Origin of the sequence: Seohaeicola zhoushanensis (genome assembly GCF_014656415.1) — a bacterium.
Classification (GTDB): Bacteria; Pseudomonadota; Alphaproteobacteria; order Rhodobacterales; family Rhodobacteraceae; genus Seohaeicola_A; species Seohaeicola_A zhoushanensis.
Genome location: NZ_BNCJ01000007.1, coordinates 148,040 through 189,107, shown reverse-complemented (window position 1 = coordinate 189,107; position 41,068 = coordinate 148,040). Strand labels below are relative to the sequence as shown.

Here is a 41,068-nt window from a genome sequence, read left to right as displayed (position 1 = left end):
CGTGCGAGATGTCCTGCCCGGCGAAGCGGATCGCGCCCTTTTCCAGCGCGCCCTCTTCGAGGTGCAGCGTGCCGGTCACGGCCTTGAGCAGCGTCGACTTGCCCGCGCCGTTCGAGCCCAGCAGGGCGACGACGCTGCCCTCGGGCACGGACAGCGAGACATCGCGCACCGCTTCTATGGCGTTGTCATAGACGATCTGCGCATTGGTGATCCCGAGCAGGGGGGTGGTCGTCTCTGCCCGTTCCGCTGCCATGCGAAGCATCAACCGGCGCCGCCGGACAGATGTGCTGGATGTGTCATGAACATCTGGCTCCTCCTCCCCAGGGGCGCCTTTCGGTTGCCCCGAGCCCATTCTCCGTCCGATTGGACGGTTTAATATATGAGTAACATAAACCAAAAGGATTGCAATAAGGGTGCGGGAAAAAATAAACCGGCGGTCCGGTCTGATTATTCCCGACTGGGAAGGCTGGCAGTGCTTCCTGGACGGCGTGTTGCGGTGCGCGGCCCGCCTTCGTTCAGTCATGGCGGAGTGCGGATGGCAAGGAATGAGCCTGTACGGGCGAATCACGGCGGAACGGAAGCCGGCGCTCCTGGTCGATGGCGGGACTGCTGCCTGCAGTTCGCGAGTCGATTCGCCGTCGGAAACGGAATTGCCGATGTGGCGCGGTTACGATAAACAAAACCGGATGGACGGTTTGATAATCGCGCGTGGGTGCCCGGTTGCCGCCGGTCCGCACTGCATGGAAGGGATGTCATGACCAGACCGGGACCGCTCGCGCATCTTCGGATCATCGAAATGGCGGGGCTTGGTCCCTGTCCGCTGGCGGGGCAGTTGCTGGCCGACCTGGGCGCCGAGGTGACGGTGATCGACCGCGCCTCGGGCAGGGCCGATCCGGCCGATATCAACCGCCGCAACAAGCGGTCGGTGGCGCTGAACCTCAAGTCGGGGGCGGGCCGCGCGGCGGCGCTGCGGCTGATCGCGGCGGCCGATGTGGTGCTGGAGGGATTCCGGCCCGGCGTGATGGAGAAGCTGGGGCTGGGGCCCGAGGCCTGCCAGGCCCGCAATCCCGGCCTGGTCTATGGCCGCATGACCGGCTGGGGCCAGACCGGCCCGATGGCGCATCTGGCGGGGCACGACATCAACTACATGTCGCTCTCGGGTGCGCTGGCGGCGATGGGGCCGGCCGACCGCCCGCCGATGCCGCCGTTGAACCTGGTGGCCGATTACGGCGGCGGCACCATGTTCCTGATCTTCGGAGTGCTGGCGGCGCTGCTGGAGCGGCAGGTCTCGGGCCAGGGGCAGGTGGTCGACGCGGCCATCGTCGACGGGGTGCCGGCGATGATGGGGGTGTTCCACTGGATGCTGTCGGGCGGCCAGTGGGAGGTTCAGCGCGAGCGCAACATGCTCGACGGCGGGGCGCCGTTTTACCGCTGCTATGAGACCAGCGACGGCAAGGCCATCTCGGTCGGCCCGATCGAGCCGCAGTTCTTCGCCGAGATGTGCGCGAAGGCGGGGCTGGAGCATGTCCCGCCGCGCGAGCAGATGGACAAGGCGAACTGGCCGCGCCTGTCCGACGCCTATGCCGAGGTGTTCCGGACCAGGACGCGCGACGAATGGGCCGAGCTCTTTGCCGGCAGCGATGCCTGCGTCGCGCCGGTGTTGACCTTCGACGAGGTCGAGGCGCATCCGCACAACGCGGCGCGGGGCGTGTTCTTCCGGCAGAACGGCGTGCTGCAGGCCGCCCCGGCGCCGCGCTTTGACCGCACCCCGGCGGGGCCGGTCGCGCCGCCCCATGCGCCGGGCGCGGACAGCGCCGAGGTGCTGGCACAGGCGGGCTATTCGGCCGCGGAAATCGAGGCCATGCGGACGGAAGGGGCGATCAGCTGATCGCCCTCACATCCGCTTGGCGACCTCTTCCAGCATGACCTCGGTGGCGCCGCCGCCGATGCGCAGGATGCGGGCGTCGCGGGCCATGCGTTCGATCGGGGTGCCGCGCATGTAGCCGGTGCCGCCGTGCAGTTGCAGGCAGCCGTGGACCACCTCGTGCAGGATCTCGGGGCCGACCGATTTGATCATCGCGGTCTCGCGGCTCACCGCCTGGCCGGCGTCCAGCGCGGCGGCGGTCTGGTAGGTGAGGGCACGGATCATCGCGGCCTTGGAGGCCAGATCGGCCAGCCGCTGCCGAGTCGCCTGCTGTGCCCAGAGCGATTTGCCGAAGGCCTGGCGGGCGCGGACATAGTCGAGCGTCAGCTCGATCGCCCTGGCGCCTTCGCCGGCGCAGAAGGCGCCGATCATCAGGCGTTCATGCTCGAACCCCTGCATGATCGCGTAGAAGCCCCGGTTCTCGGCGCCCAGCATGTTTTCGGCGGGGACGCGCATGTCCTCGAAGACCAGCTCGGCGGTGTCCGAGCAGAGCCAGCCGTGCTTGTCGAGCTTGCGCGCCACCTTGTAGCCCGGGGTGTCGGTCGGCACGATGAAGAGCGAGATTCCGCGTGCGCCGGCCTCCAGCCCCTCGGTGCGGGCGCCGAGAATCAGCAGGTCGCCATAGACGGCGTTGGTGATGAACATCTTGGTGCCGTTGATCACCCAGTGGTCGCCGTCGCGCACCGCCTTGGTGCGGATGCCCGCCACGTCCGAGCCGGCCCCCGCCTCGGTCACGCCGATGGCGCAGACCTTGCGGCCGGCGATCAGGTCGGGCAGGAACTTTGCCTTCTGCTCGGGGGTGCCGACGCGGGTGATGTGGCTGGCCGACATGTCGGTGTGCACCGTCACCGAGGCGGTGAAGCCGCCGAAGGTCGAGCGGGAGAGTTCCTCGCCGAAGACGACCGAGGCCAGCGCGCCCATTTTCGTGCCGCCGTATTCCTCTTCGTGCTGCATCCCGAGCAGCCCCATGTCGCCCAGCTTGCGGAACATCTCGCGCGGGATCTTGCCCTCGGCCTCCCAGCTTTCGCCGTTGGGGGCGACTTCGCGCTCCACGAAGCGGCGGACCTGTTCGCGCAGCATCCGCAGTTCCTCGGTCACGAAGACCGGGTCGTTCAGGCGAAACCCGGCGCCGGACAGCTCTTGTCCCTGCTGGTGGCTCATGTTCATTGCGGCTCCTCCTGCGCGTCGTCCGGCCCCGGCGAAGCGGGGCTGGGGCGATTGATGGCACATGTTCGCGCGGGACGCCAGATAAAGCGAACGGCTGTACGGTTTATTTATATGCGCGGGCGGGACCGTGCCGACGCAAGCCTGCCGCGTGTCGATTCGGGCGGACCGGTTGGCGGCCTGCCAGATGTGGCCGTCTGTGCGCAGAGTCGAGTTGCCGTCAGGCCTTCGCAAAGGAGAGGCGCAAATCTTGCGGCGGGCGGATTGACTTCCGAGGGAGTTCAATTAAAAAGATGGTCGTCCGGTTTTTGAAAGAGCGATCCGCAGGCTCCCACGAGGCGTCGCGGCCGAGCCCGAGAAAGGGGAGAAGGATGGACGGAGGTTTCAAGTCCAGGTGGGACGAACTGATCCAGCCTGGCCGCGTGCACGGGTCGCTTTACTATGACCAGGACATCTTCAAGGAAGAGGTCGAGAAGATCTGGTTCACCACCTGGGTCTATATCGGCCATGAAAGCGAGGTGCCCGAGGTCAACGACTTCGTCACCAAGTCGATCGGGCCGATGCCGGTGCTGATGGTCCGCGACATGAACGGCGAGATCCAACTGCTGATGAACCGCTGCCCGCATCGCGGCAACGCGGTCTGCGTGCAGGACAAGGGCAACCGGGCGCGGTTCACCTGCCCCTATCATTCCTGGACCTTCGCCAATACCGGCGAGCTGGTGAACTATGCCTTTCCCGAGGGCTACAAGGGCGTCGACAAGTCGGAACTGGGCCTTGGCAAGGTCACCCGCGTGGCGAGCTATCGCGGCTTCGTCTTCGGCTCGATGGCCGCCGAGGGGCCGTCGCTGGAGGATCACCTGGCAGGGGCGAAGCGCACCATCGACCAGCTGTGCGACAACTCTCCCACCGGCGAGATCGAGATCAGCGCCGGGTTCCTGAAGCACCGCACCCGCGCCAACTGGAAATTCATCCTCGAGAACGAATGCGACGGCTATCACCCGGCCTTCGTCCATTCCTCGATCTTCTCGGTCTCGGACAGCGCCATCGGTGACCTGTACGGCGACAAGGCGGTCGCGGTGACACGGGGTCTCGGCAACGGCCATACCGAGGTCGATCCGCGCCCCGAGTTCCGCCGCCGCGACGTGCCGCTGAGCTGGTTCGGCACCACCGAGGCGAAGCTGCCCGACTACGTGCGCCAGATGAACGAGGCCTATGGCCCCGAGCGGGCGCGCCAGATCATGATCGACGGCTCGCCCCACGTGATGATCTTTCCGAACCTGTTCATCGCCGAGATCCAGATCTTCGTGATCCAGCCGGTGGCGGCCAATGAATCGATCCAGCATTCCACCGCGATCCAGTTCAAGGGCGCGCCGGATATCAACCGCCGCCTGCGGCAGCAGACCATGGGCTCGGTCGGGCCGGCCGGCTTCCTGCTGGCCGACGATACCGAGATGTACGAGCGCAACCAGCGCGGGCTGGAAATCCGGCAGCCGGAATATCTCTACCTCAAGCGCGGCGAGCATCGCGAGCGGCTCGACGAGGACGGCTATCCGATCGGCCATTCCACCGACGACCTGCCCTCGCGCGAGATCTGGAAGCACTACCGCAAGATGATGGAAGCGAAATGAGCGAGATGGACGAGATCGACGGCCCCGACATCCTGAGGGAATGGGTCGGCGCGCCGCGTGTCTACGAGAAGAGCTTCAACCCCGAGCTTTACCACGAGGTGCAGCAATTCATCTTCCGCGAGGCGCGGCTGCAGGACATCCACGACTATGACGCCTGGGAGGCGCTCTGGACCGAGGATGCGCTCTACTGGGTGCCGGCCAACGGGACCGATACCGACCCCGAGCGGCAGATGTCGCTGATCTACGACAACCGCTCGCGGATCGGGCTGCGGGTGCGCCAACTCAAGACCGGGCGGCGGCATTCGCAGACGCCGCCCTCGCAACTGGCGCGGGTGATCTCGAATTTCGAGTTCCTCAAGTCGGGCAACGACGACATCAAGGTCATGTGCAACGCGCAGATCTTCGAGACCAACCTGCGCGGCGACACCATGTGGGCCTCGCGCAACGAATATACCTTGCGCCGCGTCGATGGCGCGCTTCGGATGGCCTACAAGAAGGTCGTGCTGATCAACAACAACAAGGCGATCTACACGCTGTCCTTCCTCGTCTGAGGAAGGGAAGGGGGAGGGACGAGTGTTTCAGGGCGAAGAGACCATCGTGGCCGAAGGGCCCGTGCTGCTGACCTATGGCGAGGGCATCGCCAACATCCAGCTGAACCGGCCGGATGCGGGCAATGGCTTCAACATCGAGCTGATGCGTGCGCTGCAGGATGTGACCATGCGGGTGCATGGCGACCGCCGGGTGCGGGCGGTGATCCTGTCGGGAAACGGCAAGCTGTTCTGCGCCGGGGGCGACGTGAAGGAATTCGCCGCCAAGGGGGCGGGTCTGCCGGATTACCTGCGCATGGCGACGGCCTATCTGCAGGTCTGCGTCTCGGGGCTGGTGAACCTGGAGGTTCCGGTGATCGCCAAGGTCCACGGCTGTGCCACCGGCGGCGCGGGGATGGGGCTGGTCTGCTGCTCCGACCTGGTGATCTGCGGCAAGAGTGCCCGGTTCATGGCCGGGGCCACGCGGGTCGGCATGGCGCCGGACGCGGGGGCGACGGCGCTGCTGTCGAAGATCGTCGGGTTTCGCCGGGCGATGGAGCTGGTGCTGACCAACCGTTTCGTCGAGGCCGCCGAGGCCGAGCGGATCGGCCTCGTGAACCGGGTCGTGCCGGATGCCGAGCTTGACGCCGAGGTGCTGGCGCTCGCCCGCCAGATGGCCGCGGGCGCGCCGCGGTCGCAGGGGGCGACCAAACGGCTGATGTGGAACGGCATCGGCCGCGGCTTCGAGGCGAGCCTGCCGGACGAGGCGCGCGAGGTCTCGGCGCTGTCGGGCACCGCCGATGCGCTGGAGGGGCTGGCGGCGGTGATCGCCAAGCGCGCGCCGCAGTTCCGGGGCGAATGATGGAGCTGGCTGCGCGGCTGTCGGGCCTGTCGGCCATGGTCACCGGCGGCGCCAAGGGGATTGGCGCGGCCATCGTGCGGCGGCTGGCCGCCGAGGGCGTGCGGGTCGCGATCTTCGACCGCAACGCCGAGATCGCGCAGGCTCTGGCCGAGGACTGCGGCAACGGCGCCTCGGTGGCGGCAGTCGACCTGACCGATTTCGCGGCGGTGCGCGCGCAGATCGCTTTGCAGGGGCCCTTCGACATCGCGGTGAACAATGCCGGCGTCGACCAGCACGCCTTCTTCACCCGCACCACCGAGGAGGACTGGCGGCGCCTGCTGGCCATCAACCTCGAAGCGGTGTTCAACGTCACCCAGGCGGTGCTGCCGGCGATGCAGGAGCGCGGCTTTGGCCGGATCGTCAACATCGGCTCGGAAGCCGGGCGGATGGGGTCCCGCGGGGGATCGGTCTATGCGGCGGCCAAGGGCGGGCTGATTGCCTTCACCAAGTCCATCGCCATGGAGAACGCGCGCTATGGCATCACCGCCAACACCGTGGTGCCCGGCCCGATCGATACGCCGCTGCTGCGCCGCGCGGTCGAGGGCGGCGGCGAGAAGCTGTTGCAGGCGATGGAGAACGCCACCCTGCTGCGCCGCCTTGGCACGCCCGACGAGGTCGCGGCGGCAGTGGCCTTCCTCGCCTCGCGCGAGGGTGGCTACGTGACCGGCGAGACGCTGGGCGTCTCGGGCGGCATGGGCATCGCGCAGGCCTGACGGTCAGGGCGCGAGCCGGTCGCGCAGGAAGGCCCCGATGGCGGCAATCGAGGCCCTGGCCTCGGCCAGTTCCGGGAAGACCTGGAAGTGGTGGATCATCTCGGGCCAGACGGCGAGGTCGACGGATCCGCCCGCCGCGCGGACGCGCTCGGCCAGCAGCTCGGAATCGCCCAGCACCGTCTCGTGGTCACCGACATGCACCAGGATCGGCGGCAGGCCGGACAGGTCGCCGTTGATGGGCGAGGCGAAGGGCGCGGCGGGGTCGCCGTCGCGGCCGAGGTAGGTCTTCACCATCATCAGCACCTTGGCGCGCTGCGTCAGCGGGTCGAGCGCGGCGCGGCTGTCATAGCTCTCGCTGCGCGCCTCCATGTCGAGCCAGGGCGACAGGAAGGCGATGGCGGCGGGCATCGGCAGGCCGGCTTCGCGCGCCTTGAGCAGGGTGGCCAGCGCCAGCCCGGAGCCGGCGGATTCCCCGGCGATGGCAAGCCGTTCCGGCGGAATGCCCTGGTCGAGCGCCCAGCGGTAGACGGTGAAGGCATCCTCCAACGCCGCCGGAAAGCGGTGCTCGGGCGCGAGGCGATAGTCGAAGCCGAGCACGCGCGCGCCGCTGGCGGCAGCGATATCCGCCATAAGCGGCCCGTGCGAGAGCATCGACCCCATCTGGTAGCCGCCGCCATGGCAGTAGATCACCACCGCCTCGCCGGTGCCGAACCAGCCCGCCGGCACGCCGCCGGCATCGACCGGCGTGAAGGCCGCCCTGCGCCCGCCCGAGACCAGTTGGGCAAAGCCCTCGCGCATCTCGTCGAGCGTGGTGCCACGCCCCCACTGGCCGATGGTGTCGGTAATGCGGGCCAGCACCGCGTCGATGGGTTTCCCGCTCATCCCCGCGGCCTAGTCGCGCAGGAAGCCGTGCAGGAAGACGTCGAAGACATGGTCGGCATACTCCGCCGGCGTCACCGGGCCCTCGGGGTCGAACCAGGCATAGGTGTAGTTCAGCGAGCCGAGCAGCGACATGGCATAGGTGGTGGCGGATTTCGGGGTCATCCGGTGCGAGGTGTCGAGCCGGGCCAGCGCATCGCGCACCACGGCGACGATCTTGCGCTGCGAGGCGCCGATCTCGGCCTGGAGCGGCGCGTCGAGCTGGTTCCAGTCGTTCAGCAGCACGATCTGTTCGGCCTTGTTGACGGCGTTGATCTCCATGATCTGCCGGACCACCGCGCGCAGGTGTTCCTTCGGCTCCAGCCGCTGCTCGCCGATGGCCTCGAGCTCGTGCAGCATGGTCGCGACATGTTCGCCCACGATCTTGCCGAGGATCTCTTCCTTGGACTCGAAGTAATGGTAGAGCGCGCCCCGCGACGACCCGCAGGCATTGGCGAGGTCGACGATGGTGGCCGTCGAGAAACCCTTCTCGGCGAAAAGCCTGGCCGCGGTGCGCAGGATCTTCTCGCGGATTTCGGGGTAGTCCTTGGATTGGGTGCGGGCCATGTTTCTCCGTTCGAACGTTCAGCCTGGCTCTGCCGCCTCTGTGCGGCGGACACCAGACCATTTCGCTCGCAAAAACTCAATATCCGATCTTGCCGGGGGCCGGACGGACACTTGCGTCGAGCGGGCTGTGATGGAATAATAAACCGTCTATCCGGTTTTTGACAACCGGAAATGGCCGGGAATCATCAGCGGCGACCAGCGGGAGGAAAGTATGGAAACCGACACGACATTCGACGCGGTGGTCGTCGGAGCGGGGGCGGGCGGCTGCTGCGCGGCGGCGCGGCTGGCGGCGGCGGGGCGGCGGGTGCTGCTGATCGACGATCACGCCTGGCTGGGCGGGCGCGCGGGCACCGAGGTGATCGACGGGTACCGCGTCAACATGGGGGCCATCGCGCTCGAACCCGGCGGGGTCTTCGAGGAGACCTTCGCGCTCTGCGGCGCGCCGCTCGACATCCGCGAGCCTAAGCCCGCGGCGGTGTTCTACCTCGACCGCAAGGTTGTGGATGTCTCCAGGGGCGGGCTGGGCCTGCTGCTGGGCGGCATCACCAAGCAGGCCTCGAAGGTGCTCGATCAGTTCGCCCAGGCGCGCAGCGGCAGCCTGCCCGACGGGCGGCAGTCGACCGAGGACTGGCTGAACGGCTATACGAAGAACCAGACGGTGCACGCGATCTTCCGCAACCTCTGCGCGGCGATCTTTGCCATGAACGCCTCGGAAATCCCGGCACGGGCCTTCCTGACCTATTTCACCTCGAAGGGGGCCTTCAAGCGCTTCGGCTTCCACCCCGAGGGGACCATGGGCGCCTGGCAGGCGCTGGCCGATGCGGTGGAGCGCCTGGGCGGCGAGGTCTGGCTGAGCGCGCCGGCCGAGAAGATCGAGGTCGAGAACGGCCGCGCCCGTGCGGTGCTGGTCCGCAGAGGCGGCGCGTTGGTGCGGATCGAGGCGGAGACCATCATCACCAACTGCGGCCCCAAGGCGACGGTGGCGCTGGCGGGGGCCGAGCATTTCACGGCCGACTACGTACGCCAGACGCAGGAGCAGCTGAAGCCGGCGGCCAATATCGTCTACAACTTCGCCTCGCGCGAGCCGCTGATGAGTGCGCCGGGGATCATGACCTTCGGCAAGACCCGGCGGCTGTGCAACATGGCCAACCTGACCGCGACCTGCCCGGAACTCGCGCCCGAGGGCTGGCACCAGTATGTCGCCTATGCCGTGCCGAAGCCGGCTCTGGGCGATTTCGACAGCGAGGCCGAGGTGGCCGAGGGCATGGAGGACCTGCGCGAGCAGTTCCCCGGCTTCGACGACAAGGTGAAGATGCTCTCGGTTCGGGTGATGCGCGACGACTGGCCGGCGCAGCGGTCGGGCGCGGGCTATGACATGGACCAGTTCACCGGGATCGACGGCCTGTGGTGTGTCGGCGACGCGGTCAAGGTCTATGGCAACGGCGGCACCCAGGCCTGTGCCGAGACAGCCAAGATCGTGGTGGAGAAGGTGCTGGCCGGGGTCGCCGCGCCGGCGTGAGGGGACTATCTGGCCGGGCCTTGTGCCCGTGCCAGCGCCTCGCGCAGCTCGGGGTGGGCGATGGCGAGCAGCCGTTGCCGCCGCTCGGACAGGGTCGCGCCGCGCAGGTCGGCCACGCCCTGCTCGGTGACGATGATCCCGGCATCCGCGCGGGCCAGGCTGGCCGGGCCGTTCAAGGCCGGAACGATGGCCGAGACCAGCTGCCCGTCGCGGCCGCGATGGGCCGAGGGCAGGGCGATGATCGGCAACCCGCCGTCCGAGGCAGCCGCCCCGCGGGCGAAATCGGTGGCCCCGCCCACCGCGCCGACATAGGCGCCTCCGGCGGTCTCGGCGTTGACCTGCCCGGTCAGGTCGACCTCGATGGCCGAGTTGATCGCGGTGAAGCGGTTGAGCGAGGCCAGCACCGACAGCGCATGGGTGTGGCTGGTGGGGGCGAGCCGGATCACGTCGGTCTCGCGGCAGAGCCGATGCGTGGCTTCGGCGCCGGCGATCAGCCCGGCGGCGGCAAAGCCTTCGTCCCGCCCCTTGCGCGCATTGTCGATCACCCCGGCCTCGGTCAGCCGCGCCAGCCCCTCGACGTAGAGGCCGGTATGCACGCCGAGGTGGCGATGCTGCCCGAGCGCGTCGAGAATCGCCGCCGGCAGCGCACCGAGGCCGATCTGCAGCGTGGCCCCGTCCGGCACCAGAGCGGCGACATGGGCGGCAATTGCGCGGTGGGTGTCGTTGGGCGCGGCCTCTGGCGGCGCGGGCACGGGGCGCGAGACCGGCACCACCACGTCGATATCCCCGGGCGCGATGGTCACCAGGCCGGGGGTGGGCGGCACCTGGTCGTTGACCTCGGCGATCACCAGCCGGGCCGAGCGCAGCAGCGGCCAGAGATATTCGCAGGCGAGGCCGAAGCTGAACCCCTGCGGCGTCGGCGCAAGCTGGAGCAGCAGCACGTCGATCCGCCCGGCAAGGAAGCGCTCGAAGCCCGAGTAATGGATCGGCAGGATGTCGAGGCTGCCGGCCCGGTGCAGCAACCGGTTGCTCCCGGTGCCGCAGTAAGAGGTGAAGCGGATCGAGTCTGCATGAGCCGCATCGACGGTTGCGTTCCAACTGACCCCTACAAATGCCCCGATACCGCCAAGCGCGTGGCGCTGGGCCATCAGCGCCGTGGTCAGCGTCAGCGGTTCCGCCGCAGCCTGGCCCCAGCAGACCGTCTCGCCGGGGCGGATCAGCCCGGCGAGGTCGAGTTGGTCGGGGGCGATGATGCGGGGCATCAGGCCAATTCGAAGATCGCGGCCATGCCCTGGCCACCGCCGATGCACATGGTCTCGAGCCCGTAGCGCGCGCCGCGTCGCTTCATCTCGTGCAGCAGCGTGGTCATGATCCGGCTGCCGGTTGCGCCGATGGGATGGCCCAGCGAGATGCCCGAGCCGTTGACGTTCAGCCGCGCGTCGTCGGCGTCGAGGCCCCATTCGCTCAGCACCGAAAGCACCTGGCAGGCAAAGGCCTCGTTCACCTCGATCAGATCCATCTGGTCGAGGCCGAGGCCGGTTTTCTTCATCACCCGCGCGGTCGAGGGCACCGGGCCGATCCCCATGCGCGAGGGGTCGCAGCCCGCCGCCGCCCAGCCGGCGACAAACGCGATTGGTTCGAGGCCGAGTTCGGCCAGCTTGTCCTCGGCCACGACCAGGCATGCGGCGCAGGCGTCGTTCTGCTGGCTGGCGTTGCCGGCGGTCACCACGCCGTCCTTCATGATCGCGCGCAGCTTGCCGAGGGATTCGGGAGTGCTGTCGGCGCGGATGCCCTCGTCCTCGGCCACCACCAGCGGATCGCCCCGGCGCTGCGGCAGGGCGACAGGCACCACCTCGTCGGCGAAGCGGCCGTCGGCCCAGGCGGCGGCGGCCTTGCGGTGGCTGCCGGCGGCAAAGACGTCGCAGGCCTCGCGGCTGATCTGGTAGTCGCGGGCCAGGTTCTCGGCGGTTTCGACCATGCCCGAGATCACTCCGAAGCGGTCGACCGGCTGCGAGCGTTCGCGGCCCCGGTCGAGCCGGTCGTAGAACATCGCCGAGCCCGCGCGTTTGCCCCAGCGCATGTCGGTGGCGTAATACTCGATCCGGCTCATGCTTTCGATGCCGCCGGCCAGCACCACGTCGCAGGCGCCGCTTTCCACCATCATCGCCGCCGTGGCGATGGATTGAAGCCCGCCGCCGCAGCGCCGGTCGAGCTGCATCCCCGGCACCTCGATCGGCAGCCCGGCCGAGAGCGCGATCCAGCGTCCGACGCAGGGGGTTTCGCTGTTGGCATAGGACTGGGCGAAGACCGCGTCCTCGATCAACGCGGGGTCGATGCCGGACCTATCGAGCACGGCCTTGACGATGGTGGCGCCCAGGTCCTCGACCGGCAGGTCGCGGAAGGCGCCGCCGAAACGGCCGATGGGGCTGCGCAGGGGCGCGACGATGGCGGCGCGTCGGGTCATGATGGGTTTCCTCGGTGGATGTGGGCCGTGCCGGGCAGGGGCCCGGCGTGAATGGAAGGGATCACACCGGATCCCAGGTGAAGACGTGTTCGGAGCGTTCGAGCGGAAAGAACTGCGCCGCCATCGCCGGCAGGGCGTGGTCGAGCACCGTCTCGGGCGTCCAGCCCTCGCCGCGATGCACCGAGCGCAGCGGGCGCGGCTGGCTCATCAGCATGATCTCGTTGTTCCTGACGGCGAAGATCTGGCCCGAGGGCGCCCGTTCGTCGCCCGACAGCAGCGAGATCGCCAGCGGCGCGATCTTTTCCGGCACCATCTGCTTGAACTTCTCGACTCGCGCGATCTGCTCGGGCGTATCGGTGGGCAGCGAGCTGGTCATCCGGCTCCAGGCGAAGGGGGCAATGCAGTTGGACTTGACCCCGAAGCGTTCCATGTCGAGCGCGATCGACTTGGACAGCGCGGCGATGCCCATCTTGGCGGCCATGTAGTTGGCCTGGCCGAAGTTGCCGATCAGCGCCGAGGTCGAGGTCATGTGCACGAAGGCGCCCGAGCCCTGGTCCTTGAAGATCGCGGCGGCGGCGCGGCTGACGTTGTAGGTGCCGTAGAGGTGCACCTTGACCACCGAGTCGAAGCTCTCGTGGCTCATCTTGTGGAAGAAGGTGTCGCGCAGGATCCCGGCGTTGTTGATGACGCCGTCGAGCCGCCCGAAGGCGTCGGTCGCTGTGCGCACGATGGCCTGCGCCTCGCCGGGGTCCGAGACCGAATGGGTCGAGGCGACGGCGCGCCCGCCGGCGGCCTCGATCTCGCGCACGACCTTCTCGGCGGCGCCAAGGTCGTCGGCCTCGCCGCTCAGCGAGACGCCGATGTCGTTGACCACGACCGCCGCACCGGCCTTCGCGGCCTCGATGGCAAGCGCCCTGCCGATGCCGCCGCCGGCGCCGGTGACGATGATGACCTTGTCTTTTAGCACTGGAATCCTCCTGGGTTGCTTCCTAAAATAAAACCGGACGGTCGGCATATGCAACAGCAAGCACGCCGGGAGGAGAGAAGATGACGGATGCGGAACTCTGGACGTTCGACAGGTTCGAGGAGGGGCGGGCCGCGCCCGCTGTCGAGGTGGTTCTGGACGCGGCCAAGCGGGCGGAATGGGAGGCGGTCTTTGGCACTCCAGGCGCGCTGCCCTCGCGCGGGTTGCTGGCCGTGGCGATGACCCAGGGTTTCATCGGCGCCTTCCAGCCGCGCCCCAGGGGCAATGTCCACGCCGGGCAGGTGCTCGACTACACCGGGGTCCGCCCGGCCTGGGGCGATACGCTGAGCGTCACCGTCGCCTGCGCCGCCAGAGAGGTGAAGAAGGGCCGCAATTGGATCGACTTCCGCGCCGAATTGCGCTGCCGCGACGAACTGGTGCTGACCGGCACCTACCGCATCATCTGGGCTGCCTGAAAGGATGACCATGACCGCTCCGGATCACCTGCAAGAGATGCGCCTGGAAACCTCGCCCGAGGTGACGGCAGCCTATGCCACTCTCAGTCACGATCACAACCCGCTGCACCTCGACCCGGCCTTCGCGGCGCAGACGGCCTTCGGCGCGCCGATCATCCATGGCAGCATGGCGATGGCGCTGCTGCTCGAGTCGGTCGAGCGCAGCCTTGGCGCGGACGCGGCGGCCCGGCTGGAGATCCGGTTCACCGCGCCGGTGAAGGTCGGCGAGACCATCGTCGCCGGGGGCGAGCGGCAGGAGGACGGCAGCCATGACCTCTGGGTGCGGACCGAGGGCGGAACGGTGGCGGTGACGGGCAGGCTGCAGCCGCCGGGCGAGGTCTGCATGGCCGAGCTTGACCGCGACCTGACCGAGGGCGTGCTGCGCCTGACGATGAACGTGCCGGGCAAGAAGAACGCCCTGACAGACACCCTGCGGGCCCAGCTGCGCGAGGCGCTGATGGCGGCGCAGGATGACCGCGCCGTGAGGGCCATCGTGCTGGCCGGGGCCGGCGGAGCCTTCTGTTCGGGCGGCGATATCTCGGCGATGACCAGCGATCCCGAGGTGGCGCGGCGGCGGATGACAATCCTGCACGACGTGGTGCGGCTGCTGGTCTCGGGCACCCGCCCCGCCGTCGCCGCCGTCACCGGCCCGGCCTTCGGCGCGGGGTTCTCGCTGGCGCTCTGCTGCGACCAGGTGATCGCCGACGACACCGCCCGCTTCTGCGCCTCCTTCGCGCGGGTCGGGCTGCCGCCCGACCTGGGGCTCTGCTGGACCCTGCCGCGCCGCGTGGGCGATGCGGCGGCGCGCCGGTTGCTGCTCTCGGCGCGGATGGTCGAGGCGCCGGAGGCCGGTGCGCTGGGCATCTCCGACGAGACGGTTGCGCCCGAGGCGCTGCTCGGTGCCGCCCATGCCCGCGCGCTGGAGCTGGCCGCCTTCACGCAGGAGAGCAAGGGCCACGTCAAGGCGCTGATCACCGCGGCCGGCGGCGGGCTCGACGCGACGCTCGAGCGCGAGATGCAGTCCTACCTGGCCCTGCTCGCCTCGCCCGAGCACAGGGCCGCGCGCGAGGCTTTCCTCGACAAGTCGCGGGGGCGGGCCGGGTAAGGCTGGGTGCATCACGTCGCGGGTGCCGCCCCAAACTGCTTGCGCGGATCACGGGACTGATGCGCGAAGTCCGCAATTTGGCTGGAGAATCCGACCAGCCCGCTGTTGTGCTGTCGCGCAGGCAAGCCATTAACTATTGTTAACGCGGCGGCACTTGCCTGGTCGGGAATCTTCTGTCTCCCGCGTTCGGCACCGCCCCAACCATATGGGGAAGGATAATTGAGCAAGCCATCCGCGGAGAGCCAGCAGGAAGACCCTCCGAAGCGCCGCAAGGTAGGGAGACCACGCAACGAGACACGCAGCGCCGAATACGAGGAACGAAAACGGTTGATCGTCGAGGCTGCCGCGAATGTCTTTCGCGAGAAGGGCTATGATGGCGGGTCGCTCGACGATGTGGCCGAGGCGCTCGATATTCGCAAGGCGTCGCTCTACTACTATATCAATTCCAAGGCCGAACTGGTCGGGCTGGTGTTCGAGACCGCGATGGACGGCGCCCGCGAGGACATCGACCGGATCGTGCTGATCGAGGATCCCGTCGACCGCCTCCGCGCGCTGGTCGAGCACCAGATCGGGAGGGTGATCTCGGACCTCAGCCATTTCAGCGTGTTCTTCGACCACATCGGCTTCACGAAGGAGAGCAGTGCCAAGTCGGAGAGGCTGCGGCAGCTGGAGCGGTCCTATGTCGAGGCGTTCAGCCAGACCGTCGAGCGGGCCATCGCCGAAGGCGTGCTGCCCGACGTCGACCCGCGCTATGCCACGCGGGCCATCATGGGCATGACCTGCTGGACCTACAAGTGGTTCGATCACGACCGGCACGACGGCGCGGCACTCTCCGAGACCTGCCTGCAACTGCTGCTCGGCACGGGTCAGGCGGTGGGGCGGCAGGGCTGAACTGCCCCCCTCGCGGGCCAGGGTCCGGACGGGTGTGTCCCTGGCGGGGCGCGCCCTGCAAAGTCATGCGTGCAGAGGCCGCGCCGACGTGATACCGGGCGCAGACTCCCTGGGCCCGAGAAAGGACGCATCATGAAGACCACCCCCGAACAGGCGCGGACCGCCGCGCGCTTGCTGGTCGAGGCCGGCGCGCTCCAGTTCAACGACGAGGTGCCCTTCACCTATACCTCCGGCCTGCGCGGCCCGGTCTATGTCGACTGCCGCCGGCTGATCGCCTTCCCGGCGATCCGCGGCGCGCTGATGGACATGATGGTCGAACAGCTGAAGGATGAACCCTTCGACGTCATCGCCGGCGGCGAGACCGCGGGCATCCCCTTCGCCGCCTTCGTGGCCGAGCGGATGAACCTGCCGATGGCCTATATCCGCAAGAAGCCCAAGGGCCATGGCCGCGGCGCGCGGATCGAGGGCATCGTCAACCCCGGCGACCGCGTGCTGCTGGTCGAGGACATGGCGACCGACGGCGGCAGCAAGGTCTCCTTCGTCGAGGCCGTGCGGGAGGCCGAGGGCGTCTGCAACCACTCGGCCGTGCCCTTCTTCTATGGTAGCTTCCCCGGCGCCGACGAGCGCCTGGCCGAACATGGCATCACCCTGCACCGGCTCTGCACCTGGGCCGACGTGCTGGCGCTCTGCGAGGACGAGAAGCGGCTGAGCCCCGAGCGCATCGCGTCGATCCGCGCCTTCCTCGACAATCCCGACGGCTGGCGCGCCGAGCGCGGCTTCGCCTGATACGAGACTTGCGCCGGGCCAGCCGTGACAGCGCGGCCGGCCCGGCCTCCCCTTGACGCCTCACCCGGAATCGACCATTTTCCCCGCAGGGCCCCACGGGCCCTGAAACATGGCGACCGGGCCCCTCTGGCAAGTGTCTGCGGCACATTTGCGATGTCGGCGCTGAAACATTGTCGGCCGCAGGGACAGATTTTCGCAATTGACCTCTCTCAGACTGGGCCCCTTTCCGGGGGCCGAGGCCGTTGTGCGTCCTGTCCCAACAGGAACTCGGACATGAGCCTATCCACCAAGACCACGGGCCCGGGCGTTGCCTCGTATTTCACCTGGGCCTTCATCGTGACCTTCATCGGTCTCGTCCTGTCGGCCGTTGTCGGCTGGCTGTTCACCGGCACCATCCAGGGCGCCCTCTCGATTCTCTTCATCACCGCCGTCCTCGCGGTGCTGGAAATCTCGCTCTCCTTCGACAATGCGATCGTCAACGCCAACAAGCTCAAGGACATGCGCCCGGAATGGCAGCGCCGGTTCCTGACCTGGGGCATCCTGATCGCGGTCTTCGGGATGCGCGTCGTCTTCCCCATCCTGATCGTGGTGATCGCCGCCGGCATCGGCCCTATCGAGGCTATCGTCCTCGCCGCGACCGATCCGCAGCAGTATTCCGAGATCATGCGCGAGGCGCATCTGCCCATCGCGGCCTTTGGCGGCGCCTTCCTGATGATGGTGGCGCTGAGCTATTTCTTCGACGAGGAGAAGGACATCCACTGGGTCGGCTGGCTGGAATCGCGCTGTGCCCGCTGGGCCTCGATCCGCGGGGTCGAGGTGGCGGTGGCGCTGGCGGTGGCGGTCGGCTTTTCGCTGGTGTTGCCCGAGCAGGCCTCGAACGAGTTCATCGAGGCGGCGATTCTCGGGGTGCTGACCTTCCTCGGCGTCGAGGTGCTGGGCGCGGCGATCGACAGCGGCAATGCCACCAAGGCGGCGGGGGCAGGCGGCTTTGGTGCCTTCCTCTATCTCGAGGTGCTCGACGCGTCGTTCTCTTTCGACGGGGTGATCGGGGCATTCGCGCTGACGCACAACATCTTCGTCATCGCCATCGGGCTGGGGATCGGCGCGATGTATGTGCGCTCCACCACCATCATGCTGGTCGAGAAGGGCACGCTGGCGCAGTACAAATACCTCGAACACGGGGCCTTCTACGCGATCCTGACGCTTTCGGTCATCATGTTCTGCCAGACCATGGTGCATATCCCCGAGGTCATCACCGGCCTGCTCGGCGCCGGCCTGATCGGCCTGTCCTTCGCCTGGTCGCTGCGCGCGGGTCCGCCCGCTGTCGCCGAGGAATAGGCGCAGGACAAAAGAAAACCGCGGCCCGTCACGAGGACGGACCGCGGCGTGTTACCCGACGCGGAGGGGTCCCGCGCGTCAGGGCGACACTCAGTTCTCGTAGGTCGGCATCGCCTCGAGCTGTTCCTTGGTCATCGCGATATAGACGCGGACATCGTCACCACCGTCTTCGCGCAGGATCTGCAGCTCGTCCATCGACAGTTCTACCGGCTTCTCACCGATACCAAGAAACCCGCCCACGTCGACGACGCTGTGGGTGATCTTGCCTTCGTCGCTCAGGATGAGCTCCGAGACCTCGCCGATCCACTCGTTGTTGGCGTCATAGGCCGGGGCGCCGGTCAGCATTTCAGCCGTCAGGTCTTCCATGTTGGCGGCAGCATAACCTTCATACTGCACCGAGTTGTCGGTCGCGGCGGCCTGGGTGTCCTTGACCGTGTCGTTCACGGCAATCTCGGCCTTGTCAGCTGCCTGGTCAGCGGCTTCAGCAGTCTTGTCGGCTGCCTTGTCCATGGCTGCGGCAGTGTTGTCTGCCGCGTTCTCGATAGTCTGGCCGGCGTTCTCGGCGGCCTGAGCGGTCTTGTCAGCTGCATTGTCGACGGCCTCCGCGGTCTTTTCGGCCGCGTTGTCAACAGCCGCTTCGGTCTTCACCTCGGCCTGCGCGGCCTTGGTCTCGACCGAGGTTTCGGCCTTGTTCCAGCTGTATTCCGGAGCTTCCTCGAAGTTGGCGCGCGAGGCGTTCATCACGAGGAAATAGTCGCTCTCGTCATCGGCCGTGGCGCTGTCCGCAACGAACTGCAGGGCGCCCATGTCCACGGCGATCTGGCGCTCGCCGATGCCGAGGAAACCGCCGATATCCACCAGCACGGCCTCAACCGAACCGTTGCGCGACAGGATCACGTCGTTGATCTCGCCGATGTCTTCCCATTCGTTCTGCAGACCGTCATAGGCCTCGCTGTCCAGAGCCGCTTCCGAGCTGTAGACACGCTTGCCGATGAAGTCCGAGGCATGGACTTCCATCGGGTCGGCCGAGGGGCGGAACATCTCGCCTTCAGCGGCCCATGCCGAGGTTGCCAGTGCAATCATAGCTGTCGAAATCATGAGCTTTTTCATGATGTTAATCTCCTCTGAATTGTCTGTCGTGGCGCCATCGCGCTTGCCGAACCAACGTGTCTCCCGCCTCGGGGTTCCAAGATTTTCGCGAAAGTTTCCGTTCGGGAAACGGCCCGGCGGAAAGCCGCCCGAGGGCGCACAAAGAAAAAGGCCGGACCGGGTTTCCCCGGTCCGACCTTACCGCCGCTGATCCGGAACAATGGGATCGTGAACAAGGCGCGGCGGGTAATGTCGGGTCTGCGCCGGATCAGACCGGCGGCTTGCCCTGAACCGCCCGTGCGACCATTGCGACGACGAAGAGGATCAGGAAGACGACGAAGATGATCTGCGCGATGCCGGCCGATGCGCCGGCAATGCCGCCGAAGCCGAGAGCCGCGGCGATCAGCGCGACGACGAGAAACGTAAGTGCCCAACCAAGCATGGTGTTTACTCCTGTTTGAGGTGCAGAGTTCTGAGCTGCGTATGGCATTCCAACGCGGCGATTTCGGGATCGGTTCCCGTTCCGGCGCCGCGGTGAGCCGGCCTCGCGCGCCCGTGTGAGGCGCGCGAACTTCCTTCTCTCGATGGGCACGTCACGTCGGAACACTGCGCGGAACCCTGCCGCCCTGGTGGCGTTGACCCTGCAAAACAAGCGAAAGGACTGACCCATGGAAATGAGCATGTTTAATCTCTCGGGCGTTGGCGGGCTGCTTCTGCTGGCCCTGGATATCTGGGCGCTGGTCTCGATCGTAAGCTCCTCTACCAGCACCGGCCGCAAGGTTCTCTGGTCGCTTCTGGTCTTCCTGCTGCCGCTGCTGGGCTTCCTGATCTGGCTGATCGCAGGCCCGCGGGCGGAACCGCGCCACGTCTGAAGATCGCCGGAACCGGCGCGGTGATCCGCACGTTGGATTGCCAGCGCGACGGGGTGGCCGACCAACCGGCCCCCCGCATTACGCAGCCTTATGGAGGGTGACGTGACACAGCAGACAATCAGCAAGACCGTCAAGGAAACCGCACAGGTCGCCAAGGAAGACCTGTCCGAAATCGCCGGCAAGGCCGGCTCCGTGCTTCGCAGCGAGGCCGAGGCCCGTGCCGAGACCGGCAAGGAGATGGTCTCGGACCAGGGCCTGCGCCTGGCCGAGAGCCTGCGCGCCGCGCCGGGCGCGGACGACCTGCAGTCCCGCGTGCAGAACGTGGTGGCCAGCAGCGTGGCCGACCTGTCCGAGGAACTGCGCCAGACCGACCTCTCGACGCTTCTCGTAGGCACCGAGCGCTTTGCCCGCCGCCATCCCGGCGCATTCGTCGCCGGTGCGGCCATCGCCGGGTTCGCCCTCGCGCGCTTTCTGCGTGCCAGCGGCGAGCAGGCCGACGAAGCGCCGCTGGCGCTGACTCACGAGGGGACCTACCCGTGATGGAAACCCCGCCGCCCAGACCTGCCGGAGCCCTGCTCTCGGACGCGGTGCAGGCCGTCGCGGACCTGGTCCGCGGCGAGATCGCCCTGGCCCGCGCCGAGGTGGAAGCCAACCTGCGCAAGGCGGCGGCGGGCCTCGGACTGCTCGCCGCGGGGGCGGCGGCCGCGCTGGTCGCACTTTTCGTGCTGGCCGGCGCCGCGGTGGCGACATTGGTCGAACAGGGCCTCTCCGCGGCCCTCTCGGGCCTGATCGTCGCCGTCGTGCTCGCCTTGGTCGCCCTTGTCCTGATCGCGGTGGGCCGCAAGGCCCTGTCGCCGGAAAACATCCTGCCGCGTCGCACGGCGAAGAACGTCAAGCGCGACGCATCGACATTCAAGGAGATACTCAGCAATGACACAGCACACTGACACCCGGAAAATCGAGGCCGATATCGAGCGCACCCGCTCGCGCCTCGGCTCCACCCTCGACGAGCTGCAGGAACGCGTCTCGGTCGAGAACCTCGCCAAGGACGCGCTGGGCATGGTGCGCAGCAATGCCGCCGCCTATGCCAGCTCGATCGACAGTGCCGTGCGCGCCAACCCGGTCGCGGTGGCGCTCACCGGTATTGGCCTCGCCTGGCTGATCTTCGGCGGCCGCAAGGCCACGCCCGACCCGCGCCGTTCGGTCATCAACCGCTGGGAGGACGAAGGCGGCTCGCCCGCGCCGGACTTCACCGACGAGGAGACGCGCGACGCCAACCGCTGGGCCGCCAGCATCGACACGCTGCGCGGCAAGGCCTCGCGCCTGCTGCGCGGGATCGAGCGTGACGCCCGTTCGCAGGCCGGTGACCTGCGTGACTATGCCGCCGAACGCGCAGAGGTGCTCTCGCGCTTTACCGACGACATGCGGGCGAGCCTGATGGAGGGTCTCGACGGCCTGTCCGACGCCGCCAAGGAGCGTATCGTCAAGGCGCGCGAAGCGGCCTATTCGGCGCGCCTCAAGATGGAGCGCGGCGCCCGCGCGGGTGGCCGTGAAGCCGGCCGGCTGGTGAACGAACATCCGATGGTGGCCGGCGGTGTCGCCCTGGTGCTGGGCGCGGCCTTTGCCGCGGCGATGCCGCGCACGCGGATCGAGGACCGGACCTTCGGCGCCGAGAGCGACCGCCTGATGCGCGCCGCCGCCGATCAGCTGCGCGAAGAGCGCGCCCGGCTGAAAGAGGCCGCGTCGGCCCTGGCCGACGACCTCGGCGAACGCGCCAAGTCCGCCGTCGACAAGACCGTGGATGACCTCAGCGACAAGGCCAAGACCGCCGCCCACAAGGCCGCGGACGATCTGACCGACACGGCCGAGAAGGCGACGCAGACCGACAAGCCCAAGACCGCGGGCATGACGACCAACGTCTGACGGATCGCTGGCAGGGCAGGCTCGTCCTTTCGGTTGCCCCGCCGCGAGAAGCCGGCAGCTGCGCACACCAGGCAGCTGCCGGTTTTTTGTGTCCTGAAAGGAAACTATGCCTTCCGATTTTCCGGGAAATCCTGCCGGAGTCTGCAAAATAACATTTTGAGAATATGTTAATGAAAGCTATCGTTCCGCGCATTGCTTATGGGGGAACAAATGAAATCATCTATTTTTTTAGCGGCAGCTTTGGGGGTTCTCCCGGTCGCCGCATCGGCCGTTACGATCAACTTCAGCACTCTCGCTGCGAACACGGTCGTGACAGACCAGTTCGCGGCGGACGGTGTCACCTTTCGTGGGACGGAAGATGGAGCCGAAGTCGATATCGTTATTTTCAGCCTCCTCACGGGTGGCACGCCCACGTTATATCTGACGAACTGCGGGGGGGCGACCTGCCCAATCTCAAGCAGGGCCGACGTGCTCGAAATCAACTTTGCGGGCACCGCTTCGAATGTCAGCTTCAACCTGGACAGCGAAGAAGGAACGTTGTTCCTGGAGGCCTATGACGCCATGGACAATGTTCTCGAGACCATCTCCGCATTGTCTGATGGTGGTGGCTTCTCCTTCACGGCATCTGGGATCAGCTACATCAGGGGTCTCCAGCCGTCCGACAACTGGGGATGGGGGCTGAACACGCTGGCCTTCGATCTGACCAGCGATCCGCCGCAAGTGCCGCTGCCGGCATCCTCGCTGCTTCTGCTGTCGGGGCTCGGTCTCATAGCGGCCTCCCGCAAAAAGCGGACCTGACACAAGGTAAAAGCAAACAAGAAAACGCCGCCCCGAAGGGCGGCGTTTCCGTTTTGGCTATCGCAAGGAGTCAGAGACGGCGCATCCAGTCATCGACTTCGCGCTCGGCCTCTTCCTTGGCCCGGCCGTATTTCTCCTGGACGATGCCGACCAGTTCCTCGCGGCGCCCTTCGGCGCTTTGCCACTCGTCGTCGGTGATGTCGCCCCACTTGGCCTGGGCCTTGCCCTTCAGCTGCTTCCAGTTGCCTTCGATCTGGTCCCAGTTCATTTCGATCTCCTTCCGCGTTGCGGTTGAAACGGGTTACGCCGGATCAACGTCCGAACCGGGTGGCAGTTCCTGTCAATTTCCCCTTGTCGGCTGCTCGACGCACGCCCCGGCGGGGAACCGCCGCATCGCCCGGCGCGTTGCGCTGGCAGAACAAGGAGACACATCTTGGACACAGTCGAACGCCTCGCGCAGCTGTCGCTGATCGCGATCGGTGCGGTGGTGGTGACGGCGGCGATGGACATTGCCGAGGGCATCTTCGCGCCGCTGGCCCTTGCCCTGGTGGCTGGTGTCGTGCTCTCGCCGCTTTCGGATTTCTGGGAGAAACGCGGTGCCTCGCCGGTTTATGGTGCGGTCATCGGCCTCTTCCTCACACTGCTGGCGGTCGGGGCGCTGGTGCTGATCTTCCAGCCGGTGGTGATGCGCATGGTCGCCCAGGCCCCCAAGGTCTGGTCCGACATGCAGGAAGTCATTCACAGCGTACGCGGCCTGATCCGGGGCCTTTCCGACATGAGCGACGGGGTGAAGGAGGCGATCTCGCCCGAAACCGGCGGTGCGGCGGCTGCTCCGGCCGAGGACAAGGTGGCGATCCCCTCGGTCACCGACGCAATCATGGCGGCACCGGCGATCCTGTCGCAGATCCTGATCTTCGCCGGCACGCTGTTCTTCTTCCTGCTGACCCGCAGCGAGATCTATTCCTGGGTGACGCTCCGACTCTGCGCGCCGGGCGAACGGGCCGGAATGGCAAAGCGGTTGCGCCGGGCCGAGCGCAATGTCTCGCGCTATTTCCTGACGATCACGATGATCAACGCCGGACTCGGCGCGATCACGGCGGCGACCTTCGAGGTGATCGGCCTGCCCGATGCGGTGATCTGGGGCGTGGTCACCTTCGTCATCAACTTCGTCGTCTACCTCGGGCCGATCGTCTACATCGTCATCCTGCTCTTCGTCGGGGTGGCCGAGTTCGACGGGGTGCTCTCGGTGGCCCCGGCGTTTTCCTTCATGATCCTGAACGCCATCGAGGGCCAGTTCGTCACCCCCGCGCTGGTCGGGCGGCACATGTCGGTGAACCCGCTGCTGGTCTTCCTCGCCCTTATCTTCGGCCTCTGGCTCTGGGGCCCGATCGGCGGCATCGTGGCGATCCCGATGATGCTCTGGATCCTGGTTCTGAACGACGCGATCACCGACACCGAGGGCGCCACCGCGATGGCGACGAAGTCCTAGCGGTCCCCGACCGCCGCCCGCCAGTGGCGGCGGCAGAGAGACACGTAGGTCTCATTGCCGCCGATCAGCACCTGCGCGCCGTCGGTGATGGCGCGGCCCTCGGCGTCCTGGCGGATCACCATCGTGGCCTTGCGCCCGCAATGGCAGATGGTGCGCACCTCGCGCAGGTCGTCGGCCAGGGCGAGCAGGGTGGCCGAGCCGGGGAAGAGTTCGCCCCGGAAGTCGACCCGCAGCCCGTAGGCCAGCACCGGCACGTTCAGGTCGTCGGCGACCCGCGCCAGCTGCCAGACCTGTTCGGGTTCGAGGAACTGCGCCTCGTCCACGAAGACGGCGGCGATCCGGCCTTGCCCGATCCGCGCGCTGACCTGCGCGAAAAGGTCGTCGCCCGGCCCGAAGAGATCCGCCTCGGCGCCGATGCCGATGCGCGAGGCGATGCGGCCGGTGCCGGCGCGCCCGTCGATCCGGGCGGTCAGCAGGTAGGTGTCCATCCCGCTTTCGCGGTAGTTGTGCGAGGCCTGAAGCAGGATCGCCGACTTGCCGGCGTTCATCGTCGAGTAGTTGAAGTAGAGCTTGGCCAATGTCGGTCTCCGGCAGGTCGCGCCCCTTATCGGCAAGCGCGACGCCGGGATCAAGACGGTCAGGCGTGGCGTTCGACCAGCACCGAGCCCACCGAATAGCCCGCCCCGAAGGAGCAGATCAGCCCGAGGTCGCCCTCGCCAAGGTCGTCGGAGTATTTCGAGAAGGCGATGATCGACCCCGCCGAGGAGGTATTGGCGTAATCCTGCAGGATGTTGGGCTGTTCGTCAGGTTCCGGCGGGCGACCCAGCACCTTGCGGCCGATGAAGTCGTTCATCGACTTGTTGGCCTGGTGCAGCCAGAGCCGCTTCAGCGCCTCGGGGTCGATGCCTTCCTCGGCGAGGTGGCCGAGGATGTGCTCTCCCACCATCGGCACCACTTCCTTGAACACCTTGCGGCCGTTCTGCATGAACTGCATGTCGCGCCGGTCGGCCACCCCGTCGGGGCGCGAGCGGCGCAGGAAGCCGTTGTTGTTGCGGATGTTGTTCGAGAAGGTGGTGGCGCAGCGGGTCGAGCGGATGTCGAAGCGCGGGCCTTTCGCCTGCGAGGCGGGTTCGATCAGCGTGGCGGTGGCGACGTCGCCGAAGATGAAGTGGCAGTCGCGGTCGCGCCATTCCAGGTGGCCCGAACAGATCTCGGGGTTGATGACCAGCGCCCGGCGCACCGAGCCGGCGCGGATCATGTCGGCGGCGGCCTGGATGCCGAAGGTGGCCGAGGAGCAGGCGACGTTCATGTCGAAGGCGAAGCCGGTGCAGCCCAGTTCCTTCTGCAGCTCGATGGCGACAGCCGGGTAGGCGCGCTCCATGTTCGAGGCGGCGCAGATCACCAGATCAACCTCGTGGCCCTCGCGGCCGGCCTGGGCCAGCGCCTTGCGGGCGGCGTCGGCGCCCATCTCGGTCATGATGCCCGGTTCCTCGTCCGACCGCTGGCGCAGGGCGGGATACATGCGGGCGGGGTCCAGCACCCCGGTCTTGTCCATCACGTAGCGCTGCTCGATGCCCGAGGCCTTGACGATGAACTCTTCCGAGGAGTGGTCCTTGGCGGTCAGCTCGCCGGCGGCGATGGCGGCGGCGTTCTCGGCGTTCCAGCGGTCGGCATAGGCGTTGAAGGCCTCGACCAGCTCGGCGTTCGAGATGGTGGCTTCGGGCGTGTAGACGCCGGTGCCGGTGATTGCGGGGATATGTGTCATATGGGCTCCTCCCCCTGCGGGGGTGGGGGCCAGCCTAGCGCCGGGGGAGGAGAGGGGCAAGAGGGGGTGTCCCAGCTGGGACGGGGGGTCAAGTATCTGGAATCGTTGAAGATGCGGCGCGAGTGGTTTTTCGCGCTGCTCCCTTGCGCCGCCGGAAGGAACGCCTCAGCGGTGCGCCCGGTCCACCGCCTGGGCGATCTCGGCGGGAGCGCCGACAAAGCCCGGCGCGGTGCGCGCGTCGTAGCGGGCGGCAAAGTCGAGGTCGTCCGGTGCCCAGCCATAATCCAGCCGCACCAACTCGCCCGCCGCCAGCTCGCGCGCGATCATCGCCTCGGGCAGGGCGGCGACGCCCATGCCCTGAAGCGCCATCTGCATCCCGGCGGCAAGGTTCGACGAAGGCACCAGCCGCGCGGCGGTGTTAAGGGCGCGGAAATGCTCGGCCACCTGGGCATGGGGCTGGGTGCCGCGCGCATGGGTCAGCACCGGGTGCCGGGTCAGCTCGGCCGCGCTCAGCCGTCCGGACAGGCCCAGCCCGGGCGCCGCCACCCAGATCAGCGGGTAGCGCCCCAGTTGCACCGTGCCGCTGGCGACCCGCGCAAAGGGGCCGTTCTGCACCGCGAGATCGATGCGGCGCGCCACCAGCTCCTCTTCGAGCTTGGCCGACATGTCCACGGTCAGCTCGACGCTGATCTTGGGGAATTGCGCCCGGAGCGCGCGCAGGAAGTCCTTGAGCCAGGTGTGCACGATCATCTCGGTCACCCCCAGCCGCAGGGTGCCGTCGAACAGCGCCTTCTGCCCCGAGGCGGCGATCAGCGCCTCGGTCTGGCGCAGCACGGCGCGGGCATGGTCGAGCAGGTCGCGCCCGCGCGGGGTCAGCCGCACCGATCCCGCGTCGCGCTCCATCAGGGTGACGTTCAGGATCTCCTCCAGCGCCGCGATCCGGGCCGAGATATTGGGCTGCGTGGTGTTCAGCCGCTCGGCCGCTGCGCGGAAGCTGCCAAGGTCGGCGATCCAGACAAAGGCCTCGAGTTGTTTCAGCGTGACGGCCATCAGGGCGCGGCCCCGATCCGCAGGTCGGACAGCCGCGCCCGCCGCATCTCGCGGGCATACATCGCCGCGCTGCCGGGGTAGAGCGTCTCGATCCGCCCGTCGGCGCGCTTGTACCAGCTGTGGCAGCCGGTGGCCCAGACGGTCTGGTCGAGCGCGGCGTGCAGGCTGCGGTTCCATGCCGCCTGCGCCTCGGCGCGCACCTCGACGGACTGGCCCGGCGGCACGCGGTCGATGGTGCGCAGGATCCAGCCCACCGCCTGTTCGATCATGTGCACGACCGAGGTGGTGCCGACGCCGCTGTTCGGCCCGGTGACGAGGAAGAGGTTCGGAAAGCCCGTGACCATCACGCCGCGCCAGGCCTCGACCTGTTCGGCCCAGTGCTCCGCCAGGGTGCGCCCATCGCGGCCTCGGATCGGCATGGCGGTATATTGCGCGCCGAAGTCGAAGCCGGTGGCGCAGACCAGCACATCGGCCGGGTGCAGGCTGCCATCCGCCGCGACCACGCCTTCCGGCGCGATCCGGGCTATGCCGCCGGTTTGCAGCGTCACGTTCCTGCGCCGCAGCGTGGCAAAGAAATCATCCGAGACGAGGATGCGCTTGCAGCCGATCTCGTAGTCGGGCGTCAACCGCGCCGCCAATGCCGGATCGCGCGCCGCCCGTGCGATATAGGCGCGGATGCGCGCGGCGAATTTCGCGCGCCGCTCGGGGTTGGTGACAAGCGGGAAAAGCACCAGGTCCATCCGTGTCTTGATGATCCAGCGATAGAGCCGCCGCCAACCCGGAACCAGCGCGAACAGCCGCTTCTGCCGAGCGCTGTAGGCCCGGTTGCCGCGCGGCGCGATGTAGTTCGGGGTGCGCTGCCAGACATCGACCTGCGCCGCCACGCGGGCCAATTCCGGCACCACCTGGATCGCGCTGGCCGCGCTGCCGATCACCGCCACCCGCTTGCCGGCGAAATCGACCGCGTGGTTCCAGGCGGCGGTGTGCATCTTCGGGCCGGTGAACTGCTCCAGCCCCTCGATCGCGGGCCATTGCGGCACCTGCAACCCGCCCGCCCCGTTGATGACGAAACGCGCGAAGAGGCGGGTGCCGTCGTCCAGCGCCACCGCCCAGCCGGTGCGGGCGCTGTCCCAGGCAAGTTCCGTCACCCGCCGCCCCAGTCGGAGGTGAGGCGCCAGCCCGAAGCGCGTCACGCAGTCCTGCAGGTAGGCCAGGATCTCGGGCTGCGGCGAATAGAGGTGGCTCCAGTCCGCCTTTGGCGCGAAGGAGAAGGAGTAGAAATGCGAGGGCACGTCGCAGGTCGCGCCGGGATAGGTGTTTGCATACCAGGTGCCGCCGACGCCCGCGTTGGCATCGACCACCGCGAAACCCGTCTTGCCCGCCTGCCGCAGCCTTATCGCCGCGCAGAGCCCGGCAAAGCCCGCGCCGATGACGAGGATATCGAGGCGCTCCTCGGCCATTCAGCCCGAGACCACCACGCCGCCGTCGACCGCGAGGCACTGCCCGGTGATCATCCGGCTCGCCTCGGAAGCCAGGAACAGCACCGGCCCGACCAGGTCCTCGGGGGCCAGGTGTTCGGTCAGGCACTGCCGGGCGAGGTGTTCGGCCAGCCCCTCGGGCGTGGCCCACAGGGCCTTCTGCTTCTCGGTCAGCACCCAGCCCGGCGCAACGGCATTGACGCGCACGCCGCTGGGGCCCAGCTCGCGGGCCAGGCTGCGGGTCATGCCGGTGATCGCCGCATTGGCCGAGGTATAGACCGGGTAGCCGGCATTCCCCATCATGTAGCTGATCGAGCTGAAGTTCACGATCGCCCCGCGCCCCGCCGCCACCATCGCCGGGGCCACCGCCTGGGCGGCGAAGAAATAGGCCTTGAGGTTCACCGCCATCATCGCGTCCCAATAGCCGGGCGTCACCGTCTCCAGCCGGTGGCGGTCGTCGTTGGCGGCGTTGTTGACCAGCACCGAGACCGGCCCGTGCGCCGCCGCGGCGCGGGCGATGGTATGTTGCAGCGCCTCGGTATCGGTGATGTCGCAGTCGAGGAACAGCGGCGCATTGGGATAGCGCGCCCCCAGCGCCTCGGCGAGGTCCGCGCTGGGGCGGATATCGGCGAAGGCGACCTGCGCGCCCTGGGCCACGAAGCCCTCGACCAGCGCCGCGCCGATGCCGGAGCCGCCGCCGGTGATGAAGACCGAAGCACCGGCGAGATCGGGGAACAGGGCGGGCGAGGTCATGGCTGGCTCCGGTTCGGGCGGCATCTGCGCGGCAGGGTTGCGCCATTTTGAGTATTTATGAAGAGAAGAAGCAAGCAGGGCGCGCCCCCATGCTTCTTCTCTTTCCAAATACTCCACTCTGCCCGTGCCGCCAACGCGCCGCCGGAGGGGCGCGCCTATTTCCGGCCGATGGTCTCTTCGTAGAGGTTGACCAAAGCGAGGATCAGCACGAAGCCGACGATGATGTTCAGCGGCAGCCCGCCCCAGAACCCGGCAAAGCCGGTGGAGACCGAGTAGGACAGGCCGATGGTGAAGATCATCAGCAGGGCAAGGCCGATGCAGCCGGTGATGAAGTTGACGAGGGGCGACATTCAGCTCTCCTTTTCGTCGGTTTGGCCCAGCTGCCGCTGGAGCCAGGATGCGGTGCGCAGCAGGCGGTCGTCCTGCTCGGCGGCGCCGATCAGTTGCACGCCGATGGGCAGGTCGTTCTCGCCGACCAGCAGGGGCAGCGACAGGCAGGGCAGGCCGGCAAGCGTCCAGATCGTGCAGAAGATCGGGTCGCCGGTGCCTCCGGCGGCCAGCAGCGGCGCTTCGCCGGCGGCCGATGGGGCGAGGATCGCATCGTAGTCGCGCCCGAAGGCGGCGAAGAAGCTCTCGGCACTGGCCTTGACCGCCAGCGCGTCCTCGTATTGCGCCTGCGAGATGGCGCGGCCGCGGGTGATGACCGGCTGCAGCGTGGCGCTGATGCGGTCCCAATGGGCCGCGAAGGTCTCGGCGAGGTGCTGGCAGATCTCGTATTCGTGGATGATGCCCTGCACCCGCACCAGGTCGGCCAGTTCGGGGGCGGCGCCATAGCGTTCGACCCGCGGGCCAAGCGCCTCGATCACCTGTTCCAGACCCTCGCGGGCGTCGGGCGACAGGCGGTCGTGGTGGGGCAGGTCGAACCAGGCGAGGTCGGGTTCGACCGGGGCCTCGGCCGTGGCGCCGGCGAGCATCGCCGGGCGCGGGCGCGGCAGGCTCGCCGGGTCGCGCTGGTCATAGCTGCCGATCACGTCTGCCAGCAGGGCGGCGTCCTCGATGTGGCGGGCGAAGACCCCGACCTGGTCGAGCGAGACCGAGGTCTGCAGCAGCCCCTGGCGCGAGATGATCCCCCGTGAGGGCTTGAAGCCGTAGGTGCCGCAGAACGAGGCAGGGCGGATCACCGAGCCGTTGGTCTGCGTGCCCACCGCCAGGGGCACGTGGCAGGCGGCCACCGCCGCCGCCGAACCGCTCGACGATCCGCCCGGCGTGCGGGTGGCGTCATGCGGGTTGGTGGTGTCGGTCGGGTGTACAAAGGCGAGTTCGGTGGTCTTGGTCTTGCCCATGATCACCGCGCCGGCCTCGCGCAGGCGCTCGACCAGGGTGGCGTCCATCTCGGGCTGGCGGCCCGCGAAGATCGCGGTGCCCAGCTCGGTCGGCATGTCGCGGGTGTCGACGATGTCCTTCAGCCCCACCGGCACGCCGTGCAGCGCGCCGGTTGCCCGGCCCGCCTTGCGCAGGCGGTCGGCCTCGCGCGCCTGCGCCAGCGCCGCCTCGGGGTCGAGATGCGCCCAGGCCCGGATCGCGCCGTCGGTCTCGGCGATGCGCTGAAGGCAGGCCGAGACCAGCGCCTCGGAGCTCAGGGCCCCGGCGCGGATCGCCTCTGCCGCCGCAACGGCCGAGGCGCGGGTCAGGTCGGGCGCACTCACGGGACGTAGACGCCGAACAGGAAGTCGGGCAGCCAGAGCGCGATTCCGGGGAACTGGTACATCAGCACCATGCAGAAGATCACGATCGCGAGGTAGGGCATCAGCCCGCGGAAGATCTCGATCAGCTCGATCTGCTTCTTCAGCACGCCCTTGAGGTAATAGGCCGACATGGCCATGGGCGGCGTCAGGAACGAGGTCTGCAGGTTCAGCGCCACCAGCATCGCGAAGAAGTAGGGGTTGACCCCGAAGTGGTCGAGCATCGGCAGGAAGATCGGCACGAAGATGATCAGGATCTCGGACCATTCCAGCGGCCAGCCCAGCAGGAAGATGATGAGCTGCGCCAGCACCAGGAACTGCCAGGGTTCGAGCTGCATGTGCTCGACCCAGTCCTTGATGATGTCATGCCCGCCGAGGAAGGAGAACACAGAGGCGAAGGTCCAGGAGCCGACGAAGAGCCAGCAGACCATGGCGGTGGCCTTGGCGGTGAGGAAGACGCTCTGCTTGACCTTGTCCCAGGTCAGCGAGCGGTAGAAGGCGGCCAGCACCAGCCCGCCGAGCGCGCCCATCGCCGCCGCTTCTGCCGGGGTGGCGAGGCCGCCCAGGATCGAGCCGAGCACCAGTGCGATGAGCACGGTCAGCGGCACGAAGGAAATCAGCAGGTCGAGGTAGATCTGCCGTTTCGGCGGCACGTCCTCGTCGCGCGGCTTGGGGGCGAGCGACGGGTTTATCAGCACCCGCACGATCACGTAGACGATGTAGAGCCCGGCCAGCAGCAGCCCCGGAAACACCGCCGCCGCGTAGAGCCGCAGGGGCGAGAGGTTGCCGATGGCGGCGTAGACGATCAGCATGATCGAGGGCGGGATCAGGATGCCCAGTGTGCCCCCGGCGCAGATCACCCCCGCGGCGAAGCTGCGCTGGTAGCCGGCATTGGCCATCGCCGGATAGGCCAGCAGCCCCATCAGCGTCACCACCGCGCCGACGATCCCGCTCGCGGTCGAGAAGACCGCGCAGGTCAGCAGCGCCGCCACCGCCAGCGCGCCCGGCAGGTTTCGGGCGGCCATATAGAGCGAGAAGAACAGCCGGTCGACGATATTGGCGCGTTCCACCACGTAGCCCATGAACAGGAACAGCGGGATCGCGACCAGCGTGTCGTTCTCCATCACCGAGTAGGTGTTCTGGTTCAGCAGATAGAAGATGTTGTTCGAGAACAGGTCCGCGAAGGTATGCGGCACGTCGGTGTAATAGGCGTAGTAGCCAAAGCCCACGCCCATGGCGAGCAGGGTGAAGGCGATCGGGAAGCCAAGCAGCACCAGCACGATGAACATGCAGAGCATCAGGATGGCAACTTGAGGGTCGGTCATGTGGTGATCTTTCCTGGAGATTGCCGGATGGTCAGTGGCCGGGCGGGGCGGGGCGCGGAACCGCGCTGGTGTCCATGTCGATCAGCATGTCCTCGGTCTCGCGCACGTCGTCGATCCGCTCGGGCCATTGCCCCGACCGCATCGCCATCCAGCAGCGCATCAGCTCGGCCACGCCCTGGATCATCAGCAGCAGGCCCGCGACCGGGATCAGCGTCTTGAAGAAGTAGATCTGGATGCGCGCCGGGCTGTTCCAGCTCACCTCCTTGTAGCGCCAGCTGTCGGCGGCAATCTCCCAGCCGTACCAGAACAGCGCCATCATGCCGGGGAAGAAGAACAGCAGGTAGAGGATGAAGTCGATCGTCGCCTGCGCCCGCACCGGGAACAGCCGGTAGAGCACGTCGCCGCGGACGTGGCCGTCCTGCGCCAGCGCATAGGCCCCCGACATCAGGAACAGCGCGCCATACATCTGCACCATCACGTCGAAGGCCCAGACGGTCGGGTTGTTCAGGACGTAACGCACGAAGACTTCGTAACTGACCGCGAAGGTCAGGATCAGGATGCACCAGCCAAAGGCCTTTCCGACCCATTGGCTCAGTCCCTCTATTGCATGGACGATGTTCAGCACGCGCGCCTCCGCCTCGTTTCGCGACATGAAGACGGGGGCCGGTCCGCGCGGCCCCCGTCAGGGATCAACGGCCTTGTCAGCCGTAGTAGTGCTTGTAGGCCTGCTTGTAGTCGGGCTGGTTGAGGTTCAGGTAGCCCATGACGTTCTTGGCATAGGCCTTCTGGCTCTCGATCACCTTGGCAAAGAACGGATCCTCGCCCGAGATGCGGTTGACCACGATGTCCCAGGCATCGAGCTGCGCGGCCATCACGTCGTCCGGAGTCCGGTAGACCGCAACGCCCTGTTCGTCCTGGAGCGTGCGCAGGTCGTTGGCGTAGCGCAGGGTGTTGTGCCAGTAGAAGTTCGAGTTCTCGGCTTCCGAGGCATATTTCAGGATCGCCTGGAGTTCGGGGGCGAGGCTCTCGTATTTCTTCTTGTTGAAGGTGACCTCGAAGAATTCCTGGCTCTGGTGATACGAGGCCAGCATGTAGATCTTCGAGACGTCCTGCATACCGAAGTCACGGTCCGAGGTCGGGTTGTTGAACTCGGCCGCGTCGATCAGGCCCGACTTCATGGCCGGCTGGATCTCGCCGCCGGGAAGCTGCACGACCGACATGCCCATCTCGAGCAGCACGTCCGCCGCGAGGCCGACGGTGCGGTACTTCATGCCCTTGATGTCTTCGGTGCTGGTCACCTGCTTCTTGAACCAGCCGAAGGGCTGCGCCGGCATCGGCGAGTTGAAGAAGCTCACCACGTTCAGGCCGAGGCTTGCCATCAGCTCGTCGAAGAGCTCCTGGCCGCCGCCGTAATAGACCCAGCCCAGCACCTCCTGCGAGGACCAGCCGAAGCAGGGGCCGGTGCCGAAGAGCGAGGCGGTCTTGGACTTGGAATACCAGTAGGCCGGCACGTAGTGCGCGGCGTCGAGCACGCCGCGGTGCACGGCGTCCTGCATCTGGCTGGTCTTGACGACCGAATCCACCGGCAAGAGGTCGATCTTCAGCTTGCCGCCGGACATTTCGTTGACGCGCTTGACGTAGGATTGCGCATTCTCAAGGAAGATGCCGCCGCCCCAGGCAGCCTGCATCTTCAGCGTGGTTCCTTCCTGTGCGATCGCCGGTGCGGCAAGCGCACCCGCCGCGGCCGTGGCGGCCGATCCGCGCAGGAAGCTTCTGCGTGTAGTCTTGGTCATGGTTCCTCCCGTTGGTTAGACCGCGTGCCTGTTCCGACGGAAAGTGTGACCGGTGCTGTCGCAGACCTCTCTTCGGGCCTCAGGCGCGGCTGGCGCGCTGGTGAACCCTCCAAGCTCCTCCAAGTCTGCGACAGGACCCCGGCTCCCCCCCGATCAAGACATTGGTCCGACTCAGGTTAGGTGCAGGCGGCTTTTTTGGTCAAGTTGTTTTACCAGATATGCGGTTGGGCGCGGCATTGGGCCGCCGTGATGCATCTGATTGACGTGCCTCAGATGAGTGCAATACCCTGAGCCTCCAGGGGGAGAGCGATGGGCAAGCCGACAGTGCACGACATTGCCCGCGAGGCGGGTGTGAGCCTGGCGACGGTCGACCGGGTGCTGAACGCGCGTGCCGGCGTGCGCGAGGTCACGGTGCGCCGGGTGCAGGAGGCGATCAGCCGCATCGGCTATGTGCGCGACCTCTCGGCGGCCAATCTCGCCCGGCAGCGCCGCTACCGCTTTGCCTTCCTGCTGCCGGACACGCCGAGCCAGTTCCTCAAGGGGCTGCACGAGGCCATCGACGAGGCCGCCGCCGGCCTCAGCGCCGACCGGCTCGAGATCGAGGTCCGGCACATTGCCATGGGCGATCACCTCGCGTTGCAGCAGGCGTTCCGGCGGATCGAGAGCCAGCGCTTCGACGGTGTCGCGGTGATGGCGAACGAGACGCCGATGATGCGCGACATGATCGCGCGGGTGAAGGCCAGGGGCCTCGCCGTGGTGGCGATGATCACCGACCAGCCGCATTCCGAGCGCGACCACTTTGTCGGCATCGACAACCTGGCCGCGGGGCGCACCGCTGGTGTCCTGATGGGCCGTTTCGTCGGCCCGCGCGCGGGCAAGATCGTCGTCGCGGTGAACTCGATGCAGGCGCGCGACATGGTCGACCGCCGCATGGGCTTTGACGAGGTGCTGGCCGAGCGCTTTCCGGGCCTTGTCGCCCTGCCCACCATCGAGGGGCGCGACAACCACGAGGTGGTGGCGCGGGTCACGGCGCAATGTCTCGACAACCATGACGGCGTGGTCGGCATCTACTGCGCCGGCGCCGGCCTGCGCGGCATCACCGAGGTGGTGCGCGCGCGCGGGCTGGAGGAGAAGTTGGTCATCATCGGCCACGACCTCACCCCGCATTCGCGCGAGATGCTCACCTCGGGGGTGGTCGACGTCATCATCAATCAGAACGCCGGGCATATCGCCCGCAGCGCGGCGCGGGTGCTCAAGGCGCAATGCGATGGAGTGGAGGTCATCGCCAGCCAGGAGCGCATCCGCATCGAGATCGTATTGAAGGAAAATCTGCCTGAGGGCGACTATCGGGAGGAGAAGACATGAAGACAATCAAGGGCCCGGCCCTGTTCCTGGCGCAATTCGCCGGGGACGCGGCGCCGTTCAATTCCTGGGGGGCGATCACCCGCTGGGCAGCCGATTGCGGCTACAAGGGTGTGCAGGTGCCGACCTGGGACGCGCGGCTGTTCGACCTCGACAAGGCGGCCGAGAGCCGCGACTGGTGCGACAGCTTCAAGGGCGAGGCGGCCGAGAACGGCATCGAGGTGACCGAGCTTTCGACCCATCTGCAGGGCCAGCTCGTCGCGGTGCACCCGGCCTATGACGCCGCCTTCGACGGCTTCGCCGCGCCGCATGTGCGCGGCAACCCCAGGGCGCGGCAGGCCTGGGCGGTGGAGCAGGTGCAGAAGGCGATCCACGCCTCGGCCAACATGGGGATCGGCGCGCATGTGACCTTCTCGGGCGCGCTCTGCTGGCCCTATGTCTACCCCTGGCCGCAGCGTCCGGCGGGGCTGGTCGAGACCGGTTTCGACGAGCTGGCCGCGCGCTGGTGGCCGATCCTCGACTATGCCGAGGAACATGGCGTCGATCTCTGCTACGAGATCCACCCCGGCGAGGACCTGCACGACGGGGTCAGCTTCGAGATGTTCCTCGAACGCGTCGGCAACCACGCGCGCTGCAACATGCTCTACGATCCCTCGCACTACGTGCTGCAGGCGATGGATTACCTCGACAACATCGACATCTACCACGAGCGGATCAAGATGTTCCACGTCAAGGACGCCGAGCTGAACCCGACAGGGCGGCAGGGGGTCTATGGCGGCTACCAGTCCTGGGTGAACCGGGCGGGGCGGTTCCGCAGCCTCGGGGACGGTCAGGTCGATTTCGCGGCGGTCTTCTCCAAGCTCACGCAATACGATTTCGACGGCTGGGCGGTGGTCGAATGGGAATGCGCGATGAAGCACCCCGAGGACGGCGCGCGGGAGGGGGCGCAGTTCGTGAAGGATCATATCATCCGGGTGACCGAGCGGGCCTTCGACGATTTCGCCGACGGCGGCACCGACGAGGCGGCGAACCGGGCGATGCTCGGGCTGTGAGCGGGGCAGGGGGCGCTGCCCCCTCTTGGCCTGGCGGCCAATTCACCCCCGGAGATATTTGGAAAGAAGAGAAAATCAGGGAGGGTTTTCATGGAACGCAAGGGCGCGGCGAAGATCCGGCTGGGCATGGTGGGCGGCGGGCGCGATGCCTTCATCGGCGGGGTGCATCGCATCGCCGCGCGGCTCGACGATCAATACGAGCTGGTGGCGGGTTGCTTTTCCTCGACGCCCGAGAAGTCGCGGGCCTCGGGGGCGGACCTGGGGCTGGACCCGGCGCGGGTCTACGATGACTTCGCGGCGATGGCGCAGCGCGAGGCGCGGCTGAAGGAGGGCATCGAGGCGGTGGCGATCGTGACGCCCAACCACATGCACTACCCGGCGGCGAAGGAGTTCCTGAAGCGCGGCATCCACGTGATCTGCGACAAGCCGCTGACCGCGACGCTGGCCGAGGCGAAGAAGATGGTGAAGGCGGCGGAAAGCTCGGGCGCGCTGTTCGTGCTGACCCATAATTACACCGGCTACCCGATGGTGCGGCAGGCCCGCGCCATGGTGGCGGCGGGTGAATTGGGTGCGATCCGGGTGGTGCAGGTGGAATACCCGCAGGACTGGCTGACCGAGGCGCTGGAGGCCACCGGGCAGAAGCAGGCGGGCTGGCGGACCGACCCGGAGCGCTCGGGCGCCGGCGGCAGCATCGGCGATATCGGCACTCATGCGATGAACCTCGCCGGTTTCGTGAGCGGGCTGCGGCTGGAGGCGGTCTGCGCCGACATGCAGAGCTTTGTCGAAGGGCGGCGGGTGGATGACAATGCCCATGTGCTCTTGCGTTTCGAGGGCGGCGCGCGGGGGATGCTCTGGTCGTCGCAGGTAGCGCCGGGCAACGAGAACGCGCTGCGGCTGCGGATCTACGGCGAGAAGGGCGGGCTGGAATGGGCGCAGGAGGAGCCCAACACGCTCTGGCACGCGCCCTTCGGCGAGGCGCCGCGGCGGATCCGGCGCGGCTATGCCGGCTCGGACGGTGCCGCGGGGCGGGTGAGCCGGATCCCCTCGGGCCATCCCGAGGGCTATCTCGAGGCCTTCGCCACCATCTACACCGAGGCGGCGGCCGCGATTCGCGCCCGCGCCGCCGGGACGGCGCTGCCCGAGGGGGTGCTGTATCCCGGCGTGGGCGACGGGGTGGACGGGGTCGCCTTTGTCGACGCCTGTGTGCGGTCCTCGGCCAGGGGCGGGGTCTGGGTGACGCCGGCGCGCTGAATTCTCAGCGGAAAATGCATCTTTTGCGCCCCGGCCGGTTGGCCGGGGCCGCGGCGGGGCGGGGCCGATCTGCGTCACTCGGGATTTTTCTTGCCTTGAGGTACGCACCTCATTTACGCTTTCGGCAATCCGGCGGAGGGGGCCCTGCGGGGCCAGGGGAAAGCGCCGGGTCCACATGAGGGAGGAATAACCATGAAGACGTCCAAGTTTCTGGCGGCGACGGCGCTGTCGGCCACGGCCTTCGCGGGCATGGCGCAGGCCGAGGATCTGACGCTCTGCTGGGCCGCCTGGGACCCGGCCAACGCGCTGGTCGAGCTGAGCAAGGATTTCGAGGCGCAATCCGGCCACAAGATGAACTTCGAGTTCGTGCCCTGGCCGAACTTCGCCGACCGGATGCTGAACGAGCTGAATTCGGGTGGCAAGCTCTGCGACCTGCTGATCGGCGACAGTCAGTGGATCGGCGGCGGCGCCGAGAACGGCCATTACGTCAAGCTGAACGACTTCTTCGACAAGGAAGGCATCAGCATGGACGATTTCGCCCCGGCGACCGTCTATGCCTATTCGACCTGGCCCAAGGGCGAGCCGAACTATTACGCGCTGCCGGCGATGGGCGACGCCAACGGCTGGTTCTACCGCAAGGACTGGTTCGCGCGCGACGACATCAAGGCGGCCTTCAAGGAGAAACATGGCCGCGACCTGGCCGAGCCCAAGACCCAGAAGGAGCTGCTGGAGATCGCGCAGTTCTTCCAGGGCCGCGAGATCGACGGCAAGACCGTCTACGGCGCGGCGATCTTCACCGAGCGTGGCTCGGAGGGGATCACCATGGGGGTGACCGGGGCGCTGTATCCCTGGGGCTTCAAATACGAGAACACGCCCGGCAAGTATGACATGGAAGGCGCGGTGAACTCGCCGCAGGCGGTGGAGGCGCTGGAATTCTACAAGGAGTTCTACAAGACCGCGACGCCGCCGGGCTATACCAATTCCTACATGGGCGAGAGCCTGGACGCCTTCAAGTCGGGCCAGGTGGCGATGGCGATGAACTGGTTCGCCTTCTTCCCCGGCCTCTACGCCGACCCGAACACCGGCGGCGACAAGATCGACTTCTTCGTGAACCCACCACAGAACAACCCCGGTTCCACGCTGGGCGGGCAGGGCATCTCGGTGGTTTCCTACTCCGATCACAAGGACGCGGCGCTGGAATACATCAAGTGGTTCGCCCAGCCCGACGTCCAGAAGAAGTGGTGGTCGCTGGGCGGCTATTCCTGCCACAACGCGGTGCTGAACGATCCGGGCTTCAAGGACTCGGCGCCCTTTGCCGGCGACTTCCTCGAGGCGATGGCGAACGTGCAGGACTTCTGGCAGGAGCCGGCCTATGCCGAGCTGCTGCTCGCCATGCAGAAGCGGATGCACGACTATGTCGTCGCCGACCAGGGCACGGCCAAGGAGGCGCTGGACGCGCTGATCAAGGACTGGACCGAGGTCTTCGAGGACGAGGGCAAGCTCTGAGCCCCGCGGCGGGGTGATCCCCGCCCTACCAGCCAGCGTAGGGCGGGGCCTGCCCCGCCGCGCCGCTCCGCCGCCTGGGTGCGGCGGGGTGAACCCCGCCCTACGATAAACCGCAAGGCAACCGCATGACCGACACGATCGCAGACCGCGCCGCCCGCGCCACGCCCGTTCCCGTCGCCCGGCGCATCCGCGGCCTGTCGGACCGGGCCATCGCCTGGATCTTCGTGGCGCCGACGATCTTCCTGCTGCTGGCGGTCAATATCTTTCCGCTGATCTGGACGATCAATCTCAGCTTCACCGACTTCAAGGCCAACCGCGCCGCGCGCGGCACGGAATACATCGGGCTTCGGAACTACGAACGCATCCTGACCGACAGCGACATCTGGCTGACGATGCAGGCCACCGCGCATTTCCTGTTCTGGACCATCTTCTTCCAGGTGCTGATCGGCTTTACCCTGGCCTGGCTCATCAACCGCAAGTTCCGGGGCAACGATCTGTGGACCACGATCATCGTGCTGCCGATGATGCTGAGCCCCGCGGTGGTGGGGAACTTCTGGACCTTCCTCTATCAGCCGCAGATCGGGCTGTTCAATTACATCGTCAGTTTCTTCTCGGGCGTGGATCCGTCGAGCTTCGAGATGATCGGCTCGGTCACGCTCGCGCCCTGGGCGATCGTCATCGTCGATACCTGGATGTGGACGCCCTTCGTCATGCTGATCTGCCTCGCCGGGCTGCGCTCGATCCCCGACTACATCTACGAGGCGGCCGAGATCGACCGCGCCTCCAAGTGGCGGCAGTTCTGGACCATCACGGTGCCGATGGTGCTGCCCTTCCTGATGCTGGCGGTGCTGTTCCGCGGCATCGAGAATTTCAAGATGTTCGACCTGGTGGTGCAGCTGACCGGCGGCGGGCCGGGGTCGACCACCGAGCTCACCTCGATCAACCTCAAGCGCGAGGCCTTCGAGAAATGGCGCACCGGCTATGCCAGCGCCTATGCGATCATCCTGTTCGTCACCGTCTTCGGGCTGGCCTCGATCTACGTGAAGGCGCTCAACAAGGTGAAGGAGCGCTGAGGATGAGGACAGGATCTTTTCCGAGTATCTGGAAAGAGAAGAAGCCGTGGCGGCGCGCAATCAGCGGCTGGTGGGGCATCGGACCCTTTGAGTGTCAGCTGACGGGCGGGGTCCCCCTCACCCTGACCCTCTCCCCCGAGGGGAGAGGGGATGCGGGGTTGCAGGCGGAGGCGCGGGCATGAGCGGCTGGTGGAACATCGGACGCTTTGAGCGTCAGCGGGCGGGCGGAGGCCCCCTCACCCTGACCCTCTCCCCCGAGGGGAGAGGGGATGCGGGGCGGCAGGCGGAAGGCTTGGGCATGAGCGGCTGGTGGGGCATCGGACGCTTTGAGCGTCAGCGGAAGGGCGGAGGCCTCCTCACCCTGACCCTCTCCCCCGAGGGGAGAGGGGACGCAGGGCGGACGGCGGAGGCGCGGGCATGAGCGGCTGGTGGGGCATCGGACCCTTTGAGCGTCAGCGGACGGGCGGGGGCCCCCTCACCCTGACCCTCTCCCCCGAGGGGAGAGGGGATGCGGGGCTGACGGCGGAGGCGCGGGCATGAGCGGCTGGTGGGGCATCGGACCCTTTGAGCGTCAGCGGACGGGCGGGGTCCCCCTCACCCTGACCCTCTCCCCCGAGGGGAGAGGGGATGCGGGGCTGACGGCGGAGGCGCGGGCATGAGCGGCTGGTGGGGCATCGGATGCTTTGAGCGTCAGCGGACGGGCGGGGGGCCCCTCACCCTGACCCTCTCCCCCGAGGGGAGAGGGGACGCATGGCGGCAGGCGGAGGCGCGGGCATGAGCGGCTGGTGGGGCATCGGACGCTTTGAGCGTCAGCGGACGGGCG

42 protein-coding genes are annotated in these 41,068 nt (G+C 67.4%); 22 read left to right on the top strand and 20 right to left on the bottom strand.

The window, feature by feature from the left end; translation table 11 throughout:
• Positions 1–262, bottom strand: a 262-nt coding sequence (locus IE266_RS14235) for an ATP-binding cassette domain-containing protein (RefSeq protein ID WP_189680762.1), incomplete at its 3' end; no start/stop codon positions are given.
• 492 nt (positions 263–754) lie between these two features.
• Between IE266_RS14235 and IE266_RS14230 the strand changes: the two genes are divergently transcribed.
• Complete coding sequence (locus tag IE266_RS14230) at positions 755–1,888, top strand: CaiB/BaiF CoA transferase family protein (protein WP_189680761.1); 1,134 nt, start codon at positions 755–757, stop codon at positions 1,886–1,888.
• A gap of 6 nt (positions 1,889–1,894) precedes the next feature.
• Here the strand turns inward: IE266_RS14230 and IE266_RS14225 are convergent, their stop codons facing one another.
• Entirely contained in the window at positions 1,895–3,091 is a 1,197-nt protein-coding gene (locus IE266_RS14225) for an acyl-CoA dehydrogenase family protein (RefSeq protein WP_189680760.1), read from the bottom strand.
• Between the two features lie 368 nt (positions 3,092–3,459).
• Between IE266_RS14225 and IE266_RS14220 the strand changes: the two genes are divergently transcribed.
• From IE266_RS14220 to IE266_RS14205, 4 genes are read left to right on the top strand one after another with little or no spacing between them, the layout of a single operon-like run.
• Positions 3,460–4,716 carry an aromatic ring-hydroxylating oxygenase subunit alpha gene (locus IE266_RS14220; RefSeq protein ID WP_189680759.1) on the top strand — a complete coding sequence of 419 codons (1,257 nt, stop codon included), beginning with the start codon at positions 3,460–3,462 and terminating at the stop codon, positions 4,714–4,716.
• Positions 4,713–5,267 carry an aromatic-ring-hydroxylating dioxygenase subunit beta gene (locus tag IE266_RS14215; RefSeq protein ID WP_229864122.1) on the top strand — a complete coding sequence of 185 codons (555 nt, stop codon included), beginning with the start codon at positions 4,713–4,715 and terminating at the stop codon, positions 5,265–5,267. Before IE266_RS14220 ends, IE266_RS14215 begins: the two co-directional genes overlap by 4 nt.
• 22 nt (positions 5,268–5,289) lie before the next feature.
• Positions 5,290–6,105, top strand: a complete 816-nt coding sequence (locus IE266_RS14210; RefSeq protein ID WP_229864120.1) for an enoyl-CoA hydratase/isomerase family protein — start codon at positions 5,290–5,292, stop codon at positions 6,103–6,105.
• Complete coding sequence (locus tag IE266_RS14205; protein WP_189680758.1) at positions 6,105–6,857, top strand: SDR family NAD(P)-dependent oxidoreductase; 753 nt, start codon at positions 6,105–6,107, stop codon at positions 6,855–6,857. Before IE266_RS14210 ends, IE266_RS14205 begins: the two co-directional genes overlap by 1 nt.
• Before the next feature lie 3 nt (positions 6,858–6,860).
• Here the strand turns inward: IE266_RS14205 and IE266_RS14200 are convergent, their stop codons facing one another.
• Positions 6,861–7,739 (bottom strand): alpha/beta hydrolase, encoded by an 879-nt coding sequence (locus IE266_RS14200; RefSeq protein WP_189680757.1) that lies wholly within the window; start codon positions 7,737–7,739, stop codon positions 6,861–6,863.
• Between the two features lie 9 nt (positions 7,740–7,748).
• Complete coding sequence (locus IE266_RS14195; protein WP_189680756.1) at positions 7,749–8,342, bottom strand: TetR/AcrR family transcriptional regulator; 594 nt, start codon at positions 8,340–8,342, stop codon at positions 7,749–7,751.
• Positions 8,343–8,553: 211 nt separating this feature from the next.
• Here IE266_RS14195 and IE266_RS14190 point away from each other — a divergent pair, with 211 nt between their 5' ends.
• Positions 8,554–9,861 (top strand): phytoene desaturase family protein, encoded by a 1,308-nt coding sequence (locus IE266_RS14190; protein ID WP_189680755.1) that lies wholly within the window; start codon positions 8,554–8,556, stop codon positions 9,859–9,861.
• Between the two features lie 5 nt (positions 9,862–9,866).
• On the opposite strand, the gene IE266_RS14185 is transcribed toward IE266_RS14190, so the two are convergent.
• The 3 genes from IE266_RS14185 to IE266_RS14175 form a co-directional block, all read right to left on the bottom strand.
• On the bottom strand, positions 9,867–11,123 hold the full coding sequence (locus IE266_RS14185) for an acetyl-CoA hydrolase/transferase family protein (protein ID WP_189680754.1): 1,257 nt from the start codon (positions 11,121–11,123) through the stop codon (positions 9,867–9,869).
• On the bottom strand, positions 11,123–12,325 hold the full coding sequence (locus IE266_RS14180; RefSeq protein WP_189680753.1) for an acetyl-CoA C-acetyltransferase: 1,203 nt from the start codon (positions 12,323–12,325) through the stop codon (positions 11,123–11,125). The genes IE266_RS14185 and IE266_RS14180 overlap by 1 nt, the downstream gene beginning before the upstream one ends.
• Positions 12,326–12,386: 61 nt before the next feature.
• Positions 12,387–13,292: an SDR family NAD(P)-dependent oxidoreductase gene (locus IE266_RS14175; RefSeq protein ID WP_308434595.1), complete on the bottom strand. Its 906-nt coding sequence runs from the start codon at positions 13,290–13,292 to the stop codon at positions 12,387–12,389.
• An 80-nt stretch (positions 13,293–13,372) separates the two neighbouring features.
• On the opposite strand from IE266_RS14175, the gene IE266_RS14170 reads away from it, so the two are divergent.
• The 5 genes from IE266_RS14170 to IE266_RS14150 all read left to right on the top strand — a co-directional run bounded on the left by IE266_RS14170 (position 13,373) and on the right by IE266_RS14150 (position 17,924).
• Entirely contained in the window at positions 13,373–13,765 is a 393-nt protein-coding gene (locus tag IE266_RS14170; protein ID WP_189680751.1) for a hotdog family protein, read from the top strand.
• A gap of 10 nt (positions 13,766–13,775) precedes the next feature.
• Positions 13,776–14,909: an enoyl-CoA hydratase-related protein gene (locus IE266_RS14165; protein ID WP_189680750.1), complete on the top strand. Its 1,134-nt coding sequence runs from the start codon at positions 13,776–13,778 to the stop codon at positions 14,907–14,909.
• A 219-nt stretch (positions 14,910–15,128) separates the two neighbouring features.
• A complete protein-coding gene (locus IE266_RS14160) occupies positions 15,129–15,800 on the top strand; it encodes a TetR/AcrR family transcriptional regulator (protein WP_189680749.1) in 672 nt (223 codons plus the stop codon).
• 132 nt (positions 15,801–15,932) lie between these two features.
• Positions 15,933–16,586 carry an orotate phosphoribosyltransferase gene (locus tag IE266_RS14155; RefSeq protein WP_189680748.1) on the top strand — a complete coding sequence of 218 codons (654 nt, stop codon included), beginning with the start codon at positions 15,933–15,935 and terminating at the stop codon, positions 16,584–16,586.
• Positions 16,587–16,859: 273 nt separating this feature from the next.
• Positions 16,860–17,924, top strand: a complete 1,065-nt coding sequence (locus IE266_RS14150; protein WP_189680747.1) for a DUF475 domain-containing protein — start codon at positions 16,860–16,862, stop codon at positions 17,922–17,924.
• 90 nt (positions 17,925–18,014) lie between these two features.
• Here the strand turns inward: IE266_RS14150 and IE266_RS14145 are convergent, their stop codons facing one another.
• Both IE266_RS14145 and IE266_RS14140 read right to left on the bottom strand, forming a co-directional pair.
• A complete protein-coding gene (locus tag IE266_RS14145; protein WP_189680746.1) occupies positions 18,015–19,034 on the bottom strand; it encodes a PRC-barrel domain-containing protein in 1,020 nt (339 codons plus the stop codon).
• 247 nt (positions 19,035–19,281) lie between these two features.
• The gene (locus IE266_RS14140; protein WP_189680745.1) at positions 19,282–19,455 is read right to left on the bottom strand and encodes a DUF1328 domain-containing protein; all 174 of its coding nucleotides are present in this window, start codon (positions 19,453–19,455) and stop codon (positions 19,282–19,284) included.
• A gap of 226 nt (positions 19,456–19,681) precedes the next feature.
• Between IE266_RS14140 and IE266_RS14135 the strand changes: the two genes are divergently transcribed.
• The 5 genes from IE266_RS14135 (at position 19,682) to IE266_RS14115 (ending at position 22,606) form a co-directional block, all read left to right on the top strand.
• A complete protein-coding gene (locus tag IE266_RS14135; RefSeq protein WP_189680744.1) occupies positions 19,682–19,885 on the top strand; it encodes a PLDc N-terminal domain-containing protein in 204 nt (67 codons plus the stop codon).
• Positions 19,886–19,987: 102 nt separating this feature from the next.
• The gene (locus IE266_RS14130) at positions 19,988–20,425 is read left to right on the top strand and encodes a hypothetical protein (RefSeq protein WP_189680743.1); all 438 of its coding nucleotides are present in this window, start codon (positions 19,988–19,990) and stop codon (positions 20,423–20,425) included.
• Positions 20,425–20,832 carry a phage holin family protein gene (locus IE266_RS14125; RefSeq protein WP_189680770.1) on the top strand — a complete coding sequence of 136 codons (408 nt, stop codon included), beginning with the start codon at positions 20,425–20,427 and terminating at the stop codon, positions 20,830–20,832. The genes IE266_RS14130 and IE266_RS14125 overlap by 1 nt, the downstream gene beginning before the upstream one ends.
• On the top strand, positions 20,816–21,808 hold the full coding sequence (locus tag IE266_RS14120; RefSeq protein ID WP_189680742.1) for a DUF3618 domain-containing protein: 993 nt from the start codon (positions 20,816–20,818) through the stop codon (positions 21,806–21,808). The genes IE266_RS14125 and IE266_RS14120 overlap by 17 nt, the downstream gene beginning before the upstream one ends.
• A gap of 210 nt (positions 21,809–22,018) precedes the next feature.
• A complete protein-coding gene (locus IE266_RS14115; RefSeq protein ID WP_189680741.1) occupies positions 22,019–22,606 on the top strand; it encodes a PEP-CTERM sorting domain-containing protein in 588 nt (195 codons plus the stop codon).
• A 70-nt stretch (positions 22,607–22,676) separates the two neighbouring features.
• On the opposite strand, the gene IE266_RS14110 is transcribed toward IE266_RS14115, so the two are convergent.
• On the bottom strand, positions 22,677–22,874 hold the full coding sequence (locus IE266_RS14110) for a CsbD family protein (protein ID WP_189680740.1): 198 nt from the start codon (positions 22,872–22,874) through the stop codon (positions 22,677–22,679).
• A 165-nt stretch (positions 22,875–23,039) separates the two neighbouring features.
• On the opposite strand from IE266_RS14110, the gene IE266_RS14105 reads away from it, so the two are divergent.
• Positions 23,040–24,095 carry an AI-2E family transporter gene (locus IE266_RS14105; RefSeq protein WP_189680739.1) on the top strand — a complete coding sequence of 352 codons (1,056 nt, stop codon included), beginning with the start codon at positions 23,040–23,042 and terminating at the stop codon, positions 24,093–24,095.
• Here the strand turns inward: IE266_RS14105 and IE266_RS14100 are convergent.
• From IE266_RS14100 to IE266_RS14055, 10 genes are all read right to left on the bottom strand, one after another.
• Complete coding sequence (locus tag IE266_RS14100; RefSeq protein WP_189680738.1) at positions 24,092–24,673, bottom strand: thymidine kinase; 582 nt, start codon at positions 24,671–24,673, stop codon at positions 24,092–24,094. The genes IE266_RS14105 and IE266_RS14100 overlap by 4 nt on opposite strands.
• Before the next feature lie 59 nt (positions 24,674–24,732).
• Positions 24,733–25,860: a beta-ketoacyl-ACP synthase III gene (locus IE266_RS14095; RefSeq protein WP_189680737.1), complete on the bottom strand. Its 1,128-nt coding sequence runs from the start codon at positions 25,858–25,860 to the stop codon at positions 24,733–24,735.
• A gap of 165 nt (positions 25,861–26,025) precedes the next feature.
• Positions 26,026–26,910 (bottom strand): LysR family transcriptional regulator, encoded by an 885-nt coding sequence (locus tag IE266_RS14090; protein WP_189680736.1) that lies wholly within the window; start codon positions 26,908–26,910, stop codon positions 26,026–26,028.
• Positions 26,910–28,370, bottom strand: a complete 1,461-nt coding sequence (locus IE266_RS14085; protein ID WP_189680735.1) for a flavin-containing monooxygenase — start codon at positions 28,368–28,370, stop codon at positions 26,910–26,912. Before IE266_RS14085 ends, IE266_RS14090 begins: the two co-directional genes overlap by 1 nt.
• Positions 28,371–29,141: an SDR family NAD(P)-dependent oxidoreductase gene (locus tag IE266_RS14080; protein ID WP_189680734.1), complete on the bottom strand. Its 771-nt coding sequence runs from the start codon at positions 29,139–29,141 to the stop codon at positions 28,371–28,373.
• A gap of 155 nt (positions 29,142–29,296) precedes the next feature.
• On the bottom strand, positions 29,297–29,491 hold the full coding sequence (locus IE266_RS14075) for a hypothetical protein (RefSeq protein WP_189680733.1): 195 nt from the start codon (positions 29,489–29,491) through the stop codon (positions 29,297–29,299).
• On the bottom strand, positions 29,492–30,847 hold the full coding sequence (locus IE266_RS14070) for an amidase (RefSeq protein WP_229864118.1): 1,356 nt from the start codon (positions 30,845–30,847) through the stop codon (positions 29,492–29,494).
• On the bottom strand, positions 30,844–32,208 hold the full coding sequence (locus IE266_RS14065) for a TRAP transporter large permease (protein WP_189680732.1): 1,365 nt from the start codon (positions 32,206–32,208) through the stop codon (positions 30,844–30,846). Before IE266_RS14065 ends, IE266_RS14070 begins: the two co-directional genes overlap by 4 nt.
• Positions 32,209–32,239: 31 nt before the next feature.
• On the bottom strand, positions 32,240–32,833 hold the full coding sequence (locus IE266_RS14060; RefSeq protein WP_189680731.1) for a TRAP transporter small permease subunit: 594 nt from the start codon (positions 32,831–32,833) through the stop codon (positions 32,240–32,242).
• A 76-nt stretch (positions 32,834–32,909) separates the two neighbouring features.
• Complete coding sequence (locus IE266_RS14055; RefSeq protein WP_189680730.1) at positions 32,910–34,001, bottom strand: TRAP transporter substrate-binding protein; 1,092 nt, start codon at positions 33,999–34,001, stop codon at positions 32,910–32,912.
• A 309-nt stretch (positions 34,002–34,310) separates the two neighbouring features.
• Between IE266_RS14055 and IE266_RS14050 the strand changes: the two genes are divergently transcribed.
• From IE266_RS14050 to IE266_RS14030, 5 genes are all read left to right on the top strand, one after another.
• Positions 34,311–35,366: a LacI family DNA-binding transcriptional regulator gene (locus IE266_RS14050; protein ID WP_189680729.1), complete on the top strand. Its 1,056-nt coding sequence runs from the start codon at positions 34,311–34,313 to the stop codon at positions 35,364–35,366.
• Positions 35,363–36,415 carry a sugar phosphate isomerase/epimerase family protein gene (locus IE266_RS14045; RefSeq protein ID WP_189680728.1) on the top strand — a complete coding sequence of 351 codons (1,053 nt, stop codon included), beginning with the start codon at positions 35,363–35,365 and terminating at the stop codon, positions 36,413–36,415. The genes IE266_RS14050 and IE266_RS14045 overlap by 4 nt, the downstream gene beginning before the upstream one ends.
• Before the next feature lie 90 nt (positions 36,416–36,505).
• Positions 36,506–37,666: a Gfo/Idh/MocA family protein gene (locus tag IE266_RS14040; RefSeq protein ID WP_189680727.1), complete on the top strand. Its 1,161-nt coding sequence runs from the start codon at positions 36,506–36,508 to the stop codon at positions 37,664–37,666.
• Between the two features lie 192 nt (positions 37,667–37,858).
• On the top strand, positions 37,859–39,172 hold the full coding sequence (locus IE266_RS14035) for an ABC transporter substrate-binding protein (protein WP_189680726.1): 1,314 nt from the start codon (positions 37,859–37,861) through the stop codon (positions 39,170–39,172).
• 125 nt (positions 39,173–39,297) lie between these two features.
• A complete protein-coding gene (locus IE266_RS14030; protein ID WP_189680725.1) occupies positions 39,298–40,245 on the top strand; it encodes a carbohydrate ABC transporter permease in 948 nt (315 codons plus the stop codon).
• Positions 40,246–41,068 lie beyond the last annotated feature (823 nt).

Coding starts and splice junctions, on each gene's coding strand:
- IE266_RS14180 (WP_189680753.1), bottom strand. CDS start 12,325: ATGACCCGACGCGCCGCCATCGTCGCGCCCCTGCGCAGCCCCATCGGC.
- IE266_RS14085 (WP_189680735.1), bottom strand. CDS start 28,370: ATGGCCGAGGAGCGCCTCGATATCCTCGTCATCGGCGCGGGCTTTGCC.
- IE266_RS14120 (WP_189680742.1), top strand. CDS start 20,816: ATGACACAGCACACTGACACCCGGAAAATCGAGGCCGATATCGAGCGC.
- IE266_RS14225 (WP_189680760.1), bottom strand. CDS start 3,091: ATGAACATGAGCCACCAGCAGGGACAAGAGCTGTCCGGCGCCGGGTTT.
- IE266_RS14190 (WP_189680755.1), top strand. CDS start 8,554: ATGGAAACCGACACGACATTCGACGCGGTGGTCGTCGGAGCGGGGGCG.
- IE266_RS14030 (WP_189680725.1), top strand. CDS start 39,298: ATGACCGACACGATCGCAGACCGCGCCGCCCGCGCCACGCCCGTTCCC.
- IE266_RS14115 (WP_189680741.1), top strand. CDS start 22,019: ATGAAATCATCTATTTTTTTAGCGGCAGCTTTGGGGGTTCTCCCGGTC.
- IE266_RS14165 (WP_189680750.1), top strand. CDS start 13,776: ATGACCGCTCCGGATCACCTGCAAGAGATGCGCCTGGAAACCTCGCCC.
- IE266_RS14205 (WP_189680758.1), top strand. CDS start 6,105: ATGGAGCTGGCTGCGCGGCTGTCGGGCCTGTCGGCCATGGTCACCGGC.
- IE266_RS14220 (WP_189680759.1), top strand. CDS start 3,460: ATGGACGGAGGTTTCAAGTCCAGGTGGGACGAACTGATCCAGCCTGGC.
- IE266_RS14035 (WP_189680726.1), top strand. CDS start 37,859: ATGAAGACGTCCAAGTTTCTGGCGGCGACGGCGCTGTCGGCCACGGCC.
- IE266_RS14065 (WP_189680732.1), bottom strand. CDS start 32,208: ATGACCGACCCTCAAGTTGCCATCCTGATGCTCTGCATGTTCATCGTG.
- IE266_RS14135 (WP_189680744.1), top strand. CDS start 19,682: ATGGAAATGAGCATGTTTAATCTCTCGGGCGTTGGCGGGCTGCTTCTG.
- IE266_RS14110 (WP_189680740.1), bottom strand. CDS start 22,874: ATGAACTGGGACCAGATCGAAGGCAACTGGAAGCAGCTGAAGGGCAAG.
- IE266_RS14195 (WP_189680756.1), bottom strand. CDS start 8,342: ATGGCCCGCACCCAATCCAAGGACTACCCCGAAATCCGCGAGAAGATC.
- IE266_RS14230 (WP_189680761.1), top strand. CDS start 755: ATGACCAGACCGGGACCGCTCGCGCATCTTCGGATCATCGAAATGGCG.
- IE266_RS14090 (WP_189680736.1), bottom strand. CDS start 26,910: ATGGCCGTCACGCTGAAACAACTCGAGGCCTTTGTCTGGATCGCCGAC.
- IE266_RS14200 (WP_189680757.1), bottom strand. CDS start 7,739: ATGAGCGGGAAACCCATCGACGCGGTGCTGGCCCGCATTACCGACACC.
- IE266_RS14080 (WP_189680734.1), bottom strand. CDS start 29,141: ATGACCTCGCCCGCCCTGTTCCCCGATCTCGCCGGTGCTTCGGTCTTC.
- IE266_RS14055 (WP_189680730.1), bottom strand. CDS start 34,001: ATGACCAAGACTACACGCAGAAGCTTCCTGCGCGGATCGGCCGCCACG.
- IE266_RS14155 (WP_189680748.1), top strand. CDS start 15,933: ATGAAGACCACCCCCGAACAGGCGCGGACCGCCGCGCGCTTGCTGGTC.
- IE266_RS14050 (WP_189680729.1), top strand. CDS start 34,311: ATGGGCAAGCCGACAGTGCACGACATTGCCCGCGAGGCGGGTGTGAGC.
- IE266_RS14095 (WP_189680737.1), bottom strand. CDS start 25,860: ATGACACATATCCCCGCAATCACCGGCACCGGCGTCTACACGCCCGAA.
- IE266_RS14215 (WP_229864122.1), top strand. CDS start 4,713: ATGAGCGAGATGGACGAGATCGACGGCCCCGACATCCTGAGGGAATGG.
- IE266_RS14125 (WP_189680770.1), top strand. CDS start 20,425: ATGGAAACCCCGCCGCCCAGACCTGCCGGAGCCCTGCTCTCGGACGCG.
- IE266_RS14040 (WP_189680727.1), top strand. CDS start 36,506: ATGGAACGCAAGGGCGCGGCGAAGATCCGGCTGGGCATGGTGGGCGGC.
- IE266_RS14045 (WP_189680728.1), top strand. CDS start 35,363: ATGAAGACAATCAAGGGCCCGGCCCTGTTCCTGGCGCAATTCGCCGGG.
- IE266_RS14185 (WP_189680754.1), bottom strand. CDS start 11,123: ATGCCCCGCATCATCGCCCCCGACCAACTCGACCTCGCCGGGCTGATC.
- IE266_RS14140 (WP_189680745.1), bottom strand. CDS start 19,455: ATGCTTGGTTGGGCACTTACGTTTCTCGTCGTCGCGCTGATCGCCGCG.
- IE266_RS14145 (WP_189680746.1), bottom strand. CDS start 19,034: ATGAAAAAGCTCATGATTTCGACAGCTATGATTGCACTGGCAACCTCG.
- IE266_RS14170 (WP_189680751.1), top strand. CDS start 13,373: ATGACGGATGCGGAACTCTGGACGTTCGACAGGTTCGAGGAGGGGCGG.
- IE266_RS14075 (WP_189680733.1), bottom strand. CDS start 29,491: ATGTCGCCCCTCGTCAACTTCATCACCGGCTGCATCGGCCTTGCCCTG.
- IE266_RS14150 (WP_189680747.1), top strand. CDS start 16,860: ATGAGCCTATCCACCAAGACCACGGGCCCGGGCGTTGCCTCGTATTTC.